The organism is Vibrio sp. LB10LO1 (assembly GCF_010092875.1).
Classification (GTDB): domain Bacteria; phylum Pseudomonadota; class Gammaproteobacteria; order Enterobacterales; family Vibrionaceae; genus Vibrio; species Vibrio campbellii.
The window spans coordinates 1-40,591 of the sequence record NZ_JAADJW010000042.1 but is presented as its reverse complement, the minus strand read 5'-3'; the positions used below and the strand labels follow the sequence as shown (position 1 = coordinate 40,591).

Sequence of the window (40,591 nt, the reverse complement as noted above, 5' to 3'; positions counted from 1 at the left end):
TGTTAGGCCTGCCGCCAGCGTTCAATCTGAGCCATGATCAAACTCTTCAATTTAAGATTTTGTTCGGCTCAATGAATACTGAACATTACATAAAGTAATGCTTGAATTGACTGTGCTCTTATTGGTTTTCACTTTTTAAAAAGTGAAATAAAACAGCTCAAGGCTGCTTTCCAATTCGAATGGTCACTTCGTTTCATTGAAACCTAATTTGATACCGAGGTATCTAATTGGATTATCATCAACGAGTGCCCACACAGATTGATAGGTCTATATTTTTAAAGAGCTTGCTTATCGAGAAATTTTCTCTCAAAGCGGAGGTGCATTCTAACGAGATAATTGAGAGTGTCAAACACTTTTTTCAATTTATTTTCTCAGAAGCTTTTCACCTCTCCGACTCTGCTGAAGCCTTATCGCGTCTGCCGTGTCGGTGGATGCGCATTATAGGGAACTCTGATCCGTTCGCAACCCTTTTTTGAAAAAAAATGGAAAAAACTGACCGTTCGATGACTATTTCATCAAAAAAGCAAAAAAGAGGGTAAAAAACCCTCTTTTTCTGCCTCAAAAGCCGTATTTAAATGAATGCGTACGCGTCTGCGAACATACGTTCACTCTTCGCTTTCTTGTTCTGAGTGAACTGTTCACGAGCTGCGCCAGCCATTTCGAAACGACCTGCAATATAGATATCGTAGTTTTCTAAGCTTTCGAAATCTTCACTCACCGCTTGTAGTACGTTACCAACTTTACCTTGCCAGTCGGCAGGTGCTTCTTCTACTACTGGAATAAAGTGAACGTTAGCAAACTTTGCAGCGATCTCGACTAACTCTTCTTTAGCGTAAAGTTGGCAATTGTCGCGCGCACCCCAGTATAGATAGATAGGATTGGTTTTGCTCTGTGCAACACAGTGATCCAGAATCGAACGCACGTAACTAAAGCCAGTACCACCAGCAATCAATAATAGTGGGCGTTCGCTTTCTTCTTGAACCCAAGCATCACCATGTGGAGCATCAATCTCGATATGACCATCTGTTTCTAGTGCCGCTTGCATTGCTTCAACGACTTCTAGTGCATAAGCGTTGTGTTCCGCCGCACCGATGTGCAGTTCAAGTTCACCTTCATGACGACATGGGCTGCTCGCAATAGAGAAAGGACGTTTGTCTTTTTCACCCATCACTACCATAAGGTACTGACCTGCTTTAAAAGGTACAGGTGATTCTGGATGAAGAAGGATTTGATAAGTATTACAAGCTAACGGCTGAATAGACTTTACTTTACATTGGATGGTCATGGTGTTCCTCTCGCTTACTCATCAAAAGTAAGCACTAAATTACTTTCTGTATAGGCTTGGCAAGGGAATATCCAACCTTGCTGTTGCTCTTTTTCGGTTAGCATCGGTTCGAGGTGGTAACTCACCTCGCCCGTTAGCTTTTTACACATACACATGGCGCAAGCGCCAACTTGGCAACGGTGTGGGAAGCGAATATTGTTGTTGAGCGCAGCTTCCAACACCGTCTCCCCTTCTTTTACTTGGAACCTAACGTCCATTGGTAGAAGGTGGACTTGATGACTCATAGAATACCTAACTGGCCCCAAATCTCATCGACTTTAGCCACAAGTTTAGGATCTTTTTTGATAGGCGTACCCCACTCGCGCGTGACTTCGGATTCGAACTTGTTGGTCGCATCCAGTCCTAATTTGGATGAACTATGAGTCTTACCATGCACTTGAATAGTGTCTCTATCTGGATCCATTCGGGTTGTTACAGCCCAAATGATGTCATTCCAATCTCGTGCATTAACGTCATCGTCGCACAAGATAATGAATTTGTTATCCGTGTATTGAGCAAAGAAGTCCCACAGGTATTCCATCAAGGCTTGCGATTGACCAGCTTGGTCTTTCTTCATGGTCACAACAGCGAACTGGTTATTAGCTGTTGCTGGTAGATAGATATCGACAATCTCAGGGCGTTGCTGTTTCAACTCATTCAGTTCTGTTTCAGTAATCGCTTTGCTGTCTCGCTCAGTGACCTCGGTTCGCGTCGCTAGCTCGGCATCCCATTTAATAGTTGCATCTAACCCCATCTTGGAGCCAAGACCAACCACAGGCGAAGCAAAGTCAAGTGAGTCGATTGGCGTGTTGTCTATCATCAAGGTGTCACGTACAGGCTCCATATGCTCTGACATGGCTTTAACGACATCATTCCAATCTCGCGCGTTTACCGATTCATCGCACACAATAACAAACTTGGTGTACATGAATTGACGTAAGAAAGACCACACACCCATCATTACGCGCTTGGCATGTCCTGGGTACTGCTTCTTCATGGTGACGACCGCCATTCGGTACGAACAACCTTCTGGTGGTAGGTAGAAGTCTTCAATCTCTGGGAATTGCTTTTGCAGAATCGGCACAAACACTTCGTTTAATGCCACACCCAATACAGCGGGCTCATCTGGCGGACGGCCTGTGTAGGTACTGTGGTAGATTGGGTCTTTACGCATAGTAATGTGCGTAATGGTAAACACGTGGTGCTTTTCTTTTTCGTTGTAGTAGCCAGTGTGGTCGCCATAAGGACCTTCATCGGCAAACTCGTTCGGGTCGATATAGCCTTCCATCACGATTTCAGCGCTCGCTGGCACTTCCAAATCATTACTGACTGACTTCACGACTTCCGTTTTGCTGCCACGTAGCAAACCTGCAAATGCGTATTCCGATAGCGTATCTGGCACTGGCGTTACTGCACCAAGAATGGTAGCTGGGTCTGCACCAAACGCAACCGAAACAGGGAAAGGTTTACCTGGATTAGTTTCCATCCAATCGCGCAGGTCAAGCGCACCACCTCGGTGGGCTAGCCAACGCATGATGATTTTGTTCTTGGCGATTTTCTGTTGGCGGTAAATACCTAGGTTCTGACGTTTCTTGTTTGGCCCCTTGGTCACGGTTAATCCCCACGTAAGCAGTGGCGCAACGTCTTCCGCCCAGCAACTCATCACCGGGATTTTATCCAAATCGACTTCATCACCTTGCCACACAATCTCTTGGCATGGCGCTTTTCTTAAGCGCTTGGCTGGCATGTTCAATACTTGCTTGAACACTGGCAGTTTTTCCAATGCGTCTTTGAAGCCTTTTGGTGGCTCAGGTTCTTTCAAATAAGCCAGCAGCTTACCGACTTCTCTTAATTCTTTAACGTCTTCACGTCCCATACCAATCGCGACACGCTCTGGCGTACCAAATAGGTTCGTCAAAACAGGTACGTCGTAGCCAATTGGGTTCTCAAACAACAGCGCAGGGCCACCAGCACGCAAGGTACGGTCGCTAATTTCTGTCATTTCGTAAGCGGGGTCGACGGGGTGAGTGATGCGTTTAAGTCGACCTTTCTGTTCTAGGTGGTCGATAAATTCGCGTAAATCCTTAAAACTCATAGGCCTTCATGCTGGCTGATTAAACTGTCCGCAGTATAACAAATAGGAGGACGCTAAGATCCTCCTATTTTGTGTGGGTATGTGAACTCGATAGCGACAAGAGTCGTTACTTAAAGAACATCAATTACGGTTATTCCAAGAATTCCGCAATCTGTCGTGTTTTTACTTGGTGATTGTTTGAGACCAACTCTTCTAACCACGAGTGATGCCCTTGCTTTGCGAGTTCTCTAGCAACCAAAGTAGCTTCTTCTGAAAGTGCCATCTTGGCCACTAGGAATTGTTTTACGTCATGAGAGAGTGGATTGGATCTTGTGAGCAGTTCAATCGCATAAGGTTTTAAGGTTGGATTGACGGTGGAATTCATCAACTGTTGTAGTGAAAACTCATCTCCAACTTCTGCTAATCTGGCTAACTCTGTTTGGCTGTTGTAATCCGCACGCATACGCCACAACAGATCGTACATCGCCTGATTTTGGCTTACTTGTGCCAAACGTACAATCACGGCTGTGGATGGCAGCCAGCTGGTAACATTAGCATGGGTTAATTGTTTGGTCAGTGCTTCAAGCGCGTCTGGCGATAAGCTGTCTAGCTCACGAATAAGTAACGCTTCTCTGGTTTGCACTTGATGCGTCGTACCTGTTAACCAATCCTTGAGGTTTAGCTCCTGCCGCTCTGCTTCCAAAACAAATTCTAACGTTCTCTGATCCTGCTTCCAGCGTTTTATCAGACGGCTAGCAATGGCCGGGAAATTAAACGCAGGTACACTGAATTCATAACCATCCCCTCGCTCAAGCACTTGGTAAGTTGGAGTTATGCTGATTTGGGATTCGACAAAAATCGACATTCTTGGCGTAAGGATGAGTTCTTGTTGCTCTAGCTTTTCGAGCAAAAGGAAACGGACGACTTCTTGTTGAGGAAAGGCAAGCCGGTCTAGGGCAAATTTAAGCGAGTCAACTTCGTCCCTGACTGCGTAATCAAGCAGTTCAGATACTTTGGTCTGTATTTGAGAGTCCTGAAGCCACTGTTCTACCACGGTTTCCTGCATTTCCTTGGCAGTTAACGTCGCGGGTAGTGTGATAAGTGACAAGCTCAGGAGTAATGACGACAACATTCCTTGTTGCATGTTAACCTCCCGATAACATTTTCTTCATTCTGCTGCTTCTATCGGGAGAAAGCAATAAAAAAGCCACCGATATACGGTGGCTCTTCGCAGAATTGCTTATCTGAGACTATTGACGACGCATTGCATCGAAGAACTCGTCGTTGGTCTTCGTCATCGCTAGCTTGTCGATTAGGAACTCCATCGCGTCAGTTTCGCCCATTGGGTGAACGATCTTACGTAGAATCCACATCTTCTGAAGTTCTTCGTTCTTAGTTAGAAGCTCTTCACGACGTGTGCCGCTGCGGTTGAAGTCAATCGCAGGGAATACACGTTTCTCTGCAATCTTACGGTTCAAGTGAATTTCCATGTTACCTGTACCCTTGAACTCTTCGTAGATAACTTCGTCCATCTTAGAACCAGTATCGACTAGAGCCGTAGCAAGGATAGTTAGGCTGCCGCCTTCTTCTACGTTACGCGCAGCACCGAAGAAACGCTTAGGACGGTGTAGTGCGTTTGCATCCACACCACCAGTTAGTACTTTACCTGATGAAGGCACTACGGTGTTGTATGCACGAGCTAGACGAGTGATAGAGTCAAGCAGGATAACCACGTCTTTCTTGTGTTCAACAAGACGTTTTGCTTTCTCGATTACCATTTCCGCTACTTGTACGTGACGAGAAGCTGGCTCATCGAACGTTGACGCTACTACTTCACCTTTAACTAGACGCTGCATCTCTGTTACTTCTTCAGGACGTTCGTCGATAAGAAGTACCATCAACTCACACTCTGGGTGGTTGTATGCGATGCTTTGAGCGATGTTTTGCAGAAGCATTGTCTTACCCGCTTTAGGCGGAGCAACAATCAGACCACGTTGACCTTTACCAATTGGCGATGCCAAGTCTAAAACACGTGCTGTGATGTCTTCTGTAGAACCGTTACCGCGCTCCATAACCATACGCTCGTTAGCGTGTAGAGGCGTTAAGTTCTCGAATAGGATCTTGTTACGAGCGTTGTCTGGTTTGTCGTCGTTTACTGTGTTGACTTTTAGCAGAGCAAAGTAACGCTCACCGTCTTTTGGTGGGCGAATTTTACCAGCAATTGAGTCACCAGTACGTAGGTTGAAGCGACGAATCTGACTTGGCGAAACGTAGATGTCGTCTGGACCAGCAAGGTATGAGCTGTCCGCGCTACGTAGGAAACCAAAGCCGTCTTGCAGAATCTCCAGAACCCCATCGCCAAAGATGTCTTCGCCGCCTTTCGCGTGCGCTTTAAGAATTGCGAAGATGATGTCTTGTTTTCTTAGACGAGCTAGGTTCTCAAGACCCAGGCTTTCGCCAAGCTTTACAAGGTCAGACACAGGTCTGTTCTTCAGTTCAGTAAGATTCATGGTGGTGGATGCTTGTTTAGTCAAAATAAGATCTGTTTTCTAGTTAAGATGGATTTGGTCTCAGGATCGACCAAGAAGAGAAATTTGTTCAATTAACGCGCGATAAGTTAGCACTAATTAATATTCTAGTCCAGAGTTAGAAAAACAAAACCGCGCATTGTCATATTGCACGGTTTTGTTTGTAATCACTTGGTGATTATAGGTTTGCGTCTAGGAACTCTTTTAGTTGAGTCTTAGACAGAGCACCAACTTTCGTTGCCGCTACGTTACCGTCTTTAAATAACAGTAGCGTTGGAATGCCGCGAATACCAAACTTAGGTGGTGTACCTGCGTTATGGTCAATGTTTAGTTTACCGATAGTGAGTTTGCCTTCGTACTCGTCAGCGATTTCGTCCAGGATAGGAGCGATCATTTTACAAGGACCACACCATTCTGCCCAAAAATCAACTAGAACCGGGCCTGCAGCGTTGATTACATCGTTTTCAAAACCGTCATCAGTAAGCTGCAAAATCTTATCACTCATCTTCCACTCCAATGTGTTTTTCGAAACTGGTTGGATGATAACCAGTAAATAGATGCCCTATTGGAATGTATTTACTTTCTTATTGCAAGCTTTAGCTGATATTCTATCGCCATGAAAAAGACGCATATCACAGAGCAAAAGTTCGCCGATTTGGGTTTAAAGCCCCAAGTTACTGAAGGATTGGAGAAAAAAGGGTTCGAATATTGTACCCCTATCCAAGCCTTGGCGTTGCCGGTACTGCTCACCGGCCAAGACATTGCAGGCCAGGCCCAAACGGGTACTGGTAAAACCCTCGCGTTTCTTACTGCTACCTTCAACCACCTTCTGACCACGCCAGAGCACGAAGGTCGTAAGCCAACTCAACCGCGCGCAATCATTATGGCGCCAACGCGTGAGCTAGCGATTCAGATCTTTAACGATGCTGAGCCTTTGATTGCGAGCACAGGTCTTAAAGCGGCTTTAGCTTACGGTGGCGAAAGCTACGATAAGCAACTTACCAAGCTTCAAGATGGTGTAGACATTCTTATTGGCACTACTGGCCGTATCATTGACTTCTACAAGCAGCGCGTATTCAACCTAAACAACATTCAAGCGGTTGTTCTGGATGAAGCGGACCGTATGTTCGATCTTGGCTTTATTAAAGACATTCGTTTCTTGTTCCGTCGTATGCCTGAGCCAAAAGAACGTTTGAACATGCTGTTCTCAGCAACGCTGTCTTACCGCGTACAAGAATTGGCATTCGAACACATGCACAACCCTGAGCATGTTGTGGTTGAGCCAGAGCAAAAAACCGGTCACCGCATCCAAGAAGAGCTTTTCTACCCTTCTAATGAAGACAAGATGGCACTGCTTCAAACTCTTATTGAAGAAGAATGGCCAGACCGCGCGATCGTTTTTGCTAACACTAAGCATAAGTGTGAGTCGATTTGGGGTCACCTAGCAGCCGATGGTCACCGTGTTGGTCTACTGACTGGCGATGTACCACAGAAGAAGCGTGAAAAAATCCTTGAGCAATTTACTCGTGGTGAAGTTGACCTACTAGTCGCAACTGACGTTGCAGCACGTGGTCTTCATATTCCTCAAGTGACACACGTATTCAACTTCGACCTACCGGATGACTGTGAAGATTACGTTCACCGTATCGGTCGTACTGGCCGTGCTGGCGCAAGTGGTCACTCTATTAGCTTTGCTTGTGAAGATTACGCAATCAACTTGCCACCAATCGAAGAATACATTGAGCACGCAATCCCAGTTTCTGATTACGACGCTTCGGCTCTAATCCAAGATCTGCCTGCACCACTTCGTATGCGCGCGCCTCGTACTCAACAACGTCGCACCAATACAGGTGGCACTCGCTCTGGTAACCGCAAGCCGCAAGGACGTCGTCCTCGTCAGCCGCGTCAATCAGCGCCAAAACAATCATAAAAGGAAACTGAAGTCGTTTATGAGTCAAGCAGGATCATCACCGCTATACGCCGCCATCGACCTCGGGTCGAACAGTTTTCACATGCTCGTTGTGCGTCACATCGATGGCAGCGTTCAAACTATGGCTAAAATTAAGCGCAAAGTTCGTCTAGCCGCGGGCTTAGATGAACATAACTCTCTTAGTATGGAAGCTATGCAGCGAGGATGGGACTGCTTAAGTCTATTTGCAGAACGCTTGCAGGATATTCCTAAACAGAACATCCGCATTGTGGGTACCGCGACATTGCGAACCGCGACCAATGTGGATGTTTTTCTAGAGAAGGCGAACCAAATTTTAGGTCAGCCTATCGAAGTGATTACCGGCGAAGAAGAAGCTGCCACTATATATAAAGGTGTTGCACACACCTCTGGCGGTAGTGGTCGTCGCCTTGTAGTCGATATCGGCGGTGCAAGTACCGAGCTAATTATCGGTGAAGGTTTCGAAGCCAAAGCACTGACCAGTCTGAAAATGGGCTGTGTGACTTGGTTAGAGAACTTCTTCAAAGACCGCCAATTGAATGCACGTAACTTCGAAGCCGCCATTGAAGGCGCGAAGCAAACTCTGATGCCAATCTTAGAACAGTACACCGACCTAGGTTGGGACGTGTGTGTTGGGGCATCGGGTACAGTTCAAGCACTACAAGAGATAATGTTAACGCAGGGTATGGACGAAGTGATTACTCACTCCAAACTTAAGCGTCTACAAAAGCAGGCGATGCTTGCTGATCACTTGGAAGAACTCGATATTGAAGGCCTTACCCTAGAACGTGCTTTGGTATTCCCAAGTGGCTTATCCATTTTAATTGCGATCTTTGAGCTACTAGAAATCGATGCCATGACACTGGCTGGCGGCGCACTACGTGAAGGCTTGGTGTACGAGATGGTTGACGAGCTTCGTCAAAACGACATCCGTGCACGCACCATTTGTAGCGTACAAAACCGTTACCAGCTAGATTGCCAATACGGCGAACAAGTTGCAAAACTTGCGGGCAAACTGCTTGAGCAAGTTGGCGGTGAAGCTTGGGTTGCAGAACCTCAGGGTAAAGTCCTGCTGGAAACAACAGCCAAACTGCACGAAATCGGTCTAACTATCGACTTCAAAAAGGGCGGTGAGCACAGCGCTTACCTGCTACAGCATCTGGATTTGCCTGGTTACACCCGTGCACAGAAGTTCTTTATCGGTGAAATTGCTCGCCGTTACCGTGAACAACTGACGTCACTGCCTGAGCAACATGCCCTTTCAGGCACCAGTGGTAAACGCGTACTGCGCCTATTGCGCCTTGCGGTTTTACTCAGCCATCGTCGTAATCCAGATCTAGAGCCATGTGTGACTCTCACTGCGGAAGGCGACAAACTGACGCTAAGTATTGATGCGAAATGGCTAGAGGCAAACCCACTGACAGCTGCTGAGTTGGAAATTGAATCCAACCGTCAAACAGACATTGGCTGGCCGTTAAGTATCGTGACTTGCTAAACGTCACGATAACTTATTGCTTAGTTGAAGGTCCCTATCGGGGCCTTTTTTATTGCTCATTTTACCTTCGTACAGCTTAGGGAGCTTTTGGACACCCATGATCTAATTACTCCCCACGCTGTACAAAACGCTCTAAACCCAAGTAAACAGGCACAAAAAAGCCGCTTGATTTGAGCAAGCGGCTTTCGGGGTTCCCACTGATATTAAGACTGAACGCTTGTGGTCACCTTAAAGTCAGGGTTCACCGCAGTCAGCTTCTTAATCAGGTAATTCAGTAGTACGCCGTACATAGGAACGAACAAACCAAGACTGATAATCAGTTTGAAGCCGTAATCCACCAGCGCGATTTCCGTCCAATGCTCCGCCATGAATGGATCTGGACTTTGGTAGAACGCAATGGCGAAGAAAGCGATGGTATCAAGTGCATTACCGAAAAGCGTTGAACACGTTGGTGCCACCCACCACTGTTTCATTTGGCGTAGGCGGTTGAACACATGCACATCCATGATCTGACCAAGTAGGTACGCCATGAAGCTAGCAATCGCGATACGAGCAACGAATAAGTTAAATTCCCCTAGGTGACCAAAACCTTGGAATTGACCTTCGAAGAACACCACCGATAAGAAGTAAGATACTGCCAAAGCAGGCAACATCACTAAGAAGATAATCTTACGCGCCAACTGAGCACCGAAAATACGCACAGTTAAGTCAGTCGCTAAGAAGATAAATGGGAAAGTGAATGCACCCCAAGTGGTATGGAAACCGAAAATAGTAAACGGTAGCTGAACTAGGTAATTGCTAGATGCAATAATGACTAGGTGGAATAGAACCAGATAGATAAGGGCGTTGCGCTGCTGCGCAGGGGTAAAGTTACTCATGCGATACCTTTTTAGTTTGGTTTGGGGGTGAGGGAACCCAAATCGAGTCACTGAATAAAGTGGCTCTTACCAACAATGTAAAATGAAAAATAAACTGGCTTGGCTCATTCTGAGCGAAGCGGTGGGCGATTATACATTAACCACTTTTCGCCGCAAGTCGTCTGTTTTACGCAAACGTTTGAGCATAAAAAAGGGTGTTTCATGTGAAACACCCTTTCAAGAAAAATTCTATTTTAGAAACCGCGCTGGAACAATCCTGCAAGATAATCCAACTCTTCCCTGCTCTCTTCAATCGCTAAAGCTTCAAACCAAATCGCTTCGCTGTAATGCTCTGCTTTCATAAACAGTCGGCAACCTTCAAAGTCAATCAGCCAAGAGTGAATGTCTGCATCCCATTGCTTTTCCACCACAGTTGCAGAAAGCAAGCCGACTAAACGCTCACCTAAGGCAGGAAAGCTATCAAGGTCAAAGCTCGGCGCGGTAATGATTAAGCGCCCTTCTTGTGCCATGTAGTCCGCTAAGCCAAATTCCTTTTGCATCTTGGTTCCTTATCCGTGGTGAGTAATGTGTTCTTGAATCAAATCGAGGAATGGATCGGCATACTTCTCCAGTTTGCGCTGACCAACACCGCTAACTGCCAGCATTTCGCCGTAAGACGTTGGCAGAATTTCCGCCATATCAATCAGAGTCGCGTCACTGAAGACCACGTATGGTGGCAAACCATCTTCATCAGCAATCGACTTACGCAGCTTACGTAACTTGGCAAACAGCTTCTTATCGTAATTCTTGCTGGTCAGTTTATCTGACTTCGCCGCGCGTGCTGCGGTGTCTAAACGCGGAACTGCTAACTCCAGAGTCACATCGCCACGCAAAAGCGGACGCGCCTCTTCGGTAAGTTGCAGCGTTGAGTTACGAGTGATGTTTTGGAACAGCAGACCCTTGTGGATTAACTGACGGAAGATACTCACCCAGTAATCGTGGCTGTGATCACGCCCTATCGCGTAGGTAGAAATTTTATCGTGCCCGTTTTCACGTACACGAATGTTTTGCATGCCACGTAGCACTTCTACCACGTAGCCCATACCAAAGCTCTGATTAACACGGTACACACAAGACAACGCCTTACGCGCTTCTTCCGTGGCATCAAAGTGTTTCGGTGGATCTAAGCAAATATCGCAGTTGCCACATGGCTTCTCACGATACTCACCAAAGTAATTCAATAGCACCTGACGACGACAAGTTTGCGCCTCAGCAAAGGCACTCATCGCATTCAGTTTGTGGGTTTCCACCTGCTTCTGTGGACCATCGTCTTTCTCATCCAACATACGACGCAGCCAACTGATGTCCGCTGGGTCATACAACATCATCGCTTCCGCAGGCAAACCATCACGCCCTGCACGACCGGTTTCCTGATAGTAGGACTCGATATTACGCGGGATATCAAAGTGAACCACAAAGCGCACGTTTGGTTTGTTGATGCCCATACCGAATGCCACAGTCGCCACTACGATTTGGATATCATCACGTTGGAAAGCTTCTTGAACGTAAGCGCGCTCATCGGCATCCATACCTGCGTGATAACCAGCAGCACGAATGTGGTTGTTACACAGCTTCTCAGTCACCATCTCAACTTTCTTACGGCTACCACAATAGATGATGCCGCAATTACCCTTTTGGGTTTCAAGATAACGAACGATTTGCGAAACTGGCTTGTGCTTCTCAACTAAGTTGTAGCGAATGTTAGGACGGTCGAAGCTGCCTAGATAAACCTCTGGATTATTCAGTTGCAGACGCTCAAGAATATCTCGGCGCGTTGCGTCATCCGCCGTCGCCGTCAGCGCCATAAATGGCACATGGGAAAACTGCTGCTTAAGCTGACCAAGCGCTGCGTATTCTGGACGGAAGTCGTGTCCCCACTGGGAAATACAGTGCGCTTCATCGACGGCAATCATCGATAGCGGCAAGTTTTCCAAACGCTCAATGAAATCACGCATCAATACGCGCTCTGGCGAGACGTAAACCAACTTAAGATGACCAGTGTGCATGCGGTTATACACGCTGAGCAGCTCTTCACGAGGCATGGTCGAGTTGATGCACTCAGCCGCCACGCCGTTGGCTTTAAGCTGATCGACTTGGTCCTTCATCAGCGAGATAAGCGGAGAAATAACCAAAGTAATGCCAGAGCGAACCAAAGCAGGAATTTGATAACACAGCGACTTACCGCCACCCGTAGGCAGGATAACTAAGCTGTCGCGACCTTCTACCGCGGCGTCAATCACCAGTTGCTGACCATCTCGGAATTCTTGGTAACCAAACACATCCTCCAACACACGTTGAGGCGTCAAAGGCGAATCAGATTGTTCGGCTAGCAAAGTCGAGGTCATGAAAAATCTCAGATTGGGTCTTAAAAAGAGGTGCTTATGCATGCCACTAGCACGCAAAGTGAGGGCACATTGTAATGGGGTTTCATGGTGAATAAAACCGCAAATTGTTAGGTGATTCAGCTCACGACTCGTATACTGATTTTCTGCTCTATAAAAACTCAATTAGGTGACATCCCATGACACCAGAAGAACAACAACGCGCGCGGCAAGGCGTCCTGCTTGCAGTTGGTGCGTACACCATGTGGGGCATCGCACCCATTTACTTCAAATCGATTGCTGAAGTCTCACCACTTGAGATCTTAAGCCACCGAGTGTTTTGGTCTTTCTTTTTGCTAGCTGCACTCCTCCACTTTGGTCGCCAATGGCGCTCGGTTCGAGACATCATCAAAAATAAAACCAAGATGATGTATTTGATCTCTACTGCTATTTTAGTTGGGGCAAACTGGCTGATTTTCATCTGGGCGGTCACGTCAAATCATATGCTCGATGCCAGTCTCGGCTATTACATCAACCCGTTAATCAATGTGTTACTCGGGATGGTGTTTCTGGGAGAGAGGTTACGTAAGCTGCAATGGTTCGCAGTCGCGCTAGCGGCTTGTGGTGTATTAGTGCAGCTGATCGTGTTTGGCTCTGTCCCTGTGGTTGCTATCGCACTGGCAATGAGCTTTGGTTTTTACGGCTTACTGCGTAAGAAAGTCAGTGTGGAAGCGCAAACGGGGTTATTCATTGAAACTCTCGTCATGTTGCCTGCGGCAAGTATCTTTCTGTTTTTTATTGCCAGCACCCCAACCTCAAACATGTTTGAGAACCCATGGCAGCTGAATACCTTACTGATCGCCGCAGGTGTGATCACTACCCTGCCGCTACTGTGTTTTACTGGCGCAGCAACCCGTCTAAAGCTATCGACGTTGGGCTTCTTCCAATACATTGGTCCAAGTTTGATGTTCTTGCTTGCGGTGCTGATCTACGGCGAACCGTTCACCAGTGATAAAGCCATCACCTTCGCCTTTATTTGGGGCGCCTTGGTGGTATTTAGCTTTGATGGTCTGCGTAACAATCGTAAGTCACGCAAAGCAAAACAAACCAACTAATATGAATGCACAAATGCCCAACTCAGCTTGGGCATTTTTCTCTTTCTACAAGCCCTGCCCATATGAAAGCAAAAACCATAAATCACTGTTATGAAAGAAATTTAAAGCTACAACTCTAGTAATGTTTGTTTTCGTTATTATCTTCTCCCAAAAGATCACACCTTAGATAAAACCCTGCTTTCTTCATAGAAATCTTCTTCATTTCCATTAACGCTTGATATGCACATGAGCACCTAATTATTTCGATTGAACGCTCATGCTGTGTCACTGGCTATGGAGAAGAATATGGAAAATTTAACTCAACAGCAGGCGTCTAGATTCCTCGATTTAGCAACAATGGGGGTTAAACAGTCTGAACTCGAACAGTTTTTATTACTTGATGACAGAGGACGTTGGATAGAGGAACAAATCAACCAGCCGTATACCAAGCATCTCGACCGAACTCGCTACCAAGCGAATTCCAGAGGACTGACTCAGAGTAACCAAGATTGTCGTGTTGGCGCTTGGTTTGATATTGCACTTGGAGATGCAGCGCAACTTCGCCAACGCGTTGCTTTCGCGTTTAGCCAGATCTTTGTCGTCAGCGAAAAGGATGGAAACCTGAACCAAGACGCAGAAGCATTGGCCCACTACTACGATGTTCTCGCGAACGGTGCATTTGGGACATTTAAGAATTTACTCCGCAATATCACTTTATCCCCGGCGATGGGGCAATATCTCACCATGAATGGCAACAAGCCACAGAGCGTAACAGGGCAAGCACCAGATCAGAACTACGCTCGTGAAGTCTTGCAGCTTTTTACCATCGGCTTATATCAGCTCAATATGGATGGCTCACTGATTCTTGATGCATTTGGTAATCCGATTGAGACCTATCAAGACGCCGACATAGAGTCTTTAGCTCGGGTGTTTACAGGTTGGGATATTGATGGCGGCAACACATTGACGCCAATGGTTGAAGATAACAGCCTACATGATATGGACGAAAAGCAGGTCCTTGAACGAACCTACCCTGCAGGCCAAACCGCCACTCAGGACCTCGAGTCGTTTCTTGAGCACATTACCTTACACCCAAACGTCGCGCCTTTTATTTCCATTCTGCTGATTAAGCGTTTAACAACATCAAACCCTAGTCGCGACTACATCGAAAGAGTGGCGACGACATTTCATAACAGCAATGGCAACCTGGCAGAAGTCATACGTGCAATTTACACCGACAATGCCTTACTTGAAGCACCGAATGACAACATGGCAAAAGTAAGAGAACCCATTCTAGCCATGACCTACCTTTACCGAGCGATGGAAGCTTATCCTGGCGGAGGCAACGATATTGTTTATGACCCCATGCGCTATAAAGAAACCTTCAATCAGTACCCTCTTGGTGCCAACTCGGTTTTCAATTTTTATCAACCTAGTTATCAGCCTCCAGGTGCACTCGCAGAAAAAAGGTTAAGCGCTCCCGAACTGGCCATCATTGATTGGAGCCAACTTATCAACATGGGTAACATTTTTTATCGCAGCCTCCTCGACTATGGCCAAAACCGTGGTAACAGCAGCAATAAGAAAGAACTCTATATCGCACCTAAAGCCCTTGAAGACATGGCTGAATCTGGTCAAGGCGAACAATTGGTGGCGACCATCAATCAACTTGTACTCCACCAGCAGGGCTCGCCCGATGTGATCACCCGGCTTCAGAACATCTATAACGGCCACAACAATAAGTTTTATGCCGTTCCTAAGATGTTGTTTATTGCCTTTATGTCTCCCGATTTCATGGTACAGGAGTAAGTTATGTCGATTACACGTAGAAGCTTTTTGAAAGGCGCCTCAGGCACCGCGGTATCTGGCATGGTGCCACTCTCTCTTTCTTTACCAATGAACAGCGCGTTCGCTAATACCACCAATGATTACCGCGCTATAGTTTGTCTGTTTCTTCACGGCGGTAACGACTCATTTAACATGATTGTGCCGGGCAATAACGACGTGCAATACGCCACCGCTCGACCTGATATTTACCTCAGCAATGAGGAAAAGCTCTCGATCCCTGATTCAGAAGCAGGCCAAGCGCTAGCAATCAATGCTCGCATGCCTAACCTTGCCGAAATGCTGAATCAAGGCCAAGGTGCCGCACTGCTTAACATCGGTACCTTGGTAGAGCCCACCAACAAACAAAACCTTTACGACGTCAAGAAGCCTAATAATCTCGGGGCACACAACAAGCAACAAACGGCTTGGCAATCAAGTTGGGGCGATTCGGGTTATCACCCTTATGGGTGGGCCGGTTTGATGATGGATGTTTTGAGTAGTGGTAGCGTCGTCTCAGATTCCATGTCGTTTTCTGGTAATGAACTCCTTACCGGAACCATCTCAAAAGATATTTCATTATCTTCAGGAGAGATAAAGGCAATGGATGCATTGGGACATTCCAATGCGGTCAACAATCAGTTCACTGCGCTTGTGAATTCTCCTTACGGTTCTGACTTCAAGCAAACCTATAACCAACACCTTAAGGGCATCTTAGATTTCCAGACTGAGCTGCAATCAGTTGTCGATACTTACCCAGAAGACTCAAGTATCCCAAGCTCATCGCTTGGTTTACAGTTAAGAATGGTAAGACGCATGATACAAGCCGCCACCGATTTAGGACACCAACGCCAGGTCTTCTTCGTCAATCTGGGCGGTTTTGATAACCACCGCAGCCAAAGAGGACGACATGACGGTTTGTTGGAAACTATTGATTTAGCCGTCAGTGCCTTTCACCGCTCGTTGGATGCGTTATCCCTCTCCGAAAAAGTGGTCACTTTTACGCTATCCGATTTCGGCCGCACCATTGAGAACAACAGTAACCAAGGTACTGATCATGGCTGGGGTAGTAATCAGCTAGTGGTTGGTGAGGCGGTCAATGGCGGACGTAGTTACGGGCGCTATCCTAGTTTTGTTCGTGATGGTGACGATGCGTGGGGCAACAAGTTCATTCCCTCACAATCGTCTGAGCAGCTGGGGGCAACCTTATGTCGCTGGATGGGGCTCAGTGAGCAAGGTGTCGATCTGATTTTCCCTACTCTATCTCCAAGCCACAACAACGCTTTCTCAAGCCGTTATCTTGGTTTCTTGGGAGACTATCTCGATAAAGAGCAAGAAGCTGAGTTGCCTATCTTGGCCGTCAGCGCCAGTGAAACACGTGTCGATCATACGCCAGAAATGGCCATTGATGGTGACCTGTTTACCAAGTGGACTGCGAAGGGACAAGGGATTCAATACCTGATCGAGTTGTCGGCAACCTCGACCGTCACCAAACTACTTTACTCACAAGCGAAAGGCGACGTACGCCAATACCTATTTGATGTTGAAGTCAGTAATAACGGGATAAACTTCGAATTGGTGACGCAAGTCCTTACCCCTGGGAATACCACTGGCTTCGTCGAGCAGCAGATTGGAAAAGCAGGCGTTAACTTTATTCGCCTGACATGCAACGGCAATAATGGCAGCGATCCTAAGCTAGTCTTGTGGAATAACTTCCAAGAGATAAAAGTCCTTGGGTACACGGCTTAACGATGCTCGCTCAAGCTGAGTGATCGTTTTTTACAAGACATTTCAGAAATTGATGGATAAGCTTGGTTATATTGTGACCAAGCTTTTTTCTTTAATGGAACATATTCAATACTACGCAACCGATCATAACGACTTGAGTCTGATTGAGGCGAAATACCAGACCTTTGCTTTCCAAAGGCATTACCATCTGGATTTTCACCTCGGTCTGATCACGCATGGCGCGCAGAAGTTCCAATTCCAAGGCAACAGTCACCATGTCGGGCACGGGCAAATCGTGCTTATGCCGCCAGATGAGTTGCACGACGGGCAATCTAAGCTAGAAAGTGGCTATGAAGTAAATGTGTTTGCGATCGAACCTCACCTATTGAGCGATCTGGCTGATCTTAAGCAAAACGGTCAAATAATACACTTCAACGAGCTGATCATCTCGGATCCGCAGATATTTTCACAACTTAGTAACTTGCACGGGCTACTTCGTCGTGAAAACCTCAGCCAGCTCACCAAAGATTGCCTTCCTTTTGAAGGGTTTAACCAGCTTTTTGATCGCTACGGATCGCTTGAGCGACAAAAAGTGGTGCCATTAGGAAATCAATCGCTTGGAACATTAAAAGATTATCTAATGGCGAATCTCGACCAAGCGGTGCGTTTGGATTCACTTTCAAAGCTGTGCCAACTGAGCCCAACTCAGTTCCAGCGCCACTTTAAAGCGCAAACTGGCATGACGCCTTACGCATGGTTCGCACGTCTGCGCCTCGAACAAGGCATGAAGTTACTGCAATCTGGTCAATGTGGTACCGACGTTGCCCATCAGATCGGTTTCTACGATCAAGCACATTTCAGCAAAGCGTTTAAGCAGACCTACGGCGTTTCCCCTTCTCAAGTGACTCGTTAATTTCATTTACCGAGAAAGCTGTCAGTTTTTTACAAGCGCCACAGGTGACTTGTCACGACAATAGCCGCATTGGTTATATTTGAGATGTGTTATGAATGAGTCCACCATATTGCTGACGCTTGCCAGCATTCACTTTATTGCCCTAATGAGTCCAGGTCCCGACTTTGCGCTGGTCGTACAAAACGCGACGCGTCATGGTCGTCAAACTGGCTTGTACATTGCGTTGGGATTGTCTGTCGGTATTTTGCTGCACTCTTTGTTCAGCCTGACAGGCGTGAGTTATATCGTCCACCAGCACCCAGTGTTGTATTCCGTGGTGCAACTGCTCGGTGGTAGTTACCTGCTCTATTTAGGTATTGGTGCATTGCGCGCCGTGATCTCAATGATCAAAAACCCAAAGGCGGATCAACCTAAGAAGCAAAATAACCTAGTGATCAGCAACAAACGTCAGGCATTTGCTAAAGGGTTCGCGACCAACATTCTTAACCCAAAAGCCTTGGTGTTCTTTATCAGTTTAATGTCGAGCTTAGTCCCTGCCGGCATGTCAGTGACTGGTAAAGGCATGGCTCTGGTGATTCTGTTTGGCTTATCGCTGCTTTGGTTCTCTAGTCTCGCGTGGATGCTATCAACACAGCGCTTACAACGTAAATTGCAGCAAGCGGGCATCTACATCGACGGTCTGTGTGGGGTGGTATTTACCCTAGTGGGCGGTAGTATTTTATACCAAACGATCAGCACTTTTATCGGATAAAGTACTGATTTAAAAGCGTAGCACAATCGACATTTCTAAGATTGCTGACTCGACGTGACTCTTCATGACTGCCAAGCTGGAAACACAAAACTGGCAACATGGAGAGTCATCATGCATTGGACGTTCAACCGACTCGTGACCACGGGTCTTTTTCTTACTTCCCCACTCGTTTTATCTACCTCAGCCTTTGCTAACCAAGCAGCAGATACCGTTGCACCGGAGCACAGTACTGGCTTCGAGCAAAAGCAACTGGTCAAAGCCAAAGACTATATGGTCACCGCAGCCAACCCACTTGCCACCCAAGCTGGTGCGGATGTTCTTGCACAAGGTGGTAATGCTATTGATGCCATGGTTGCCGTGCAACTGATGCTGGGCTTGGTAGAACCGCAATCTTCTGGCATTGGTGGCGGTGCCTTCTTAGTGTATTGGGACAGTGAGAAGCAAAAACTGACTACGTATGATGGACGCGAGACCGCACCACTCGCCGCAACACCGAAACTCTTCTTAGATGACAAAGGACAACCACTGCAATTTTACGATGCGGTTGTCGGTGGGCGCTCCGTCGCTACTCCTGGCACAGTGAAACTACTGTGGGACACGCACCAAAAATACGGCAAGTTGGAATGGAAGAAGATCATCCAACCTGTGATTACCTTGGCTGATCAAGGTTTCGAAGTCAGTCCTCGCCTCGCGAATCTGATTGAGAAAGATGCCAAGCGCCTATCACGCTTCCCTGCGACTAAGGCTTACTTCTTTAATCCAGATGGCTCACCAAAAGCCGAAGGCACGTTGTTGAAGAACCCTGAATACGCGCACACTCTGTCGGTAATTGCAGAGCAAGGGGCAAAAGCTTTCTATCAAGGCGATATCGCCACAGACATCATCAAGACAGTACAAAATGCACCGGGCAATCCTGGCGTATTGGCACAACCTGACTTTGATGCGTTCCAAATCAAGCAACGTGAGCCGGTTTGTGCGGCTTACCAAAGCTATGATATTTGCGGTATGGGACCACCAAGCTCTGGCGCATTGACGGTTGGCCAGATTCTCGCGATCACCGAGCAATACGATCTTAAAGGTTGGGGAGCCGAGAGCGCGAAATCATGGCAAGTGATCGCCGACGCATCTCGCCTTGCGTTTGCAGATCGCGGTAAGTACATGGCTGACCAAGATTATGTGCCAATGCCAACCGAAGGCTTGCTTGATAAAGACTATCTCAAACAACGTGCTGAGCTTATTCAAGTCGGTAAAGCGTTGACTAAGGTTGAAGCCGGCAACCCTCCTTGGTCGCACGCGATGAACTTAAGCATGGACCAATCGATCGAGCTGCCTTCCACCAGCCATTTCAATATCGTCGATAAGCAAGGCAATGTGGTTTCAATGACAACGACCATTGAGAACGCCTTTGGCTCACGCTTGATGGTACGCGGCTTCTTGCTCAATAACGAACTTACCGATTTCTCCTTCCGCACTCACCAAGATGGTGTGCCAATCGCGAACCGCTTAGAGCCGGGTAAACGCCCACGCTCATCCATGGCACCAACCATTATGATGAAGGATAACAAACCTTACATGGCAATTGGCTCACCGGGTGGCAGCCGCATCATTGGTTACGTTGCACAAGCCATTATCGCCCACACGCAATGGGATATGGACATCCAAAGCGCGATTAATCAGCCACGACTACTGAACCGTTTTGGTACCTTAGATATTGAGCAAGGTACTGCGGCAGAAAGCTTACAACCTACGTTGGAGAAAATGGGCTTTAAGACCGATGTTCGTGATTTGAACTCTGGACTGCATGCTATACGTATAACTGAACAAGGCCTTGAAGGTGCGGCCGATCCAAGGCGTGAAGGAGCCGCTATCGGACATTAAGCGCATTTAGCTCGACCCCTTGTGCGAGATCTCTCACAAAGGGTTGAGCAAACCTCTCTTTTTTAATGGCAAAACTGCGCACAAAAACACATAAGATATTGATTTAAATGATTATGTATCTTTTTTAAACGCTAAGAGAGTAAAAAAATGTGAGATTTGTCCGTTGTTGGAAACCGTTAAACACGTAGTATTAAACCTGTCGGAAGGATGCTGACACGGAACAGGAAACACCACGGACTTGGTGAACTTCAGGAAGAAGAAACGGTTATTCAGGATGAATAGTCGGGCATGGATTGCAAAATTGGACATTGAACGGAATCAATAGCGACTAGGATGGTTGCTACTAAGGACGGGAAATGGACACCTCTGGACGAGGCAAGGATTTGAACATCAGGATGATGTCAGGGACACCGCTCAGGGAACAAGTGATGAGAGCTAACGAGGATGGTTAGCAGACCAGGATAAGGTCATTAAGGACACCGCTAGGAAGGCGACGTAAGGATTAAGCTGACGGATTCAGCACACTATCATGGATTAGATGCATGGAGCACTCTTAGTAGCCGGATTGCTGCGAGTAAGACTATAACCCCGATGGGCGCAAGCCCTCGGGGTTTTTCTTTGCCTAACATTTTTCTCAGCTGCTCTGCTGGAAATAGACATTCCCCCACAACGCCCACCTTTCACTTCAAACGGTATAGTTAAATCGCGCTTTCGCACTCCATTTATCATTCCATTTTTACTGCATTAGCGACATACAAACAGCACAAACAAAAAGAGCCGCCGAAGCAGCTCTTAAGTTGATTATTTTTGTTAAAGCCTTACAGTTTCTCTAGTCGTGCGTAAGCAGTCACCAACCATTTGATGCCCTCACCATTAAAGGCAATCTGTACGCGGCTCTGTGGACCACTGCCTTCGAAGTTGATGATGGTACCTTCACCAAACTTTGGATGCATCACTCGAGAACCTAGCGTAAAGCCAGTTTCATTAAAGCTCTCTTTCACCGCCGTTTGGCTAAATCGACCGCTGCTTGCAGGACGGCTAACTTGCGCCTTCATGCGTACTTCGTCTAAACAAGTTTCTGGCAGTTCACGGATAAAGCGAGACGGTTTATGGTACTTATCCTGACCGTACAAACGACGCATTTCAGCATAAGTGATGTACAGTTTCTGCATCGCACGGGTCATGCCTACGTAACACAGACGACGTTCTTCTTCCAAACGCCCTGCTTCTTCTGCCGACATTTGGCTTGGGAACATGCCTTCTTCCACACCGACCATAAACACTAACGGGAACTCTAGACCTTTCGCACTGTGCAATGTCATGAGCTGAACCGCATCTTCAAACTCATCCGCTTGTCCTTCACCCGCTTCTAATGCTGCATGGGTAAGGAATGCCGTCAGCAGTGACATGTCTTCGGCTTCTTCTGGTTTCTCGAATTGGCGAGTTGCGGTCACCAATTCCTCCAAGTTCTCAATACGCGCCTTAGACTTTTCACCTTTCTCTTGCTCGTACATCGCGAACAAGCCCGAGTATTTGATCACATGGTCAGTTTGGTGATGCAGCGGCATCTCGATGGTGTCGTCTTCTAGTGCTGTGACAAGCTCGATAAAACGGCTCAGAGCACCAGCAGCACGACCTGCAAGTACCTTCTCATCCAACATCGCCACACTCGCTTCCCACATGGTGCAACCACGATCACGAGCCGCAAAACGGATGGTTTCAAGCGTCTTGTCACCTAAACCACGTGTTGGCGTATTCACCACACGTTCAAACGCCGCATCATCATTACGGTTAGCAATCAGACGCATGTAGCTCAAGGCATCTTTGATTTCCTGACGTTCGAAGAATCGCATGCCGCCGTAGATACGGTAAGGCAGACCAGCTTGAATCAAGGCTTCTTCCAGAACACGCGACTGGGCGTTGTTACGATAAAGCATTGCAGCGTCATTCAGAGCACCGCCCTTGTCTTGCCACTCTTTGATTTTGTTTACCGCAAAACGGGCTTCATCCAACTCGTTGTAAGCGCTGTATACCGAGATAGGCTCACCGACAACGCCATCAGTCCAAAGCTCTTTACCCATACGCTCGGTGTTATTCGCGATCAGAGCGTTGGACGCTTCCAGAATGGTCTTGGTTGAACGGTAGTTTTGCTCAAGACGAATGGTGTTCACGCTTGGGAATTCCAGCGTAAACTTCTCAATGTTCTCGACTTTTGCACCACGCCAGCCGTAAATCGACTGGTCGTCATCACCCACGATCATCACGTGACACTCAGGACCCGCCATCATACGTAGCCAAGCATATTGAATGTTGTTGGTATCTTGGAACTCGTCCACCAAGATATGCTTAAAGCGTGCCTGGTAGTGTTCACGGACGAACTTGTTATCACGCAGTAGCTCATGTGCGCGCAGCAAGATTTCCGCAAAATCGACTAAACCAGCACGATCACACGCTTCTTGGTAAGCGGTGTACAGCTGCAGATATGTCTTGGTCACTGGATCATGGTACGCATCAATGTGCGACGGGCGCAGACCTTCGTCTTTCTTGCCGTTAATCCACCATGCCACTTGGCGTGCTGGCCACTGCTTCTCATCAAGGTTTTGCGCTTTGATCAAACGCTTTAGTAGGCGCTGTTGGTCGTCACTGTCGATGATTTGGAAATCTTCCGGTAGCTTGGCATCAAGATAGTGCGCACGCAGAATACGGTGACAAATGCCGTGGAAAGTACCATTCCACATACCGCCTGCACTGCCCATCATTAGCTCTTCGATACGTCCACGCATCTCTGCCGCCGCCTTATTGGTAAAGGTTACTGACATGATTGAGAACGGAGAAGCCTGCTCTACCGACATCAACCAAGCGATACGGTGAACAAGAACGCGTGTCTTACCACTCCCTGCACCAGCAAGGACGAGCAAGTTTTCTAGAGGTGCTGCAACGGCTTCACGTTGTTTGTCGTTCAAACCGTCGAGTAATAGAGATGGATCCATCATGATGAGAGCTACTGGTTATTTATACATAAAAATAGATTATAACCTAAACAACCAGTTCAGATTAGACAAAATTTCATAAAAAAATCGTTGCATTTTCACTCTAAACATCAAGGGTTTATATAAATTCTACCTTTCAAATCTATTGATTTCGAAAATATTTATGAAAGTTTTTTAGTCCGCTTCCTATCTTTTAAATTAAGCAAGCTGATAACAAAACGCCAAAACAGGCGGTTCACCTTGCCAACTTAAAGTAAAGGAAATCATTCAGAGGAATTTATTATGAAAAAGTCGAATCTAGCTGTTACTGCTGCTGTTACTGGTCTTCTAGCACTTGGCGGCACAATGCTAACCGCGGCTCCAGCTGTGGCTGCTGAGAAAGAAAAGTGCTACGGCGTTTCTAAAGCAGGTAAAAACGACTGTGCAACGAAAAGCAGCTCATGTGCCGGTACTTCTAAAGAAGATAACCAAAAAGACGCATTCGTAGTCGTACCAAAAGGTCTGTGTGACAAACTGACTGGCGGTAGCACTTCTTCTTCGTAATCTTTCATCGCTAATTGCTGCGAGGGTGCGTTGATGCTCAAGCAACGCACCCTTCTCTTCCCGACCGCTTTGAAAAAGGAGTTTCACGTGAAACACCACACCTTCCACGACCATGTTGGAGTTGGATTAAGAACCCCTCACCTCGATTACTTTAGCCAAAACAAACCCAAGTTGTCTTGGTTAGAAATCCACAGTGAAAACTATTTTCAACCCAACGCTGCAGAGCGCCATCAACTGCACGCGCTGCGCGAGCAGTATCAAATTAGCTGCCACGGCATTGGTCTGTCATTAGGTTCGGTGGAACGTGTGAATCAGAAGCACCTTGCTCAACTTAAAGCGCTGATTGACTCGATCGACCCGATTCTTGTTTCTGACCATTTAAGTTGGAGCGAGAACGGTGGTCATTACTTTAATGACCTACTTCCACTTCCGTATACGGAAGAAGCGCTCAAAGTATTCACTCGTAACGTGAATGAAGTACAGGATTATTTGCAACGCGAGATCTTGATAGAGAACCCATCTAGTTATGTGAAGTTTCAACATTCGACCATCAGCGAATGGGAGTTTCTTACCGAAGTTCAACAGCGCACTGGCTGTCGTTTGTTGCTCGATTTAAACAATGTTTATGTTTCGGCGTTCAACCACGGTTTTGATTGCGACACATACCTAGATGCGATTCCAGCCGACAAAGTGGATGAGATTCACTTGGCAGGTTTTACCATCAAACAACTCGACAAAGGTGAGATATGGATTGATACCCATAGCCGCCCAGTTAGTGATGAAGTTTGGCAGTTATTCGCGCAGTGGACAGAGAAACACGGTCCACGCCATACGTTGATTGAATGGGACTTGGATATCCCTGCGCCAGAAGTCTTGCTCGGAGAAGCGAAGAAAGCATCGCAACTGCTATTGCAAGGCAGACTCCCAAGTGAACAAAGCGAACCAAGGAAGGCATCATGAATCTAGCCACCTTACAAAGCCAGTTTGCTAAAGCCCTACACTATCAAGCACTCGGGGAAGATTGTGATATTGCCAGTGATGAGTTTACCGCTGATGAACGCATGCAGATTTACCGCAATAACTTTATCGTCAGCTTAAGCGAGGTGTTATCCGCGACCTACCCAATGGTTGAAGCGCTACTTGGTGAAGAATGCTTTGAACAGATGGCTCGCCAGCATGTTCTCACTTATCCATTAGAAGAAGGAAATGTGGTCCATTATGGCGAAGGTTTTCAAGACACCATCATGCAGTTCAGTCAAGTGATCGCACAAGCCCCTTACAGCCCTGAAGTCGCTCGCTTCGAGTGGCATATCGACCTTGCTCGTCAAGCGCAGTATGAACAATCCAATGCAGCAGAATTAAAACCGCTTGCGGCACTTGGCGAAGTGAGTGAAGAGCAACAACCCGCTTTGATTTTGCACCTTAAAAAAGGCTGCCGCAGCTTTGACTCTAGCTACGCCGTATTTGATTTGTTTGGCGCGATTCAAACTGGGCAATTCGAACAACTTAATATCAACCAATTACAGCAAGGTGTCATCTCGATTCAAGCCAATGGAGAAGCCTTGTGTCACGCACTCGATGCTGATGTGTTCCAACTGCTGCGATGTTTAGAGCAGAAGCTGAGTTTAAGCGAAATACCTGAAGTTTTACTCGCTCATCTCAATAGCATAATGGCACTCGATCTCGTTGACGGCTTTACATTGAAATCAATCTAAGGAGCACTCTATGACGGATACGGTTAAAAACTTAGTAAATCGGTACGACGATTTAATCAGTACCCTACAAGCTGGCTTTGTCCCTTTACTACTTCTCTTTTGTCGCTTGTGGGTTGCATGGGTGTTCTTCAATTCAGGGCTAATCAAAATCTCGTCTTGGGATAGCACACTGTATTTATTTGAGCTGGAGTACCAAGTGCCAATACTACCGTGGGAGTTGGCAGCTTACTTAGGTACGGCGGCGGAATTGGTTCTACCTGTGTTCTTGGCACTCGGATTGATTACCCGCCCGATGGCTGCGATTCTGTTTGTGTTCAACATCATCGCTGTAGTCTCTTACCCATTGCTGTGGGAGAAAGGTTTCTATGATCACCAACTTTGGGGATTGATGATTCTTGTTGTGATTGTGTGGGGGCCAGGACCATTGTCCCTCGACCATATCCTGAAAAAGAAAATTACCAACTAAAAAAATCCCCGCATGAAGCGGGGATTTTTTATTATTTGTTTAAGTAAGCCATTAGCTCTTCAGCTGAGATACCTTGTTGAGCAAGGTCTTTTGCCATCTGCTCAACCTGCTCACCTTTGCGTGACTCAATCACTTGCTGAAATTGATACACAAGGTCACGTAAAACTGGCACAGGAACTTGTTTTGCCGCGCTACGAATACGCTCAGAGCTTTGGTTGCCTAATTCATTTAGCAACTTACCAAACATCACCTTTTCTGGTGACTCTTCCATTTGCTCTAGGATACGAGCCATTTCATACGTGGTTAACGACATTACTTTATGAGTTCCGTTATGGTGTCGAGAAAAGTTTGAACGACAAATATACACGCGTTAAGTACATTGGAAAATACTAAATTGTCGAGTTTTACGCATTCGCCAATTTTGCATGCCAGCTCTTCCCTGCTTTACTAAACAGAATCACCAACGCTGGAAGCAGAACCCACATATGAATCGCGATCAGAGTTTGTGGTTCAAGTGATAGGCGTTGCAGCGTACCCACCAACAAACCAGAGCCACTCATCTGGAACAGACCAAGTAGTGCTGCCGCGGTCCCCGCCTTATCACCAAACGGTTCTAGTGCTTTACCTGCTGCCGCACCAAGAATCCAAGCAAAGCCAACCGATGAGATAAAGATTGGTAACATGAAAGCCAACGCCGTATTGTGCTCTTTCATTACCATCATGATCACGCCAGCAATTGCTAACAAGCTGATACCAACCACAAGCGAGTTGTGTGTGCCCCAGCGATCCATGAACTTAGGCGCTAGCATACATGCCGCAATATTAAATACCGCGTTAAGGCCAAACCAGAAAGTGAATTCGTTCATCGACAAACCCATACCTGTCATCAAGACGCCTGGAGCAGAAGTTACGTAAGCAAGAATCACGGCCATCGCCATCAAGCACAATGATGCATGGAAAATGAATGACGGTGTACTTAGTACCGACCAATAGCGGCTTAGCTTAAACACGGCTTGCTTTTCAGTTGCCGGGTTAGTTTCCTTCATACCGAAGAACATCATCGAGCCTGCAATCACAGCGAAGCCCGCCATAAAGCTGAAGTTTGCGCGCCAATCAAATTGTTGGGTTAACCAGCTACCAAGAATCGGGGCTAGTGCCGGAATAAAGCAGATCGCACCGTTAAGGTAGCTGATCATTTTGCCGCTTTTTTCCGGACCAAAGATATCGCGAACTGTTGCAAAGGCTGCCACAGATGTTGCACATGCACCTAAGCCTTGTAGCAAGCGAGCCGCCAACATCCACTCAATATTTTGAGCACTCCACGCCAATAAAGCGCTCAATGCGTAGATGGTGATGCCTCCCAATGCAACAGTTCGACGTCCGAGTTTATCTGCCAAGGGACCAGCGAATAGCTGACCAACACCCATAGCAAATAGGAACCAAGTGATGGTGTCTTGTGCCAATGCATTTTCTACCTGAAAAGTGGACGCGATAAGAGGCAAAGCAGGTAGGTAGATATCAATCGCAAGCGGACTGAACAGAACTAACATGGTCAACAGCGCCATCTGTTTTTTGCTATTTGTAATATGGCTAGACACAAAACACTCCAAATTGAACAAGAACTTTGCGCAAAGCTTAATCATCTGATGATATGAATGGAAATGATGTATACTCATGACCATTATTCCAATGGGGAAAATCACTGTGAACGTAGAGAAACTGGCACGTATCGACCTCAATTTACTGGTCTGTTTTAAAGTGCTGATTGAAGAGTTGAATGTCACCCGAGCCGCTCACCGACTTTGCTTGAGCCAGTCCGCCGTGAGTAAGTCCTTGGCTAAATTACGTACCCAATTTGATGATCCCTTATTCACTCGAAACTCACACGGATTGACGCCAACACCGCGCGCATTGTTCCTTAAACCGAAACTGGATCTGTTGATAAACCAACTTGAGGTGCTCACTCAACCCGAAGAGTTCTCACCACAGAGCAGTGAGTACCGTTTTCAAATCGCAGCGGTAGAGAGTGTCTACCCGCTCATTCTGCCTCACTTCTTGCCAGCAATTTTCCAACAAGCGCCAGGCGTGACCATCAGTACCCACTCTTGGTCGGAGCAAACCTTCAAGATGATTCAGCGTGGTGAAATCGATTTAGGCATGACGGGTCGAGATATCGACATCAACGATGCCAAGCTGACTATGCTGCCGCCAGATGACATTTGTGAGCAGGAAATCTATCGCGACCACCAAATGTGTATCGTACGTAAAGACCACCCGGCTTTGCGAGGTAATTGGAACTTAGAAGCTTATCTAGCCCTGCGCCATGTTCAGGTGCGTTGTGATGGCAACGACCGTTGGTTGCTCGACTATCGTTTAGCCGACATTGGTCGCGAACGTGATATCGCAGTCACCGTACCGGACTTTAACAGTGCCGCCAGTTTGTGTTCTTACACTGATTTTGTGTTTACCGCACCAAGCCACTTTGTGAAGCTGGCAGCCAAACAACACGACATGGCATTACTGCCGCTGCCACTCGAATTCCCGCCAATGGCTTACACTTTGTTCTGGCACCGAGACAGAGAAAATGACCCGGCTTTAACTTGGCTACGTACCATGATCACGCAAAAAACCGATCATCTTAGATAAAAATCCCGGACGCGATTTGCGCTCTTACGGTAAAATGAGTAGCTTAACAGTCGATAGTCCTTTTTGGCTCATCTATGGCCTGTTGTACTCCGACTCTATTGAAGTGATTGCGAACCTCAATGGAATCGTAAACTGCATGAAGCAGATGGAAACAGCTCCCACACCTGAGCATGAAGGAGCGGTAATTTGAAGGAATAACACAGATGCACAACGATACCCAAAGCCGCGTGAATGCAATTCGCGAATGGCTAGCACAACATAATATTGATGCCCTACTTGTCCCTCATGAAGACGAGTACTTGGGCGAATACGTACCAGCGCACAACGAGCGTTTACATTGGCTAACTGGTTTTACCGGTTCTGCTGGTGCTGCGGTAATCACCAAAGACAAAGCCGCTATCTTTGTTGATGGTCGCTACACGGTACAAGTCACTAAGCAGGTTCCTGCTGATCTATTCGAATACCGTCACCTGATTGAAGAGCCTGCACTAGATTGGATTAAAGACCATCTTGCAAATGGCGCCTCTGTGGCAATCGACCCTCGCATGCACAACTCTGCTTGGTTAGACATGGCACAAGCAAAACTTGCAGGTGCACTTGAGCTTAAGATTCTCGACAGCAACCCAATTGATGAGCTGTGGCACGACCGCCCTGCTCCTGTAGTTTCTGATGTTCGCCTAATGGCAACAGAAGCGGTTGGTCAATCAAGTGAAAGTAAGCGCCAAGAAATCGCAGAGCTGGTGAAAAAAGCCGGCACAGACAGCGCAGTGATCACAGCACTTGACTCTATCTGTTGGCTGCTTAACGTTCGTGGTCTTGATGTATCACGTCTACCAGTTCTGCTTTCTCACGCGATTCTGCATTCAGATTCAAGCGTGGAATACTTCCTAGATCCAGCTCGCCTACCTGCAGAGTTTGACACTCACGTTGGTTCTGGCGTGACGGTTCATCACCCAGAAGCATTGCAAGCACGACTAGAAACCCTAACTGGCAAGAATGTACTGGTTGACCCTGCGACAAGTAACGCGTGGTTTAAGTTGGTTCTACAAAATGCTGGCGCATCAGTGGTGAGTAAAGCTGACCCATGCCTAATGCCAAAAGCGGCGAAGAACGCAGTTGAAATCGCAGGTATGAAAGCATGTCATATCCGAGATGGCGTGGCGATGAGCAAGTTCCTATCTTGGTTAGATGCAGAAGTCGTTGCGGGTAACTTGCATGATGAAGCAACATTGGCTGACAAATTGGAAGCGTTCCGTAGCGAAGACCCGACGCTTATGGATCTTAGCTTCGATACTATTTCGGCAGCAGGTGGCAACGCGGCGATGTGTCACTACAACCACGAAAACCAACCTGAACCTGGCAAGCTAGAACTGAACACACTTTACCTAGTGGATTCAGGCGGTCAGTACCTAGATGGCACGACAGACATCACGCGTACAATTGCGATCGGTCAGCCTTCACAAGAGATGATTAAACAATTCACTCTCGCACTAAAAGGTCACATCGGTGTTGCTCGTGCACGTTTCCCGAAAGGCACACGTGGTTACCAAATCGATACGCTAGCTCGTCAGCACCTATGGGCGGAAGGCTACGATTACGATCACGGTACAGGTCACGGTGTTGGTCACTTCCTAAGTGTTCATGAAGGTCCGGCGAGCATTTCTAAGAAGCAAATCGACGTGCCTCTAACAGAAGGTATGGTGCTATCCAACGAGCCAGGTTACTACCGTGCAGATGCGTTTGGTATCCGTATCGAGAACCTAGAGCTTGTTGTTGAAACTCCAACTAACGGTGACTTCCCTGTTCTTTCATTTGAGTCGCTAACACGATGCCCAATCGACAAGCGCAACATCAACGTTGATATGCTAACTCGTCCAGAACTTGCTTGGCTGAATGATTACCATCAGAAAGTATGGGATGAGATCAGCCCGCTAGTTGAGGGTGATGTGAAAGAGTGGCTTCGTCAAGCAACGCTACCTGTAGCACACAGCTAGAAGCTAGAAGCTAGAAGCTAGAAGCTAGAAGCTAGAAAAAAATAGAGGGTTGATGTTTTGCATCAACCCTCTATTTTTGCCTATGTTTCACGTGAAACATAACGATGACCAGGGGCTTTCTTTGCTACTTAACCAGAATACGCCGAGTGCCAATCTCGCCATACTGGGTCAAACCCTTTGGCTCGAATCATCTCTTCCACAGAACCAGCACTTCGCTCATCACTGATCTCAAACTGCTCGAGTTCAACATCATCCATCGCATACCCACCCGGCTGAGTTTTCGATGCAGCAGACATACTGGTGATACCTAACGGTAATGCATTGTCTCTGAACTTCGGTGATTCACGAGTCGATAATGACAACTCCACTTCTGGATTCAACAAGCGATAAGCGCAAATCAACTGCACAAGCTGTTTATCCGTCATGACTGATTTTGGTTGCTTTCCGTTTAAAGAACTGGCCCCCTCACAAGGACGCAAACGCGGAAATGAAATTGAGTACCGAGTCTGCCAATACGTGCGCTCAAGATAGTTCAGGTGCGCTGCCACATAAAAGCAATCTGTTCGCCACTCTTCTAACCCTATCAAAGCGCCAATACCGATCTTATCGATGCCCGCTTTTGCAAGACGATCGGGTGTATCCAATCGGTATTCGAAATCCATCTTATTGCCACGCAAATGGTGCTCGGCGTAAGTCGAAGGATGATACGTTTCTTGATAGACCATCACCGCATCCAAACCCAATGTCTTGAGCTCGGCGTATTCGTTTTGATCAAGTGGCTGCACTTCCATCGCCAAATAATTAAAGCGCTTCTTAATCATCGGCACCATTTCGCGGAAGTATTTCATGCCCACTTTGGTTTCGTGTTCGCCAGTCACCAGCAATACGCTATCGAATTTCATGCGTTTAATGGCTTCAACTTCTGCAGCGACTTCGTCCCTATTCAAGGTACGACGCTTGATTCTGTTCTCCATCGAGAAGCCACAATAAGTACAAGCATTGGCGCACAAGTTAGAAAGGTACAATGGAATATAAAGCGACATGGTATTACCAAAACGCTTACGAGTTGCCGAGTATGACAGTTGCGCCATTTGCTCTAAGTACGCTTCAGCCGCTGGTGAAATTAGCGCTTTAAAGTCTTCCAAATCACGCTTGGGTTTATTCAATGCTCGCTCGACATCTTGTGCCGTTTTCGCGTAGATCGACATCGAAATATCATCCCAATTCAGCTGCTTAAATTGTTCAACGAAGCTCATGTTTTCCTCGCTTAATAGCTAAACCAATCTAGGACTAAAGCTCATCTAGGAATGACGTCAGTGGACTCGACGCAATCGCATGAGAAACCTTACCAGCAAGTCCGGCTTCATAAGCCATACGCCCCGACTCTACCGCCAACTTAAATGCCTTCGCCATCGCAACGGGATCGCTCGAAGCTGCAATCGCAGTATTGACGAGCACGGCATCCGCTCCCATTTCTATCGCACGCGCGGCATGTGAAGGTGCGCCGATACCCGCATCAACAACGACAGGAACATTAGCTTGGTCGATGATAATCTCTAGGAAATCGTGAGAAACTATCCCTTTGTTGGAACCAATCGGCGCACCTAATGGCATGACCGCAGCACAGCCTACTTCTTCCAATCGTTTACACAGAACTGGGTCAGCATGACAATAAGGAAGGACAATGAAGCCTTCACGAACCAGTTGCTCAGCGGCTGCAAGTGTCTCAATTGGATCGGGCATCAAGTACTTCGGGTCTGGGTGAATTTCCAGTTTTAGCCAGTTTGTACCTAACGCTTCTCGCGCCAGTTGCGCAGCAAACACAGCATCTTTAGCATTCTTTGCACCTGAGGTGTTCGGCAATAAGTTCACACCCGATTGTACTAACGGCAGCAAAATATCGTCTTGTTGGTCGTTCACATCGACACGCTTCAACGCCATGGTCGCAAGTTGAGATCCCGACACTTGAATCGCTTCTGCCATTAATCGGCTGTTGGCAAACTTCCCTGTTCCCGTGAACAGTCTTGATTCGAATTGTTTATCACCAATTTTAAGCATCGACGTTAACCCCCTGCGATCGCTTGAAACAAAGAGATGCTATCTCCCTGTGAAAGAACTGTGCTAGCCCACTCACTGCGCGGCACAACATTGTTGTTAATTGCAAAAACACAGCCCATTTCGGGCAGCGCAAATTGACTAATGATTTGCTGTAGATTCGACTCACTGGCAACTTGATGTGACTGGTCATTGATAACAATAGTGATCACATCTAAGCCAGCAGCGGTCATTTGTGTTGTTTGTTGTTCTGATAACGTCATTGCTTCCAACTCTCTTAATTCTGCCCATTACTCGTAAGCTAAATCTGAGCACACACTTGGCACTGTTTGTCTTTGCTTATCGCCATGGTTTGCCATTGCAGTTTCAACCCATCAAACAGATGCAACTTGGCAGTCTCGACATGAAACTTTCCCGTCGCCAGTTTTTGAATTGCCGCTATCGCTTGGTAGTTACCAAGTGTGCCCACCACCGGACCGACGACACCGCTCTCACTGCATTTTTGCGTTTGCGGTAACTCGTCGAACGGATACAAACAGCGATAACATGCTTTACTCTGCGCTTCTTGTTCAATTGGGGTTTGGTAATCAAAGACAGCGAATTGCCCTTGCCAACCAATTGCCGCCGCTGAGATGAGCGGCGTATTTTGCTCGAAACAAACTTGGTTAATGAGCTGGCGGGTTGGCATGTTGTCGGTGCAATCGAGCACCACATCCGCTAGCATCACCTCAAGCTGCAACTGTGCTTTGTCTAATCGCTTATTGAGAGCACGAACTTGAACCATAGAATTAAGGCCAGTCAGTTGCTTTACAGTAGCTTCTGTTTTCGCAACTTGGAGGTCTTGTTCACGATAAATGATCTGACGTTGTAGGTTACTGCTATCAACTTCATCGTCATCAACCACAACCAATTTACCAACGCCCGCTGACGCCAAGTACAAACTCGCTGCGCTCCCCAATCCGCCACAACCGATGATCAGCACATGCGATTTGCTCAAACGCTCTTGCCCAACTTCGGCAATTTCAGGCAGAGCGACTTGGCGTTGATAGCGAAGGAACTGCTTATCCGTGAGCATGCTCGCCTCTCTTGGTATCCACCAATTCACTATTCTGTTCAGTAAACGTTAGCAGTCTTTCCTTCATCAGTTGTGCAAAAAACTCGATGACGGACTGAGGTGATTCTGCCAACGTAATAGCTCGCACAACTGCCAAACTAGAAACACCTGTTTGCCAAACTTGGTCTGCATTAGATTGGTCAATGCCACCAATCGCGACCGTCGGAAAGCCAAGCACATAGTCACTATCTGCTTTGTCTTTTGAAGGATGGAAAACCGACTCCGCGTTTCCATAAGGAATGCTATCAATCAGCTTTTGATACAGAGCCAAGCGCACCAAACCTTGTGGTTTCGACGGCATCTGTTTAGTGGTGGTTGGGAAAATATGCCCTAGCGCGATGTAACTAGGATGAATTTGTACGATGCGTAGTAGCTCATAATAACCATGAGTAGAAAGACCAAGACGAATGCCGGCTTTAGTTAGCTGAGCCAAATTCGATTCTTCTATGTCTTCTTGTCCTAGGTGAACGCCATAAGCGCCATGCTTGATTGCCAACTGCCAATAGTCATTGATGAACACTTGTGCTTGATACTGACGACCTAGCTCAATTGCTCGAATGATCTGTTGTTCTAAATCGGCTTGTTGTGGGTTCTTGATTCGCAGTTGAATAGTGTTGATGCCTAGTGGCAGTAGACGCTCAATCCACGCAACATCATCAACGACTGGATAGAGCCCTAGACTTTGCTTAGTTAGAGTTGGAAAGCTAACGCTCTCGCCTTGTGCAGACCAACCAACTTGAATCCCTAGTCGGTTATCCTCCAGTACAGGTGTGGGGAAATCATCAAATTGGTCAGCCCACTGAGTAGATCTTCCCTCGTCAAGGTTGTCATTCAACAGTGTTTCACGTGAAACATTCGCTTGTTGAGTTAGCATTCCTCGAGTAAGTGTTAACGCATCTTCGATAGGAAAATCGAGTACTGTCAGCGTTACAATCCAAGCAAGGTGATGTCCGGGATCGAACATTGCGTTGAATTTGGACTTAACGGAAAGCGCTCTCACTTCGTTGTTAATTGGGTGACGCCAGATATCAAGCTGAAGCACTTTCTCCTTTTCATCGGATACCTGCGTATCAGCAATGCCAATATAAATCGCTTTCGACGGTTGCTTAGCACACGCTTCTACCGATAAAGCAGAGCGGTAATAGAGCACAAATGAACTCTCATTCTCAGAGTCATAACCATCAATAAGATCTGTCGTTATGCGCGTGGTCTGTTGGTCGCGAACAAGCTGAATAGATTGAGTTGGGCTCACACCCAACTCAATGTCTTCGATGCTAAAACCCTGTTCTTTCGCCAACAACAAACATTGCTGAACTAAACCAGTCAGTTCAATCAATGATGACGGAATAAGGATTTTGCTCATTAGTCACTTACCTCGGTATGTGCTACTGGGTGGTATAGTTCAGAACCTGTATCTCTAAATTCTTGCGATTTCTGACGCATCCCCTCAAGAGGATCATCCAGCATTTTGATCGATATAGCTTGGTCCGCAGCAACTTGCTCAGTGTCTTTCGCATACTCTCGTACCTCTTGCGAGATCTTCATCGAGCAGAACTTTGGTCCACACATCGAACAGAAGTGAGCAACTTTGCCGGATTCTTGAGGCAAGGTTTCATCATGGAAAGCACGAGCAGTATCTGGGTCGAGCGACAAGTTAAATTGATCTTCCCAACGGAACTCGAAGCGAGCTTTAGAAAGCGCATTATCACGAACTTGAGCGCCAGGGTGCCCTTTCGCTAAATCAGCGGCGTGCGCAGCAAGCTTGTAAGTGATCATGCCTACTTTCACGTCTTCTTTGTTTGGTAAGCCAAGATGCTCTTTAGGAGTTACGTAGCAAAGCATTGCACAGCCATACCAACCAATCATGGCAGCGCCGATGCCTGAAGTAATATGGTCGTAACCAGGAGCGACGTCTGTCGTCAGTGGACCAAGTGTGTAGAAAGGGGCTTCATGACAGTGTTCTAACTGCTCTTCCATGTTCTCTTTGATCATATGCATTGGAACATGACCAGGACCTTCGATAATCACCTGTACATCGTATTCCCACGCTATCTTGGTTAACTCACCAAGGGTACGAAGCTCTGCAAATTGCGCTTCATCGTTAGCATCGGCAACCGAGCCAGGACGCAGACCATCACCGAGAGAAAGTGCCACATCATACTTAGCACAGATTTCACAGATCTCTCGGAAATGGGTATATAAGAAGCTTTCTTGGTGATGCGCTAAACACCATTTCGCGATGATAGAACCACCACGAGAGACGATGCCAGTAACGCGTTTTGCAGTCATTGGCACATAGCGAAGTAGTAAACCGGCATGAATAGTGAAGTAGTCAACGCCCTGCTCTGCTTGCTCAATCAGAGTATCGCGCATCACTTCCCAGTTAAGGTTTTCCGCCACACCATTCACTTTCTCAAGCGCTTGGTACATTGGTACGGTACCGATCGGAACCGGACTGTTACGCAAAATCCACTCGCGAGTTTCGTGAATATTGCGTCCAGTAGAGAGATCCATAACGGTATCGCCACCCCAGCGCGTCGCCCACACTAGTTTCTCTACTTCTTCTTCAATCGAAGAAGTGACCGATGAGTTACCGATGTTGGCGTTCACTTTGACCAAAAAGTTACGGCCAATGATCATTGGTTCGGATTCTGGGTGGTTAATATTAGAAGGGATAATAGCGCGACCTTCGGCGACTTCTTTACGCACAAACTCGGCGGTAATGTCTTTTGGAAGATTCGCTCCGAAGCTTTGACCTGGATGTTGTTGATTCAGCACTTCATCGCGGTATTGAGCACGCCCCATATTTTCACGTAGGGCGATGTATTCCATTTCTGGGGTGATAATGCCTTTGCGAGCATAGTGCAATTGAGTCACGCACTGCCCATCTTTGGCACGTCGAATACGTGGTAGATTGCCGTAACGAAGATCGTCTAGCGTTTCATCTTCTAGGCGCTCTTTGGTGTATACCGAGCTTACTTCATCAAGTAGTTCAGTATCGGCACGCTCTTCAATCCACCCTTCTCGCAGCTTAGGTAAGCCGTTGTAAAGGTCTATGGTGTGATTTGGGTCTGTGTATACACCCGAGGTATCGTAAACGCGTACTGGCTCATTAGGCTCGAAAATAGGCGCTTCTTTTGTGCCTCCAATAAGGCTATCAGCGAGTGATATTTCACGCATTGGCACACGAATATCAGGACGTGAACCCTCTACGTAGACTTTGCTTGAGTTTGGGTACGGTTGTACCGAGAGTGTATCAATGAACTGTTTTGCTTCCAGTCTCGCTTGCTTGCGACTCGACATAGCATTTTTCCTTGCTTTGTTATGCTTAGATAAAAAGTATTGGGATAAAAATGCTTGGCGGATAGATGCGACAAGAGGAATCGAATTAAAGACAAGTTGAGCGAGTGCTCTTCGTCTATAACAACATTCGACTATTTGATAGGTCGACCAGATAGAGCTCTGGTGTAGATATCTTCTCTTGTTCCCTTCGCAGATTCTAATCTGATCAGGTTCAACGGATCCCGAATTAACGGTCTCAGCCTTATGGCACTCCGACAAGTGAAATCAGTATATAAAAACGGCTTGGTTAAACCAAGCCGACCTGATTAAGATTTGAGTATTTTTGCTAGCTACGCATCAATAATTGGAAACCAATCCACGCAGCTGAAATGCTTAACACGACATTCAGTAGTACGTTCAATCCCATCTTAAAGAAAGCGCCCTGCTGCATAAGCAACACGTTATCCATCGAGAAAGTAGAGAATGTGGTTAATGCGCCCAAAAAACCAAGACCGATGATTTGACGCCATGGGTCAGTGACCATCAACTCAGTTTCAAACGCAGCAATCAGTAGACCCATAATAAATGAGCCAACCACGTTCACGGTTAAGGTACCGTACGGAAAGCCACGTCCGAGTAGCATCACACAAAGTTCAGAAATTAAGTAACGAGAACATGCACCAAATGCGCCACCCAATGCAATAAAACCCAAAACGGCTAGTTGTCCCATAATTCCCCCAGAAAAGTTAATGGCGACATTGTAATCAAATTTACGGCAATAGTGATTATACAATCTTAGAATTCAGCAAAGTATAGCGCTTAAAACTTATCAAGATTTAAAAAGTTACAGGAGTCACTTTACTTCGATGTAACCCATCAACCCCGTCTTCATGTGTTCGATCACATGACAATGGTACATCCAACGCCCAGGGTTATCTGCAACAAATGCCGCTTTCGCACTGCCATTTTTTCCAAGTAAGACCGTATCGGTATGAAACGGTTCATCGAGTTTTTTGCCATCTAATTCAAGGACGGTAAATGTATGTCCATGAAGATGAATAGGATGATGATATTGGGTGACGTTCTTAAGGTTGAAGATATAGGTTTTTCCAATCTCCAATGTTGAAAGCGGCGCTGGAATATTATCTTTACTCATTCCCTCCCAAGCTCGTTTGTTTATCAGCCAAAACTTAGGTATCGCTTTGCCCGATTTATCGGTAGGAGTGATCGCCCCTTCCCATTCAAACACATAATCAATTTGTTCCGCATTTTCCAAATCAAGATCTGGCACAGGGTTGAGAGGCAATAAAGGCAGTTTCTGATTACTCGGCAGGTCAGACTCAACAATATCAAACTCACACAAAGGGAATGGGAAGCGTCCTTTCATTTGACGCACATAAACACGTTCTCCAGCCTTCGGAGCAATCAATCCGACATCTAACCTCATTCCCGGACCAATTTTGTGCTGAGTGAGCTTATAAGGCGTTTTAACAGGATTACCATCTATAGCAATAACCCAAGCCTCTGCACCTTCTATGGCGATCGGGTAAGTAATGGTGTTATCGACATTAGCAATTCTTAGTCGCGTTGTTGCATTCTGCTTCAACGCATAAACAGGTTCATGAACACCATTGACGCTACTCCACTCTCCTGGCGTTCCCATACGTGCACTCAAGCGCGGCACCATAAGGTTCTTCCACTGACCTTGCTTATCTAAATGCCAATGCTTGAGGACGACTTCATGCTCTTCATTAAACTGAACAGGCTCAGCCTCTTCAACGATAATTAGACCAACTAACCCCATACCAAGCTGCTTAACGCTATTCATATGTGGGTGATACCAAAACGTACCCGCATCTGGCGGTGTAAATTCATAAACGAATGTTTCACCCGGCATGATAGGCGGCTGGCTCAAGAAAGGGACACCATCCATTTCAATAGGGATTCGCAAGCCATGCCAGTGGATTGTAGTTGGCTCTGAAAGCTTGTTGGTAAATCGGATAATAACTTTCTCGCCTTGGCGACAACGAATCGTAGGAGCTGGAATCGATCCATTAAACGCGAGTACATCCGTATTAAATCCTGGTACTAATTCAGCAATAGAAGGCTCTGCAGTGATGTCGTATATATGCTGACCTTGTTTGTTAGTGCCCCTAGATAGAGAACATGCAGGCAGAACGGTAAGCGCAGAGATCGCTAAGGAAGATTGAAGAAAGCGTCGACGAGATATATCCATGTATTTAGTCACTTATTATTCCAATTGATGTGAGTGTAACTAAATATTAATAATGATTCTCACTTATCTTTTAAAGATGTGCACTTATGATGCTTAGGGTCAGAGATTGTAAGTGAAGATCCATATATTGTGGGCACTAAAAAGGTAGTAAGCACCTACACACATATAACGAAGAAGTAAAAGAGATCGGTTTAACAAGGAGGGAACTTAATAATAAGTGAGATTAGAACAAGCAGGAGTTTGAAGGTTCTAAAAACGACGAAAGCCTTGCTATTTCTAGCAAGGCTTTCTAAATAAGTGGCGGAGCGGCTGGGCTTGCAAGCAAGCGGGACTCGTTGGTCGTAGACCAAAAATAATAGCGCAAACGAAAAAGCCCTAGCATTTCTGCTAGGGCTTTGTCTGAATAAGTGGCGGAGCGGACGGGACTCGAACCCGCGACCCCCGGCGTGACAGGCCGGTATTCTAACCAACTGAACTACCGCTCCGCACTGGTTAGACCTAAAGTCTAAATTTAAAGCCTGGCGATGTCCTACTCTCACATGGGGAAGCCCCACACTACCATCGGCGCTAATTCGTTTCACTTCTGAGTTCGGAATGGAAATCAGGTGGGTCCAAATCGCTATGGTCGCCAAGCAAATTCTTGCTTTTACTTTCAGCTTTTTCTAAAAACTGAAGGCAAAAAATCTGGAAAGCTGTTTTCAGTTCTTACACATTCAATTCGTTCTTGCTTTGAGTCCATCAAAACCCCTTGGGTG

Annotated in this window: 34 protein-coding genes, 1 tRNA gene, 1 rRNA gene and 1 riboswitch; of the genes, 14 read left to right on the top strand and 22 right to left on the bottom strand. The window is 46.7% G+C overall.

Annotated elements, in window-relative coordinates:
• Positions 1–571 precede the first annotated feature (571 nt).
• From fre to trxA, 6 genes are all read right to left on the bottom strand, one after another.
• Positions 572–1,285 (bottom strand): NAD(P)H-flavin reductase, encoded by a 714-nt coding sequence (gene fre, locus GXP65_RS21950; RefSeq protein WP_005535989.1) that lies wholly within the window; start codon positions 1,283–1,285, stop codon positions 572–574.
• A 14-nt stretch (positions 1,286–1,299) separates the two neighbouring features.
• Positions 1,300–1,569: a 2Fe-2S iron-sulfur cluster-binding protein gene (locus GXP65_RS21945; protein ID WP_012126600.1), complete on the bottom strand. Its 270-nt coding sequence runs from the start codon at positions 1,567–1,569 to the stop codon at positions 1,300–1,302.
• On the bottom strand, positions 1,566–3,419 hold the full coding sequence (ubiD, locus tag GXP65_RS21940; protein WP_162093731.1) for a 4-hydroxy-3-polyprenylbenzoate decarboxylase: 1,854 nt from the start codon (positions 3,417–3,419) through the stop codon (positions 1,566–1,568). The genes GXP65_RS21945 and ubiD overlap by 4 nt, the downstream gene beginning before the upstream one ends.
• A gap of 130 nt (positions 3,420–3,549) precedes the next feature.
• Entirely contained in the window at positions 3,550–4,542 is a 993-nt protein-coding gene (locus GXP65_RS21935; protein ID WP_045374685.1) for a hypothetical protein, read from the bottom strand.
• Between the two features lie 106 nt (positions 4,543–4,648).
• Entirely contained in the window at positions 4,649–5,908 is a 1,260-nt protein-coding gene (gene rho, locus GXP65_RS21930; RefSeq protein ID WP_005535997.1) for a transcription termination factor Rho, read from the bottom strand.
• A gap of 196 nt (positions 5,909–6,104) precedes the next feature.
• Positions 6,105–6,431, bottom strand: coding sequence for a thioredoxin TrxA (trxA, locus tag GXP65_RS21925; RefSeq protein WP_004745500.1), 327 nt, complete (start codon positions 6,429–6,431; stop codon positions 6,105–6,107).
• 111 nt (positions 6,432–6,542) lie between these two features.
• Between trxA and rhlB the strand changes: the two genes are divergently transcribed.
• Together rhlB and gppA are read left to right on the top strand one after the other, a co-directional pair.
• Positions 6,543–7,856, top strand: coding sequence for an ATP-dependent RNA helicase RhlB (gene rhlB / locus GXP65_RS21920; RefSeq protein ID WP_162093730.1), 1,314 nt, complete (start codon positions 6,543–6,545; stop codon positions 7,854–7,856).
• Positions 7,857–7,875: 19 nt separating this feature from the next.
• Positions 7,876–9,369 carry a guanosine-5'-triphosphate,3'-diphosphate diphosphatase gene (gppA, locus tag GXP65_RS21915; RefSeq protein ID WP_162093729.1) on the top strand — a complete coding sequence of 498 codons (1,494 nt, stop codon included), beginning with the start codon at positions 7,876–7,878 and terminating at the stop codon, positions 9,367–9,369.
• Between the two features lie 203 nt (positions 9,370–9,572).
• On the opposite strand, the gene GXP65_RS21910 is transcribed toward gppA, so the two are convergent.
• The 3 genes from GXP65_RS21910 to recQ form a co-directional block, all read right to left on the bottom strand.
• Positions 9,573–10,247: a 7-cyano-7-deazaguanine/7-aminomethyl-7-deazaguanine transporter gene (locus GXP65_RS21910; RefSeq protein WP_005378770.1), complete on the bottom strand. Its 675-nt coding sequence runs from the start codon at positions 10,245–10,247 to the stop codon at positions 9,573–9,575.
• 233 nt (positions 10,248–10,480) lie between these two features.
• Positions 10,481–10,786, bottom strand: a complete 306-nt coding sequence (locus GXP65_RS21905; protein WP_005378772.1) for a DUF3630 family protein — start codon at positions 10,784–10,786, stop codon at positions 10,481–10,483.
• Positions 10,787–10,795: 9 nt separating this feature from the next.
• Positions 10,796–12,631 (bottom strand): ATP-dependent DNA helicase RecQ, encoded by a 1,836-nt coding sequence (gene recQ, locus GXP65_RS21900; RefSeq protein ID WP_005430287.1) that lies wholly within the window; start codon positions 12,629–12,631, stop codon positions 10,796–10,798.
• Positions 12,632–12,807: 176 nt separating this feature from the next.
• Between recQ and rarD the strand changes: the two genes are divergently transcribed.
• The 6 genes from rarD (at position 12,808) to ggt (ending at position 20,795) form a co-directional block, all read left to right on the top strand.
• Positions 12,808–13,722 (top strand): EamA family transporter RarD, encoded by a 915-nt coding sequence (rarD, locus tag GXP65_RS21895; protein WP_162093728.1) that lies wholly within the window; start codon positions 12,808–12,810, stop codon positions 13,720–13,722.
• 285 nt (positions 13,723–14,007) lie between these two features.
• Positions 14,008–15,510: a DUF1800 family protein gene (locus GXP65_RS21890; RefSeq protein ID WP_162093727.1), complete on the top strand. Its 1,503-nt coding sequence runs from the start codon at positions 14,008–14,010 to the stop codon at positions 15,508–15,510.
• A gap of 3 nt (positions 15,511–15,513) precedes the next feature.
• Positions 15,514–17,274: a DUF1501 domain-containing protein gene (locus GXP65_RS21885; RefSeq protein WP_162093726.1), complete on the top strand. Its 1,761-nt coding sequence runs from the start codon at positions 15,514–15,516 to the stop codon at positions 17,272–17,274.
• Between the two features lie 94 nt (positions 17,275–17,368).
• Positions 17,369–18,166 (top strand): AraC family transcriptional regulator, encoded by a 798-nt coding sequence (locus tag GXP65_RS21880; RefSeq protein ID WP_162093733.1) that lies wholly within the window; start codon positions 17,369–17,371, stop codon positions 18,164–18,166.
• Between the two features lie 91 nt (positions 18,167–18,257).
• Complete coding sequence (locus GXP65_RS21875) at positions 18,258–18,917, top strand: LysE family translocator (RefSeq protein ID WP_162093725.1); 660 nt, start codon at positions 18,258–18,260, stop codon at positions 18,915–18,917.
• A gap of 111 nt (positions 18,918–19,028) precedes the next feature.
• Positions 19,029–20,795 carry a gamma-glutamyltransferase gene (gene ggt / locus GXP65_RS21870; RefSeq protein WP_162093724.1) on the top strand — a complete coding sequence of 589 codons (1,767 nt, stop codon included), beginning with the start codon at positions 19,029–19,031 and terminating at the stop codon, positions 20,793–20,795.
• 818 nt (positions 20,796–21,613) lie between these two features.
• Here ggt and uvrD read toward each other — a convergent pair.
• Positions 21,614–23,788, bottom strand: a complete 2,175-nt coding sequence (gene uvrD, locus GXP65_RS21865) for a DNA helicase II (protein WP_017188017.1) — start codon at positions 23,786–23,788, stop codon at positions 21,614–21,616.
• Positions 23,789–24,067: 279 nt separating this feature from the next.
• Here uvrD and GXP65_RS21860 point away from each other — a divergent pair, with 279 nt between their 5' ends.
• The 4 genes from GXP65_RS21860 to GXP65_RS21845 all read left to right on the top strand — a co-directional run bounded on the left by GXP65_RS21860 (position 24,068) and on the right by GXP65_RS21845 (position 26,509).
• Positions 24,068–24,328, top strand: a complete 261-nt coding sequence (locus GXP65_RS21860) for a DUF2282 domain-containing protein (RefSeq protein WP_005536405.1) — start codon at positions 24,068–24,070, stop codon at positions 24,326–24,328.
• A gap of 87 nt (positions 24,329–24,415) precedes the next feature.
• Complete coding sequence (locus tag GXP65_RS21855; RefSeq protein ID WP_162093723.1) at positions 24,416–25,288, top strand: DUF692 domain-containing protein; 873 nt, start codon at positions 24,416–24,418, stop codon at positions 25,286–25,288.
• Positions 25,285–26,043: a DNA-binding domain-containing protein gene (locus tag GXP65_RS21850; protein WP_162093722.1), complete on the top strand. Its 759-nt coding sequence runs from the start codon at positions 25,285–25,287 to the stop codon at positions 26,041–26,043. Before GXP65_RS21855 ends, GXP65_RS21850 begins: the two co-directional genes overlap by 4 nt.
• Before the next feature lie 10 nt (positions 26,044–26,053).
• A complete protein-coding gene (locus tag GXP65_RS21845) occupies positions 26,054–26,509 on the top strand; it encodes a DoxX family protein (RefSeq protein ID WP_010444592.1) in 456 nt (151 codons plus the stop codon).
• 31 nt (positions 26,510–26,540) lie between these two features.
• Here GXP65_RS21845 and GXP65_RS21840 read toward each other — a convergent pair whose 3' ends face one another.
• Entirely contained in the window at positions 26,541–26,822 is a 282-nt protein-coding gene (locus tag GXP65_RS21840) for a hypothetical protein (RefSeq protein ID WP_005430323.1), read from the bottom strand.
• 91 nt (positions 26,823–26,913) lie between these two features.
• Positions 26,914–28,107, bottom strand: a complete 1,194-nt coding sequence (locus GXP65_RS21835) for a multidrug effflux MFS transporter (RefSeq protein ID WP_193788929.1) — start codon at positions 28,105–28,107, stop codon at positions 26,914–26,916.
• 106 nt (positions 28,108–28,213) lie between these two features.
• On the opposite strand from GXP65_RS21835, the gene GXP65_RS21830 reads away from it, so the two are divergent.
• Complete coding sequence (locus GXP65_RS21830; protein WP_005447244.1) at positions 28,214–29,155, top strand: LysR substrate-binding domain-containing protein; 942 nt, start codon at positions 28,214–28,216, stop codon at positions 29,153–29,155.
• Positions 29,156–29,358: 203 nt separating this feature from the next.
• Complete coding sequence (locus tag GXP65_RS21825; protein ID WP_162093721.1) at positions 29,359–31,149, top strand: aminopeptidase P family protein; 1,791 nt, start codon at positions 29,359–29,361, stop codon at positions 31,147–31,149.
• 128 nt (positions 31,150–31,277) lie between these two features.
• Here the strand turns inward: GXP65_RS21825 and thiH are convergent, their stop codons facing one another.
• The 10 genes from thiH to rrf all read right to left on the bottom strand — a co-directional run bounded on the left by thiH (position 31,278) and on the right by rrf (position 40,469).
• A complete protein-coding gene (thiH, locus tag GXP65_RS21820) occupies positions 31,278–32,405 on the bottom strand; it encodes a 2-iminoacetate synthase ThiH (protein WP_162093720.1) in 1,128 nt (375 codons plus the stop codon).
• Positions 32,406–32,439: 34 nt separating this feature from the next.
• Positions 32,440–33,207, bottom strand: coding sequence for a thiazole synthase (locus GXP65_RS21815; RefSeq protein WP_162093719.1), 768 nt, complete (start codon positions 33,205–33,207; stop codon positions 32,440–32,442).
• A gap of 5 nt (positions 33,208–33,212) precedes the next feature.
• Complete coding sequence (gene thiS, locus GXP65_RS21810) at positions 33,213–33,467, bottom strand: sulfur carrier protein ThiS (RefSeq protein WP_162093718.1); 255 nt, start codon at positions 33,465–33,467, stop codon at positions 33,213–33,215.
• Between the two features lie 38 nt (positions 33,468–33,505).
• Complete coding sequence (locus GXP65_RS21805; RefSeq protein ID WP_162093717.1) at positions 33,506–34,279, bottom strand: HesA/MoeB/ThiF family protein; 774 nt, start codon at positions 34,277–34,279, stop codon at positions 33,506–33,508.
• Positions 34,266–35,681 (bottom strand): thiamine phosphate synthase, encoded by a 1,416-nt coding sequence (locus tag GXP65_RS21800; protein ID WP_162093716.1) that lies wholly within the window; start codon positions 35,679–35,681, stop codon positions 34,266–34,268. Before GXP65_RS21800 ends, GXP65_RS21805 begins: the two co-directional genes overlap by 14 nt.
• Positions 35,681–37,621 (bottom strand): phosphomethylpyrimidine synthase ThiC, encoded by a 1,941-nt coding sequence (thiC, locus tag GXP65_RS21795; RefSeq protein WP_162093715.1) that lies wholly within the window; start codon positions 37,619–37,621, stop codon positions 35,681–35,683. The genes GXP65_RS21800 and thiC overlap by 1 nt, the downstream gene beginning before the upstream one ends.
• 165 nt (positions 37,622–37,786) lie before the next feature.
• A riboswitch (TPP riboswitch) is annotated at positions 37,787–37,885 on the bottom strand.
• A 61-nt stretch (positions 37,886–37,946) separates the two neighbouring features.
• Entirely contained in the window at positions 37,947–38,330 is a 384-nt protein-coding gene (gene crcB / locus GXP65_RS21790; protein ID WP_162093714.1) for a fluoride efflux transporter CrcB, read from the bottom strand.
• Between the two features lie 123 nt (positions 38,331–38,453).
• A complete protein-coding gene (locus GXP65_RS21785; RefSeq protein WP_162093732.1) occupies positions 38,454–39,836 on the bottom strand; it encodes a multicopper oxidase family protein in 1,383 nt (460 codons plus the stop codon).
• A 408-nt stretch (positions 39,837–40,244) separates the two neighbouring features.
• Positions 40,245–40,321: transfer RNA gene (locus GXP65_RS21780), tRNA-Asp, on the bottom strand.
• A 31-nt stretch (positions 40,322–40,352) separates the two neighbouring features.
• Positions 40,353–40,469 (bottom strand): 5S ribosomal RNA (gene rrf, locus GXP65_RS21775).
• Positions 40,470–40,591: the final 122 nt, after the last annotated feature.

Bases quoted from the DNA above. Each gene is read 5' to 3' on its own strand.
- fre (WP_005535989.1), bottom strand. From the start codon at position 1,285: ATGACCATCCAATGTAAAGTAAAGTCTATTCAGCCGTTAGCTTGTAAT.
- GXP65_RS21945 (WP_012126600.1), bottom strand. From the start codon at position 1,569: ATGAGTCATCAAGTCCACCTTCTACCAATGGACGTTAGGTTCCAAGTA.
- ubiD (WP_162093731.1), bottom strand. From the start codon at position 3,419: ATGAGTTTTAAGGATTTACGCGAATTTATCGACCACCTAGAACAGAAA.
- GXP65_RS21935 (WP_045374685.1), bottom strand. From the start codon at position 4,542: ATGCAACAAGGAATGTTGTCGTCATTACTCCTGAGCTTGTCACTTATC.
- rho (WP_005535997.1), bottom strand. From the start codon at position 5,908: ATGAATCTTACTGAACTGAAGAACAGACCTGTGTCTGACCTTGTAAAG.
- trxA (WP_004745500.1), bottom strand. From the start codon at position 6,431: ATGAGTGATAAGATTTTGCAGCTTACTGATGACGGTTTTGAAAACGAT.
- rhlB (WP_162093730.1), top strand. From the start codon at position 6,543: ATGAAAAAGACGCATATCACAGAGCAAAAGTTCGCCGATTTGGGTTTA.
- gppA (WP_162093729.1), top strand. From the start codon at position 7,876: ATGAGTCAAGCAGGATCATCACCGCTATACGCCGCCATCGACCTCGGG.
- GXP65_RS21910 (WP_005378770.1), bottom strand. From the start codon at position 10,247: ATGAGTAACTTTACCCCTGCGCAGCAGCGCAACGCCCTTATCTATCTG.
- GXP65_RS21905 (WP_005378772.1), bottom strand. From the start codon at position 10,786: ATGCAAAAGGAATTTGGCTTAGCGGACTACATGGCACAAGAAGGGCGC.
- recQ (WP_005430287.1), bottom strand. From the start codon at position 12,631: ATGACCTCGACTTTGCTAGCCGAACAATCTGATTCGCCTTTGACGCCT.
- rarD (WP_162093728.1), top strand. From the start codon at position 12,808: ATGACACCAGAAGAACAACAACGCGCGCGGCAAGGCGTCCTGCTTGCA.
- GXP65_RS21890 (WP_162093727.1), top strand. From the start codon at position 14,008: ATGGAAAATTTAACTCAACAGCAGGCGTCTAGATTCCTCGATTTAGCA.
- GXP65_RS21885 (WP_162093726.1), top strand. From the start codon at position 15,514: ATGTCGATTACACGTAGAAGCTTTTTGAAAGGCGCCTCAGGCACCGCG.
- GXP65_RS21880 (WP_162093733.1), top strand. From the start codon at position 17,369: ATGGAACATATTCAATACTACGCAACCGATCATAACGACTTGAGTCTG.
- GXP65_RS21875 (WP_162093725.1), top strand. From the start codon at position 18,258: ATGAATGAGTCCACCATATTGCTGACGCTTGCCAGCATTCACTTTATT.
- ggt (WP_162093724.1), top strand. From the start codon at position 19,029: ATGCATTGGACGTTCAACCGACTCGTGACCACGGGTCTTTTTCTTACT.
- uvrD (WP_017188017.1), bottom strand. From the start codon at position 23,788: ATGATGGATCCATCTCTATTACTCGACGGTTTGAACGACAAACAACGT.
- GXP65_RS21860 (WP_005536405.1), top strand. From the start codon at position 24,068: ATGAAAAAGTCGAATCTAGCTGTTACTGCTGCTGTTACTGGTCTTCTA.
- GXP65_RS21850 (WP_162093722.1), top strand. From the start codon at position 25,285: ATGAATCTAGCCACCTTACAAAGCCAGTTTGCTAAAGCCCTACACTAT.
- GXP65_RS21845 (WP_010444592.1), top strand. From the start codon at position 26,054: ATGACGGATACGGTTAAAAACTTAGTAAATCGGTACGACGATTTAATC.
- GXP65_RS21840 (WP_005430323.1), bottom strand. From the start codon at position 26,822: ATGTCGTTAACCACGTATGAAATGGCTCGTATCCTAGAGCAAATGGAA.
- GXP65_RS21825 (WP_162093721.1), top strand. From the start codon at position 29,359: ATGCACAACGATACCCAAAGCCGCGTGAATGCAATTCGCGAATGGCTA.
- thiH (WP_162093720.1), bottom strand. From the start codon at position 32,405: ATGAGCTTCGTTGAACAATTTAAGCAGCTGAATTGGGATGATATTTCG.
- GXP65_RS21815 (WP_162093719.1), bottom strand. From the start codon at position 33,207: ATGCTTAAAATTGGTGATAAACAATTCGAATCAAGACTGTTCACGGGA.
- thiS (WP_162093718.1), bottom strand. From the start codon at position 33,467: ATGACGTTATCAGAACAACAAACAACACAAATGACCGCTGCTGGCTTA.
- GXP65_RS21805 (WP_162093717.1), bottom strand. From the start codon at position 34,279: ATGCTCACGGATAAGCAGTTCCTTCGCTATCAACGCCAAGTCGCTCTG.
- GXP65_RS21800 (WP_162093716.1), bottom strand. From the start codon at position 35,681: ATGAGCAAAATCCTTATTCCGTCATCATTGATTGAACTGACTGGTTTA.
- thiC (WP_162093715.1), bottom strand. From the start codon at position 37,621: ATGTCGAGTCGCAAGCAAGCGAGACTGGAAGCAAAACAGTTCATTGAT.
- crcB (WP_162093714.1), bottom strand. From the start codon at position 38,330: ATGGGACAACTAGCCGTTTTGGGTTTTATTGCATTGGGTGGCGCATTT.
- GXP65_RS21785 (WP_162093732.1), bottom strand. From the start codon at position 39,836: ATGGATATATCTCGTCGACGCTTTCTTCAATCTTCCTTAGCGATCTCT.